Annotated in this window: 53 protein-coding genes (2 of these 53 cut by a window edge); 18 read left to right on the top strand and 35 right to left on the bottom strand. The window is 56.7% G+C overall.

Annotated features, from left to right (window positions below; translation table 11 throughout):
* On the top strand, positions 1–626 hold the 3' end of the coding sequence (locus MHM37_RS00830; protein WP_239295707.1) for an NAD-dependent succinate-semialdehyde dehydrogenase. The gene continues 835 nt to the left of window position 1, outside the view; the window shows 626 of its 1,461 coding nt (coding positions 836–1,461); its start codon lies off the left edge, out of view; the stop codon is at positions 624–626.
* 67 nt (positions 627–693) lie between these two features.
* Here the strand turns inward: MHM37_RS00830 and purH are convergent, their stop codons facing one another.
* The 8 genes from purH to ppa all read right to left on the bottom strand — a co-directional run bounded on the left by purH (position 694) and on the right by ppa (position 9,553).
* Complete coding sequence (gene purH / locus MHM37_RS00825) at positions 694–2,274, bottom strand: bifunctional phosphoribosylaminoimidazolecarboxamide formyltransferase/IMP cyclohydrolase (protein WP_239295708.1); 1,581 nt, start codon at positions 2,272–2,274, stop codon at positions 694–696.
* Positions 2,275–2,324: 50 nt separating this feature from the next.
* Positions 2,325–2,642: a DNA-binding transcriptional regulator Fis gene (gene fis / locus MHM37_RS00820; protein ID WP_239295709.1), complete on the bottom strand. Its 318-nt coding sequence runs from the start codon at positions 2,640–2,642 to the stop codon at positions 2,325–2,327.
* Positions 2,639–3,679 (bottom strand): tRNA dihydrouridine synthase DusB, encoded by a 1,041-nt coding sequence (gene dusB, locus MHM37_RS00815; RefSeq protein ID WP_239295710.1) that lies wholly within the window; start codon positions 3,677–3,679, stop codon positions 2,639–2,641. The genes fis and dusB overlap by 4 nt, the downstream gene beginning before the upstream one ends.
* 98 nt (positions 3,680–3,777) lie before the next feature.
* On the bottom strand, positions 3,778–4,689 hold the full coding sequence (gene prmA, locus MHM37_RS00810) for a 50S ribosomal protein L11 methyltransferase (protein WP_139527390.1): 912 nt from the start codon (positions 4,687–4,689) through the stop codon (positions 3,778–3,780).
* A 142-nt stretch (positions 4,690–4,831) separates the two neighbouring features.
* Entirely contained in the window at positions 4,832–6,172 is a 1,341-nt protein-coding gene (gene accC, locus MHM37_RS00805; RefSeq protein ID WP_139527391.1) for an acetyl-CoA carboxylase biotin carboxylase subunit, read from the bottom strand.
* 30 nt (positions 6,173–6,202) lie between these two features.
* Positions 6,203–6,664, bottom strand: a complete 462-nt coding sequence (gene accB / locus MHM37_RS00800) for an acetyl-CoA carboxylase biotin carboxyl carrier protein (RefSeq protein ID WP_139527392.1) — start codon at positions 6,662–6,664, stop codon at positions 6,203–6,205.
* A gap of 318 nt (positions 6,665–6,982) precedes the next feature.
* Positions 6,983–8,851, bottom strand: a complete 1,869-nt coding sequence (dsbD, locus tag MHM37_RS00795) for a protein-disulfide reductase DsbD (protein WP_239295711.1) — start codon at positions 8,849–8,851, stop codon at positions 6,983–6,985.
* Between the two features lie 171 nt (positions 8,852–9,022).
* Positions 9,023–9,553 carry an inorganic diphosphatase gene (gene ppa, locus MHM37_RS00790; RefSeq protein WP_139527394.1) on the bottom strand — a complete coding sequence of 177 codons (531 nt, stop codon included), beginning with the start codon at positions 9,551–9,553 and terminating at the stop codon, positions 9,023–9,025.
* Between the two features lie 363 nt (positions 9,554–9,916).
* Here ppa and MHM37_RS00785 point away from each other — a divergent pair, with 363 nt between their 5' ends.
* Positions 9,917–11,632 carry a bifunctional protein-serine/threonine kinase/phosphatase gene (locus tag MHM37_RS00785; protein WP_139527395.1) on the top strand — a complete coding sequence of 572 codons (1,716 nt, stop codon included), beginning with the start codon at positions 9,917–9,919 and terminating at the stop codon, positions 11,630–11,632.
* Positions 11,633–11,725: 93 nt separating this feature from the next.
* Here the strand turns inward: MHM37_RS00785 and MHM37_RS00780 are convergent, their stop codons facing one another.
* Positions 11,726–12,985: a 6-phosphofructokinase gene (locus MHM37_RS00780; protein WP_239295712.1), complete on the bottom strand. Its 1,260-nt coding sequence runs from the start codon at positions 12,983–12,985 to the stop codon at positions 11,726–11,728.
* Between the two features lie 162 nt (positions 12,986–13,147).
* Positions 13,148–13,819, bottom strand: coding sequence for a ribonuclease T (gene rnt, locus MHM37_RS00775; protein ID WP_139527398.1), 672 nt, complete (start codon positions 13,817–13,819; stop codon positions 13,148–13,150).
* A 208-nt stretch (positions 13,820–14,027) separates the two neighbouring features.
* On the opposite strand from rnt, the gene MHM37_RS00770 reads away from it, so the two are divergent.
* Both MHM37_RS00770 and MHM37_RS00765 read left to right on the top strand, forming a co-directional pair.
* Positions 14,028–15,248: an argininosuccinate synthase gene (locus MHM37_RS00770; protein ID WP_139527400.1), complete on the top strand. Its 1,221-nt coding sequence runs from the start codon at positions 14,028–14,030 to the stop codon at positions 15,246–15,248.
* A gap of 49 nt (positions 15,249–15,297) precedes the next feature.
* Entirely contained in the window at positions 15,298–15,630 is a 333-nt protein-coding gene (locus MHM37_RS00765) for an HlyU family transcriptional regulator (protein WP_153843371.1), read from the top strand.
* Here MHM37_RS00765 and MHM37_RS00760 read toward each other — a convergent pair.
* The 5 genes from MHM37_RS00760 to MHM37_RS00740 form a co-directional block, all read right to left on the bottom strand.
* Positions 15,623–16,831, bottom strand: a complete 1,209-nt coding sequence (locus MHM37_RS00760; protein WP_239295713.1) for an EAL domain-containing protein — start codon at positions 16,829–16,831, stop codon at positions 15,623–15,625. The genes MHM37_RS00765 and MHM37_RS00760 overlap by 8 nt on opposite strands.
* Positions 16,832–16,947: 116 nt before the next feature.
* Positions 16,948–19,680 carry a sensor histidine kinase gene (locus MHM37_RS00755; protein ID WP_239295773.1) on the bottom strand — a complete coding sequence of 911 codons (2,733 nt, stop codon included), beginning with the start codon at positions 19,678–19,680 and terminating at the stop codon, positions 16,948–16,950.
* Positions 19,681–19,682: 2 nt separating this feature from the next.
* Complete coding sequence (locus tag MHM37_RS00750; protein WP_153843368.1) at positions 19,683–19,895, bottom strand: hypothetical protein; 213 nt, start codon at positions 19,893–19,895, stop codon at positions 19,683–19,685.
* A complete protein-coding gene (locus MHM37_RS00745; protein WP_239295714.1) occupies positions 19,885–21,942 on the bottom strand; it encodes a 3'-5' exonuclease in 2,058 nt (685 codons plus the stop codon). The genes MHM37_RS00750 and MHM37_RS00745 overlap by 11 nt, the downstream gene beginning before the upstream one ends.
* Positions 21,939–22,313 (bottom strand): response regulator, encoded by a 375-nt coding sequence (locus MHM37_RS00740; RefSeq protein WP_219861048.1) that lies wholly within the window; start codon positions 22,311–22,313, stop codon positions 21,939–21,941. Before MHM37_RS00740 ends, MHM37_RS00745 begins: the two co-directional genes overlap by 4 nt.
* A 137-nt stretch (positions 22,314–22,450) precedes the next feature.
* On the opposite strand from MHM37_RS00740, the gene MHM37_RS00735 reads away from it, so the two are divergent.
* Entirely contained in the window at positions 22,451–23,542 is a 1,092-nt protein-coding gene (locus tag MHM37_RS00735; RefSeq protein WP_239295715.1) for a DUF3524 domain-containing protein, read from the top strand.
* On the opposite strand, the gene MHM37_RS00730 is transcribed toward MHM37_RS00735, so the two are convergent.
* The 13 genes from MHM37_RS00730 to MHM37_RS00670 all read right to left on the bottom strand — a co-directional run bounded on the left by MHM37_RS00730 (position 23,488) and on the right by MHM37_RS00670 (position 36,830).
* Positions 23,488–24,576: a hypothetical protein gene (locus MHM37_RS00730; protein WP_153843366.1), complete on the bottom strand. Its 1,089-nt coding sequence runs from the start codon at positions 24,574–24,576 to the stop codon at positions 23,488–23,490. The two genes, MHM37_RS00735 and MHM37_RS00730, sit on opposite strands and share 55 nt — an antisense overlap.
* 26 nt (positions 24,577–24,602) lie before the next feature.
* Positions 24,603–25,241: an endonuclease III gene (gene nth / locus MHM37_RS00725; RefSeq protein ID WP_139527415.1), complete on the bottom strand. Its 639-nt coding sequence runs from the start codon at positions 25,239–25,241 to the stop codon at positions 24,603–24,605.
* Positions 25,242–25,256: 15 nt separating this feature from the next.
* Positions 25,257–25,958 (bottom strand): electron transport complex subunit E, encoded by a 702-nt coding sequence (locus MHM37_RS00720; protein WP_139527417.1) that lies wholly within the window; start codon positions 25,956–25,958, stop codon positions 25,257–25,259.
* On the bottom strand, positions 25,955–26,581 hold the full coding sequence (locus tag MHM37_RS00715; RefSeq protein ID WP_239295716.1) for an RnfABCDGE type electron transport complex subunit G: 627 nt from the start codon (positions 26,579–26,581) through the stop codon (positions 25,955–25,957). Before MHM37_RS00715 ends, MHM37_RS00720 begins: the two co-directional genes overlap by 4 nt.
* The gene (locus MHM37_RS00710) at positions 26,578–27,609 is read right to left on the bottom strand and encodes an RnfABCDGE type electron transport complex subunit D (RefSeq protein WP_139527421.1); all 1,032 of its coding nucleotides are present in this window, start codon (positions 27,607–27,609) and stop codon (positions 26,578–26,580) included. Before MHM37_RS00710 ends, MHM37_RS00715 begins: the two co-directional genes overlap by 4 nt.
* A complete protein-coding gene (rsxC, locus tag MHM37_RS00705; protein ID WP_139527423.1) occupies positions 27,606–29,267 on the bottom strand; it encodes an electron transport complex subunit RsxC in 1,662 nt (553 codons plus the stop codon). Before rsxC ends, MHM37_RS00710 begins: the two co-directional genes overlap by 4 nt.
* A complete protein-coding gene (gene rsxB / locus MHM37_RS00700) occupies positions 29,254–29,835 on the bottom strand; it encodes an electron transport complex subunit RsxB (RefSeq protein WP_139527425.1) in 582 nt (193 codons plus the stop codon). Before rsxB ends, rsxC begins: the two co-directional genes overlap by 14 nt.
* Positions 29,836–29,840: 5 nt before the next feature.
* Positions 29,841–30,422, bottom strand: a complete 582-nt coding sequence (gene rsxA / locus MHM37_RS00695; RefSeq protein ID WP_139527427.1) for an electron transport complex subunit RsxA — start codon at positions 30,420–30,422, stop codon at positions 29,841–29,843.
* A complete protein-coding gene (locus MHM37_RS00690) occupies positions 30,419–32,008 on the bottom strand; it encodes a diguanylate cyclase (RefSeq protein ID WP_239295717.1) in 1,590 nt (529 codons plus the stop codon). Before MHM37_RS00690 ends, rsxA begins: the two co-directional genes overlap by 4 nt.
* 117 nt (positions 32,009–32,125) lie before the next feature.
* Positions 32,126–34,162 carry a methionine--tRNA ligase gene (metG, locus tag MHM37_RS00685; protein ID WP_239295718.1) on the bottom strand — a complete coding sequence of 679 codons (2,037 nt, stop codon included), beginning with the start codon at positions 34,160–34,162 and terminating at the stop codon, positions 32,126–32,128.
* Positions 34,163–34,267: 105 nt separating this feature from the next.
* Complete coding sequence (locus MHM37_RS00680) at positions 34,268–34,549, bottom strand: hypothetical protein (RefSeq protein WP_139527432.1); 282 nt, start codon at positions 34,547–34,549, stop codon at positions 34,268–34,270.
* Between the two features lie 103 nt (positions 34,550–34,652).
* A complete protein-coding gene (locus MHM37_RS00675; RefSeq protein WP_139527434.1) occupies positions 34,653–35,834 on the bottom strand; it encodes a 1-acyl-sn-glycerol-3-phosphate acyltransferase in 1,182 nt (393 codons plus the stop codon).
* Positions 35,835–35,891: 57 nt separating this feature from the next.
* Positions 35,892–36,830, bottom strand: coding sequence for a recombination-associated protein RdgC (locus MHM37_RS00670; RefSeq protein ID WP_239295719.1), 939 nt, complete (start codon positions 36,828–36,830; stop codon positions 35,892–35,894).
* Between the two features lie 166 nt (positions 36,831–36,996).
* Between MHM37_RS00670 and MHM37_RS00665 the strand changes: the two genes are divergently transcribed.
* From MHM37_RS00665 to MHM37_RS00630, 8 genes are all read left to right on the top strand, one after another.
* A complete protein-coding gene (locus tag MHM37_RS00665) occupies positions 36,997–37,431 on the top strand; it encodes a thioesterase family protein (protein ID WP_139527438.1) in 435 nt (144 codons plus the stop codon).
* A gap of 165 nt (positions 37,432–37,596) precedes the next feature.
* Entirely contained in the window at positions 37,597–40,296 is a 2,700-nt protein-coding gene (gene gyrA / locus MHM37_RS00660) for a DNA gyrase subunit A (protein WP_139527440.1), read from the top strand.
* A complete protein-coding gene (gene serC / locus MHM37_RS00655) occupies positions 40,280–41,383 on the top strand; it encodes a 3-phosphoserine/phosphohydroxythreonine transaminase (protein WP_139527442.1) in 1,104 nt (367 codons plus the stop codon). Before gyrA ends, serC begins: the two co-directional genes overlap by 17 nt.
* Before the next feature lie 5 nt (positions 41,384–41,388).
* Positions 41,389–42,480, top strand: coding sequence for a prephenate dehydratase (pheA, locus tag MHM37_RS00650; RefSeq protein WP_139527444.1), 1,092 nt, complete (start codon positions 41,389–41,391; stop codon positions 42,478–42,480).
* 2 nt (positions 42,481–42,482) lie between these two features.
* Positions 42,483–44,765: a bifunctional prephenate dehydrogenase/3-phosphoshikimate 1-carboxyvinyltransferase gene (locus MHM37_RS00645; protein WP_239295774.1), complete on the top strand. Its 2,283-nt coding sequence runs from the start codon at positions 42,483–42,485 to the stop codon at positions 44,763–44,765.
* Positions 44,755–45,444 carry a (d)CMP kinase gene (cmk, locus tag MHM37_RS00640; RefSeq protein WP_239295720.1) on the top strand — a complete coding sequence of 230 codons (690 nt, stop codon included), beginning with the start codon at positions 44,755–44,757 and terminating at the stop codon, positions 45,442–45,444. Before MHM37_RS00645 ends, cmk begins: the two co-directional genes overlap by 11 nt.
* Positions 45,445–45,628: 184 nt before the next feature.
* On the top strand, positions 45,629–47,308 hold the full coding sequence (rpsA, locus tag MHM37_RS00635) for a 30S ribosomal protein S1 (protein WP_139527448.1): 1,680 nt from the start codon (positions 45,629–45,631) through the stop codon (positions 47,306–47,308).
* A gap of 310 nt (positions 47,309–47,618) precedes the next feature.
* On the top strand, positions 47,619–47,993 hold the full coding sequence (locus tag MHM37_RS00630) for a histone-like nucleoid-structuring protein, MvaT/MvaU family (protein WP_139527449.1): 375 nt from the start codon (positions 47,619–47,621) through the stop codon (positions 47,991–47,993).
* Between the two features lie 76 nt (positions 47,994–48,069).
* On the opposite strand, the gene MHM37_RS00625 is transcribed toward MHM37_RS00630, so the two are convergent.
* Positions 48,070–48,915, bottom strand: a complete 846-nt coding sequence (locus tag MHM37_RS00625) for a helix-turn-helix transcriptional regulator (RefSeq protein WP_139527451.1) — start codon at positions 48,913–48,915, stop codon at positions 48,070–48,072.
* 349 nt (positions 48,916–49,264) lie between these two features.
* On the opposite strand from MHM37_RS00625, the gene MHM37_RS00620 reads away from it, so the two are divergent.
* Complete coding sequence (locus MHM37_RS00620; protein WP_239295721.1) at positions 49,265–49,627, top strand: hypothetical protein; 363 nt, start codon at positions 49,265–49,267, stop codon at positions 49,625–49,627.
* On the opposite strand, the gene MHM37_RS00615 is transcribed toward MHM37_RS00620, so the two are convergent.
* The 6 genes from MHM37_RS00615 to pilB are packed head-to-tail and all read right to left on the bottom strand — an operon-like array spanning position 49,604 to position 55,239.
* On the bottom strand, positions 49,604–50,473 hold the full coding sequence (locus tag MHM37_RS00615; protein WP_139527751.1) for a DNA replication terminus site-binding protein: 870 nt from the start codon (positions 50,471–50,473) through the stop codon (positions 49,604–49,606). The two genes, MHM37_RS00620 and MHM37_RS00615, sit on opposite strands and share 24 nt — an antisense overlap.
* A 15-nt stretch (positions 50,474–50,488) precedes the next feature.
* On the bottom strand, positions 50,489–50,722 hold the full coding sequence (gene yacG, locus MHM37_RS00610) for a DNA gyrase inhibitor YacG (RefSeq protein WP_139527455.1): 234 nt from the start codon (positions 50,720–50,722) through the stop codon (positions 50,489–50,491).
* Positions 50,723–50,736: 14 nt separating this feature from the next.
* On the bottom strand, positions 50,737–51,333 hold the full coding sequence (coaE, locus tag MHM37_RS00605) for a dephospho-CoA kinase (RefSeq protein WP_219861042.1): 597 nt from the start codon (positions 51,331–51,333) through the stop codon (positions 50,737–50,739).
* A 32-nt stretch (positions 51,334–51,365) separates the two neighbouring features.
* A complete protein-coding gene (locus tag MHM37_RS00600; RefSeq protein WP_239295722.1) occupies positions 51,366–52,211 on the bottom strand; it encodes an A24 family peptidase in 846 nt (281 codons plus the stop codon).
* Between the two features lie 29 nt (positions 52,212–52,240).
* Positions 52,241–53,473 (bottom strand): type II secretion system F family protein, encoded by a 1,233-nt coding sequence (locus MHM37_RS00595; protein ID WP_139527461.1) that lies wholly within the window; start codon positions 53,471–53,473, stop codon positions 52,241–52,243.
* Positions 53,474–53,481: 8 nt separating this feature from the next.
* A complete protein-coding gene (pilB, locus tag MHM37_RS00590; RefSeq protein ID WP_239295723.1) occupies positions 53,482–55,239 on the bottom strand; it encodes a type IV-A pilus assembly ATPase PilB in 1,758 nt (585 codons plus the stop codon).
* 232 nt (positions 55,240–55,471) lie between these two features.
* On the opposite strand from pilB, the gene MHM37_RS17055 reads away from it, so the two are divergent.
* The 4 genes from MHM37_RS17055 to MHM37_RS00570 form a co-directional block, all read left to right on the top strand.
* On the top strand, positions 55,472–55,927 hold the full coding sequence (locus MHM37_RS17055; RefSeq protein ID WP_275437024.1) for a prepilin-type N-terminal cleavage/methylation domain-containing protein: 456 nt from the start codon (positions 55,472–55,474) through the stop codon (positions 55,925–55,927).
* A gap of 59 nt (positions 55,928–55,986) precedes the next feature.
* The gene (locus MHM37_RS00580; protein ID WP_343218236.1) at positions 55,987–56,367 is read left to right on the top strand and encodes a prepilin-type N-terminal cleavage/methylation domain-containing protein; all 381 of its coding nucleotides are present in this window, start codon (positions 55,987–55,989) and stop codon (positions 56,365–56,367) included.
* 121 nt (positions 56,368–56,488) lie between these two features.
* Positions 56,489–56,956 (top strand): anti-virulence regulator CigR family protein, encoded by a 468-nt coding sequence (locus MHM37_RS00575; protein ID WP_239295725.1) that lies wholly within the window; start codon positions 56,489–56,491, stop codon positions 56,954–56,956.
* Positions 56,957–57,077: 121 nt separating this feature from the next.
* A protein-coding gene (locus MHM37_RS00570; protein ID WP_239295726.1) for an inositol monophosphatase family protein crosses the window boundary here: on the top strand, positions 57,078–57,671 show its 5' portion. The gene runs 219 nt beyond the window's last position; only the first 594 of its 813 coding nucleotides appear in the window; the start codon lies at positions 57,078–57,080; the stop codon falls past the right edge of the window.

The following is a 57,671-nucleotide window of genomic DNA, read 5'->3' as shown; positions in this document are numbered from 1 at the left end:
TGGCGGCAAAGTTTCGTAATGCGGGTCAGACATGCGTATGTACGAACCGATTTTTGGTTCAATCCAGTGTCATCAATGCGTTTTGCGAAAAACTGGCCGTTGCGATGAACAGTGAACTCAAAGTGGGGGATGGTACTAAGCCAGGCGTAAACATCGGGCCGTTAATCGATGAGAGCGCCGTGAAAAAGGTGAGCGAACACGTCCAGGATGCCGTCGATCACGGTGCCGAACTGCTGCTAGGTGGCCATCCGCACCCCTTAGGGGGCAATTACTTTACGCCTACGCTCATCAGTTTTGCCACCGATGCCATGAAAGTGGCGCATGAAGAGACGTTTGGTCCGCTTGCTGCCGTGTTTCCTTTCGATGATGAGGAAACCGCTATCGAGATGGCCAACGATACTCAGTACGGCTTGGCGTCTTACTTCTATTCCCGGGATTTGGCTCGCGTATGGCGTGTAGCAGAGGCGTTAGAATATGGCATGGTAGGCATTAATACCGGCCTTATCTCCAATGCGGCGGCACCGTTTGGTGGCGTCAAGGCGTCAGGTCTCGGCAGAGAAGGGGGACATCAGGGCTTGGAAGAGTACCTGGAAACGAAGTATCTCTGCATCGATCTTGGTAAGTAGTTCATCATAGACCTGAAAGCCCTCACTAGTGAGGGCTTTTTTAATGCAGGTGAGATGACCTGACCGTTTAGTGGCGGAAGTGACGCATGCCGGTGAAGACCATGGCAATGCCTGCTTCGTTAGCCGCATCGATCACTTCTTGGTCACGCATGGAGCCGCCAGGCTGAATGACGGCAGTGATGCCAGCGGCAGCGGCGGCGTCGATGCCGTCCCTGAAAGGGAAGAAGGCATCGGAGGCCATCACTGAGCCTGGTACGGAAAGCCCTTCATCGGCGGCTTTGATACCTGCGATCTTAGCGGAGTACACGCGGCTCATCTGTCCTGCGCCGACACCAATGGTTTGGCCCGCTTTTGCATAAACGATGGCGTTGGATTTCACGAACTTGGCAACGCGCCATGCAAAGGTGAGATCGCGCATCTCTTCGCTGGTCGGGGCGCGCTCGCTGACCACGGTGAGCGCCTCTTCAGTGACCATCCCTTGATCACGATCTTGTACCAATAGGCCGCCATTCACACGTTTAAAGTCGAATGCAGGCTGCGCAGTACCCGGCCAATGGTCGCCGACATCCAGCAAGCGGACGTTCTGTTTCTCCGCCACGATGCGGGCCGCTTCATCATGGACGCCAGGCGCAATGATGACTTCCACGAACTGGCGGTCAACGATGGCTCGCGCGGTGTCCGCATCAAGCGGCACATTAAAGGCAATGATGCCGCCAAAGGCGCTGGTGGGGTCGGTGGCAAAGGCCTTGTCGTAAGCTTCCAATGCGGTCGCGCCTACGGCGACCCCGCACGGGTTGGCGTGCTTAACGATGACACAGGCGGTCTCGTCAAAGGCTTTCACGCACTCGAATGCTGCGTCGGTATCGGCCACGTTGTTGAAAGAGAGCGGCTTGCCTTGCAGCGTTTTGGCGGTGGCTACACTAGGCTCGCTGGCGGCGGGGTCGACATAGAACGCAGCATTTTGATGCGGGTTTTCGCCGTATCGCATGTCTTGCTTTTTGTGAAGCTGCAGGTTGAAGGTGCGAGCAAAGGTGGTGCCGTCGCTGGCGACCTGGCGGCCCAGGTAGTCGGCGATGGCGCCGTCATAACCGGCGGTATGTTCGAACGCTTTAACGGCCAGGTCAAAACGCGTGGAAGCGCTGACTTGGCCCGCATTTTCGTCGAGCTCGCCAAGCACACGAGTGTAATCGTCGGCATTCACCACGATGGTGGTATAGGCATGGTTTTTGGCACAGGCGCGCACCATGGTGGGGCCGCCGATGTCGATGTTCTCGATGGCATCTTCGAGCGTGCAATCTGGTTTAGCGACCGTTGCTGCAAACGGGTACAGGTTGACGACCACCATATCGATAGGGGTGATGTCATTGTCAGCCATGACGGCATCGTCCTGGCCGCGGCGCGCCAAAATGCCGCCATGGATTTTCGGATGCAGCGTTTTGACCCGACCGTCCATGATTTCTGGAAAGCCGGTGTGTTCCGATACTTCTTTTACCGTCATTCCGTTTTCTTTCAACAAACGGTAAGTGCCGCCGGTGGAGAGCAGCTCGACGCCGTGTGCGGCAAGGCCTTGGGCAAACTCCACGATGCCGGTTTTATCGGATACGCTCAGCAGGGCGCGGCGGACGGGGGTAGGGGTGCTATCAGCCATAAGGATGCTCGTCATCTACGGGTCTAAGGTGAAAAAACGGCAACGCCCCATCAAGGGGCGTCACTTTCAATCAATCCATACTGCTTGAGTTTTTTGCGTAGCGTGCCACGGTTCAGGCCAAGTACGTCGGCGGCGCGAGTTTGATTACCGTCGGTATGCTCCATCACGCACGCTAACAGTGGGGCCTCTACTTCGGCCATCACCATGGCATATAAGTCAGATGTTTGGCTGCCATCGAGATGCTCGAAGTAACGGCGCATGGCGGTCTCTACCGCTTCTCTCAGTGGCTGTGGCTGTGCGCTGGGGGCTGCTAGCGTGCCTGAGAGTCGTGAGGAGCGTTCGCTGGAGAGCAGGTCGCGTTCAGTCATGCCGCATGGCTTCCTTTGGCTAGCAGACGCTTCGAAGCGTCCTGGGTCATGGCGTTGTGGATCCAGTCAAACTGCTCGTCAGGCGTGGTCAGAGCGTTGAACTGCTGCTTGAGCGTGCGCTGCTGGGTATTGTTAAAGCGCGTGTCGTCGTCGAGATACCAGCCGACGTGCTTGCGCGCGATGCGCACTCCCATGGTGGTGCCATAGAAGTCATGAAGTGCCTGCAGATGCTCCAGCAGGACGCTGCATCGCTCAGCCAAGCCGGGTGATGCCAAGTGCTCACCATGGGTCAGGTAATGCGTGATTTGTTGAAAAATCCACGGATTGCCCTGTGCGCCGCGGCCAACCATCACTGCATCAGCGCCAGTGTAACGCAGCACATGAGCGGCTTTCTCCGGGGTGGTGATATCGCCATTGGCAATCACGGGGATCGTGAGGTGCGATTTTATGTCGGCGATCGTGTCGTACTCGGCTTCACCAGTATAGCGCTGTTCGCGGTGACGGCCATGAATGGCCAGCGCTTGGATGCCCGCAGATTCCGCCAGCTTGGCAATACGCAGTGCATTGTTAGAAGCGGCACACCAACCGGTGCGTATCTTGAGCGTGACGGGGATGTCCACCGCTTTCACAACGGCATCTAAAATCTCGGCGACCAGCGTTTCATCACGCATGAGGGCTGAGCCAGCGGCTTTGTTGCACACTTTTTTTGCCGGGCACCCCATATTGATGTCGATGATTTGCGCGCCTAGTTCGACATTGAGTCTCGCCGCCTGCGCCAGCATCTCGGCATCCCCGCCAGCGACCTGTACGACCCGTGGGTCGGGTTCGCCCTGATGATCCATACGTAGCTGGGATTTGCGCGTGTGCCAAAGCGAAGGGTCTGACGTGACCATCTCTCCCACGACCCAGCCCGCGCCTAACCGACGGCATAGCTGGCGAAATGGGCGATCAGTGACGCCCGCCATCGGGGCCAGCATGACCGGGTTAGGCAGTTGGTAAGGCCCAATCGCAGGTGGCGAAGTAGTCATCAACGTCATTGCGGTATACTTTGCTAGGCATGAAAGCGGCGAGTAGGGCGTTTCAAGGGAGCGTATGATACGCCTACTCGGCAAGCTATTGAAGGCCAATCCCGATTTTATGCGGGGCGACGGCCTGTCAAACGCACCCAGCCCTCTCGAAGGGTAGGCTCATCCATGTAGAGCCCTTGTGCTTCGTAGGCTTCTCGTACTTCGGTGGCTTGGTTGGCCAGTATGCCTGATAGCGCGATACGGCCACCAGGGGCCACGTGTCCAGCAATCGTATTGGATAGCTCGACCAGTGGGCCTGCTAAAATGTTGGCTGTAACGATGGGGTAGGGGCCGCCTTCCAACTGTTCAGGGTAACAGAGAGTGAACTGCTGGGCGTCGATGGCATTGCGCTCGGCATTGTCACGGCTAGCCTGCAATGCTTGCGGGTCGATATCCGTGCCATCGGCGTGGGAGGCGCCTAGCTTCAAGGCCGCAATGGCGAGAATGCCAGAGCCACAGCCGACGTCCAGCACATCTTTGCCCTGCAGTTCATGGTTTACCGCTAAACCATCCAGCCACTCGAGACACAGCGCGGTGGTCGGATGAGTGCCGGTCCCGAACGCAAGGCCCGGGTCGAGGATCAGATTGACCGCGCCCGCCTCGGGCGGCTCATGCCAACTCGGCACGATCCATAGTCGTTCCCCCATGCGCAGCGGCGTGAAGTCATCCATCCACTCCCGCTCCCAGTCGCGGTCTGCTAGCAGTTCGTACTCGATGGCCGGACAGGGTTCACCTGGCATCTGTTCTGCCCAAGCCGCTTCAATACGGCTCAGCATGCCATCGATCCCATCTAGATCGTCGTAAAGCCCCGTCAATATGGTGTCTTGCCATAGCGGTGTCGTGCCGCGCTCGGGTTCGAAGACCGGGTCGTCGTGGGCATCTTGCATACCAATTGCCGTCGCGCCCTCTTCGAGCAGCAATTCTTCGAGAAGCTCGGCTTGTTCGGGAGCGACGTGTGCTTTTAATTGCAGCCAGGGCATGGGGAGTCTCCACGGCGAATAAGGAAGAAACAAACGGGCGATATCATCAAGACGACATCACGAAGCGGGTACATTAGCGGAATGATAGGGGCCGCCTCACGAAAATGCCCGCCAAGAGGCGGGCATCGTCGCCACCAAAAGATTAGCTGCTCAGCTTTTTCTCGAGGTAGTGGATATTGACACCGCCCTGGCGGAAGTAGCTATCGCGGACCAGGTCTTTCTGCAGGTCGATATTGGTTTTGATGCCTTCGACCAGCAGCTCGTCGAGTGCGTTGCGCATGCGCGTCAAGGCGATGTCGCGGTCAGCGCCCCAGGTAATCAACTTACCGATCAAGGAGTCGTAATGCGGCGGTACGGTGTAGCCGGTATACAGGTGTGAGTCCATGCGAACGCCGAGCCCACCAGGCGCGTGAAACAGGGTCACCTTGCCGGGAGACGGCATGAAGGTGCGCGAATCTTCAGCGTTAATACGACATTCGAACGCATGGCCGTTCAGCTTCACATCTTCCTGGCGAATCGACAGGGGTAGGCCAGCTGCAATGCGCAGCTGCTCTTTGACGATATCGACACCCGTCACCATTTCCGTCACCGGGTGCTCGACCTGAACACGGGTGTTCATTTCGATGAAGAAGAATTCACCATCTTCGTAGAGGAATTCGAAAGTGCCCGCGCCGCGATAGTTGATCTCGATACACGCTTGGCGACAAGCGTCGAGTACTTTCGCGCGCGCGTCAGGATCAAGGCCTGGCGCAGGTGCTTCTTCTAACACTTTCTGATGTCGACGCTGCAGCGAACAGTCGCGGTCATAGAGGTGAATGGCATTCCCCTGGCCGTCAGCCAATACCTGCACCTCCACATGGCGAGGCTTCTCTAGAAACTTCTCCATGTAGACCGTTCCGTCGCCGAAGGCTGCATGGGCTTCGGTTTGCGTGACGGTAATGGCAGACAGTAAGTGGCCTTCGGTGTGCACCACGCGCATACCGCGGCCGCCGCCACCCGCCGCTGCCTTGATGATCACCGGATAGCCAATGCGCTTCGCTGTGGCCAAGTTGGTGGCGTCATCGTCGCCAAGCGGCCCATCGGAGCCAGGCACAGTGGGAACGCCCGCCGCTTTCATGGCGTTGATAGCGCTCACTTTGTCGCCCATCAAGCGGATGGTCTCAGCGCGCGGGCCGATGAAGGTGAACCCCGAGCGCTCTACCTGCTCGGCAAAGTTGGCATTCTCAGAGAGAAAGCCATAACCGGGGTGAATGGCGCTCGAATCAGTGACTTCCGCCGCGCTGATCAACGCCGGGATGTTTAAGTACGACTGCGCTGATGAGGCGGGGCCGATACACACGGCTTCATCGGCGAGACGAACGTGCATCAGTTCGCGATCTGCCTTGGAGTGAACCGCTACGGTTTTGATCCCGAGTTCTTTGCAGGCGCGTAAGATACGAAGGGCAATCTCGCCGCGGTTCGCGATAAGTACCTTGTCCAGCATGGGAGAATCCACCCGTGTTGATATGAAAGATTAAGCGAGGACGATCATCGGTTGATCGAATTCCACTGGCTCGCCATCTTCCACTAGGATGGCCTCGACCACGCCATCGCGGTCAGCTTCGATTTGGTTCATCATTTTCATGGCTTCGACGATACAAACGGTATCGCCTTGCTTCACGGTGTCGCCCACTTCAACGAAGGCTTTGGCACCCGGTGCCGGGCTGCGGTAAAAGGTGCCTACCATGGGGGAGTTGACGGCTTCACCACGGTAGCTGGCACCCTGAGGCTCGGCTTCGGCCGGCGAAGTGGCTGCCGATGCTTGAGGAGCTGCCGGTGCGGGCTGCGCGTACTGCGGCATTGGCTGCGGCTGCCAAACGGCGCCATTGGGGTGACGGCTAATACGAACCGACTCTTCACCTTCTTGAATTTCGATTTCGCTGATATTGGACTCTTCCAGCAGCTCGATTAGTTTTTTGACTTTGCGAATATCCATCCGTAGGCCCCAAAAGTTGATCAAATTAGCACGTTGTCACAGGCCGACTAGGCCCGTATCGCGTGGCGCTCGCAAGCGCAGTAAACCAAATTCAAAAACGAAGAGAACGAGGCACGATCTCGAACGTTACCCCACGCTCATCGCTAAAAGATGCATTTTTAGCAAATATGGCTGCGGAGTTTGCCGAAAAACTCTACCAGTGTCTAGTATCCACCTAAAGAGGAGCAAATTTTGCGATTTAAACAATTGTTTGACGACGTTCGCGACACAGTGGCTGTAAAGGTGTGCTGAAGCGCTGTCGTTTAGCGTGTTGCCTGTCTAGCTCTCTTGCCAGCGTTTGAAGGCATTTAAATGCTGCACGAGGGCTCCGGCAGACACCTCCCCTTGGATACGCGCTTCACGCACTTCTTGCCCTTGGTCAAACAGTAGCAGGCTAGGAGGACCAAAGAGTTGGAAATGATCGAGTAGTTCTCGGCTCTGCGTATTGGTCTTCGTGACATCGACCGAAATGAGTTGAAAATCGTTCAACGCCTCGGCGACTTGCGGAGTCGGGTAGACATCACGCTCCATGAGTTTGCACGATATACACCAATCGGCAGTGAAGTGTGCAAATACGGGACGTCCTTCGTGTGAGGCTTGCGCTAGGACAGCCTCTAGCGCATCGAGACTGTCGACGTCTTCAAATTCTAGCGTGTCCACGGCCTGGGCAGTGCCAGAGGTAGTGGCCGCCAGAGGGCGAAGCGGGTTGCTACTGCCCTGAGCCGCGCCAAGCACCAGAGCGACCCCCCATGCCAGTAGCATCAAGCCTAGCGTTTGGCGCACTTTGGCCCAGCCAGATGTGCTTGCCGTCGTGAGAGCGCCAAGTGCAAGTGCGCTGCCGATGGCTAGCGCCGCCCACAGCAAGAGCGCCACTGAGGGGGCGATCAAACGCTCGACCATCCAAACGGCAACGCCGAGTAATAACAGGCCAAACGCAATTTTGACGCCATTCATCCAGCCGCCAGAGCGTGGCATTAGTGTGGCGCCAAACGTGCCGACGAGCAATAGTGGGACCCCCATGCCGAGCCCTAGTGCAAACAGCACGGCGCCGCCCATGGCGGCATCTCCGGTTGAGGAGATGAATACTAATGCGCCCGCAAGGGGGGCCGTGACGCAAGGTGATACCACCAGTACCGATAGCGCGCCGGCAGCGGCGAGACCAAGTGGGCCGCTGCGCTGGGCGCGTGCTTGCCAGGTGTCTACTTTACCGGCAAGACGTGGCGAGACACGTAGATCGAACGCACCAAACATCGCCAACGCAAAAAGGCTAAACAGAATGGCGAAGGTGATCAGAACCGGTGCAGACTGTAAATGTGCCTGGAGGTTCAGCCCCGCGCCAAATAGGCCCATCAATACGCCCACCAGCGCATAAGTGACGGACATGCCAAGTACGTAGCTGGCAGAAAGTAAGAAAGCACGGGGTTTGGTGGGGTTCTGTCCAACGACGATGGACGCCAGGATTGGGATCATGGGCAGCACGCAGGGGGTAAAGGTAAGACCGATACCCGCGAGAAAAAAGAGCCCAAGAGCGAGCGGTAAACTGGTATTGCTGATGAGCGCGCTGAATTGGCTATCCTCACTTTGCGGCGCAGCGAAGCCAATGTTTCCGCCCGCTAGTGACGCTGAGTCGTTTGATGCGGATTCGACTGAAGCAGCCGACGTTGATGCGCTTGATGTTTTCTCGTTTTGCCAGTGGGCAAATACGCTGGGGGGCGACGCTTCAGCAGCCGTCAAGGTAATTTGCTCTGGCGGGTAGCACAGCCCTGCATCGGCACATCCCTGAAAGGTCAACGCGATGTCGATAGGACCGCTATATGGTTGGCTAAGCGGGATATCGAACACTACTTTTTCGCGGAAAACGTACACGTCTCCCATGAATTCATCAGTAGTAAAGATGCCCTGTGGCAGGGTGGGCGTACCGAGTTCAATGGAGGGTTGCTCGCTTGTGACCGACAGCTGATGACGGTAAAGATAGTAGGCATCGGCAATGTCGAAGCCAACGCTCAGCGTTTCCCCATCGTGCCATGCGCTCGGCTGAAACGCTTCCATGACGGGCAAGAAGTCGCTGTCGCTGCTGGAAGAGAACCACTGCCCGTGGGCGAATAGAGGTAGCCAACAGAGCATGAAAAACAAGCTGAAACGTCGCATGAGTGGCACGTAGAGTATCCTTACGCAGTGATATCGAAAGGGTGCAAAAGAGCAGGATAACGCACCTGTCGAGGTTGGCGTACTGTCTGCGGTGACGTGACGCGGTCCTACGCCGTTCATCCCTACGTAAAAGGCCGCCTCGAGAGGCGGCCTTTCATAGGGCAGTGAGGCTTATGCTTTCTTGTAAGCAGCGGCCGATTTTTCGATGGCTTTACGCGCAGCTTCTACGCCTTCCCAAGACTCGACTTTCACCCACTTGCCTTTTTCGAGGTCTTTGTAGTTCTCGAAGAAGTGTGCGATTTGTTGGCGCAACAGTTCGGGCAGATCGGTCACTTCCTGAACGTCGTCATACAGCGATGAAAGTTTCGGGTGCGGTACGCAGACCAGTTTGGCATCTTCACCCGCTTCATCGGTCATGTTCAAGATGCCCACCGGGCGTGCGCGAATGATGCTGCCGGGCGCGACAGGGTGAGGAGTGACGACCAGGGCGTCCAAGGGGTCGCCGTCATCTGCCAGAGTATGCGGAATGAAGCCGTAGTTGGCCGGGTAGAACATGGGTGTAGCCATGAAACGATCAACGAGGAGGGCACCCATATCCTTGTCGATTTCGTACTTAATCGGCGCGTGGTTAGCAGGAATTTCAATGGCCACGTAGATATCGTTGGGCAAATCCTTTCCAGCGGGGATGTTATCAAAGTTCATCGTTGGTTCCTTGGCTTGGCTTTTCTTACCTAGTGCAGATTGCAGTAGCTAAGCAGTTGATGCATTGCATTAATGGTGAAGAATTATACGAACAAGGTCGATAGATTACCAATGCGACATAGGTGTTTGCCGTCACATACCCGCATCGATGGCAGCTTGACCTTCCTCGGCGATCTCGGTGGCGTCTCTTGGTGCATTGGCTGGGTAGTGGGCATGGCAGGGTGTCTTTTTGTGCTACTCTCGACGTTTGGTGGGCATCGCTTCGTCATGCCAGCATGTATGATAGCGCTTGATGCAGTAAGGATCGCGAGAAGTGCTCGCAATGATCGTTGCGATGGTGAGCCGTAAGTCTAGGAGGATGAGTTGGCGCACGCCCAGTTGCTAATGAGTTATGGACAAGCGTTCGTAGCCCCAGAACGCCGGCAGCACCGCAGTTCAATGTCGGTACGCCTACCAGAAGCGCCGCTGTTGAAGTTAAAGGGCGGCTGCGCAGTGATTAGTGACTCGATTTCTCGCAATACGATGGCGAAGCAGGCGGGGGATTTGAGCGTGCGCGGATTTCTCGCCGATTATTACTCCACGCCTGACCACTGGGACACCAAGACGTCGGCAACCCGCGTGCTACGTGCGTTGAATAGTTGGTGTTACAGCCAGAGCCAGCATGTCAAAGAGGGTAGCTTCGTCTCGTCGCTCTCGGCCATGGTGTTTTTAGGTCGCGAAGGTCATCTGTTTCACATGGGAGATACGCTGGTCTTTCGCCTGCGAGGTGCCGAGTTTGAGCAGCTTACCCGTGATCACGTGACCGATGTGGGTGGGTATCGCTACCCCTCTCGCGCGTTAGGCATGGATGGCAGCGTCGATATCGATTACACCCATCTGGGCTTGAAGCAGGGTGACTTGTTCGTTTTCACCACTCAGGCCGTGCGCGGCACCTTGATGCCCTCTGATTATGTGCGGCTCATTCGCCAAGATGCTAGCGACCTAGATGCTGCTTGCGAGCGCTTGGCTGGCGAGGCAAAGCAGCGCGCGCAAGAGCGAGGGTATGGCGGCGATCAATTTTGCTTCCAATTACTCCGCATCGACGAACTGCCGGAGGAGGCAACCGATCACCCCAGCTTACTATATGGCGACCTGCCCATTCCTCCCGAATTGGCTCCCGGCGAGCGTCTAGATGGGTTGGAGGTGCAGGCCGTGCTGTCACGCAATGCACAGTCGAGGGTGTATCGCGTCCGCGATGTCTACAGTGATCGTGTCATGGTGATGAAGGCACCAAGCCCCGAGCTATCGTTGCGTAACGCCTATCTAGAGCACTTTTTGCTGCAGCAGTGGGTGGTCGAGCGGGTGAACTCCCCCTTTGTCGTCAAGGTCATGGAACCATCACGCCCGCGAAGATACCTCTATTACCTCATGCAGAACGTAGAAGGTGAGACGCTGCGTCAATGGGCCGAGCGGCACCCCCAGGCCAGTCTTGCTCAGCGTTTGGATATCGCTAACCAGTTGGGTAAGGCGGTCCAAGCCCTGCACCATCGCGACATCATTCACCAACAGATCATGCCTGACAACGTGCTTATCGACTCGCACGGTAAGCTCGTGCTCGCTGACTTTAGTGCTTGCCATATGCGAGAGGTCGATGGACACCGCCACTCGGGCGAGCTGCTTCGTCAAATCGGTTTCAACGAACATACAGCTCCAGAGTATGCGCTTGGCGACAGCGTGGGTCGCCGCAGCGACCAGTATTCGTTGGCTTCTACGGTCTACTGGCTTTTGACCGGGGCATTACCTTATACGCTTACCCCCAATAAGTTGCGTTGCCATACCGATCTGGAAGAGCTCAGCTACCGTAGCGCTCGTACCACCAATCCAGAGATTACCCCTGCGCTTGACGAGGCGCTGCGTCGCGCGCTGGACCCGCAACGGCCACTGCGTTTTCGACGGATGTCGGAGTTCCTTCACGCGCTGAGGCTACCCCTGGGGCGTGCTGTGCAACGCGAAGAGCCCCGCACCGAGTCTCGACGCTTTTGGCAGGGCGTGGCGGGTATTTTGCTGCTGCTGTTGGTGCTTTCGTGGCTGCTGCGCTAGGCACGTTTCAAGCGCATACTGCGAATGTCAAAAGGGCGATGACACGAGTCATCGCCCTTTTATCTTTCGCCATCTCTGATGTTAGAACAGAGGTTACAGCGTGAAGGTTGGCAACTTCTGTTCCACTTTCGCAAGCTTCAACTTGGTGACTTTCGGAAGACCATTCTCGAACGGCGGAAAATCTTCGCCCTGGATCAGCGGTGATAAGTAGTCACGGCACGCTTGGGTAATATCGAAACCGCTGTCGCTGATAAAGTCGCGGGGCATGAACTTCTCTTGGTTGGCGATTTGCGATAGCGGAGCAGAAATCACGTCCCACTGGTACGGGCTTTGTGAGATGCGGCGTATGGCCGGCATCATGGAGTTTTTGCCCGCCAGCGCCAGCGTGACCGCTTCACGGCCAACGGCATAAGCTTGTTCAACATCGGTTTTGGAAGCCAAGTGACGCGCCGCACGCTGCAGGTAGTCGGCCACGGCCCAATGGTATTTGTAGCCCAGGTCCTGCTTGATCATGCCGGCCAGGGTGGGCGCCACGCCGCCTAGCTGGCGGTGACCAAAGGCATCGGTATTGCCTGCATCCGCAAGGAAAGTGCCATCTTCGTAGCGCGCGCCTTCCGACACCACGATCACGCAGTAGCCAAATTTTTTGACGCTTTCATCGACTCGCGCCATGACCGCTTTACGGTTAAATGCCACTTCCGGGAAGATAATCAGGTGCGGTGGCTCGCCTTCTCCTTCGCCAGCCAGGCCTCCAGCCGCAGCAATCCAGCCCGCATGGCGTCCCATCACTTCCAGTACGAACACCTTGGTCGAGGTGGCGCACATGGACGCGATATCCAGCGACGCTTCCCGGGTCGAGGTGGCGATGTACTTCGCGACGCTGCCGAAACCAGGGCTGTTATCCGTGATGGGAAGATCATTGTCGACGGTTTTGGGAACGTGAATGGCCGTCAGCGGATACCCTAGTTTTTCGGAGAGCTGCGAGACTTTTAGGCAGGTATCGGCACTGTCGCCACCGCCGTTGTAGAAGAAATAGCGAATGTCGTGCGCTTTGAAAACCTCGATAAGACGCTCGTACTGCGCGCGGTGCGTATCGATGTCTTTCAGCTTGTAGCGACAAGAGCCAAACGCTCCGCCCGGGGTGTGTCGCAGAGCGGCAATGGCGTCATCGCTCTCCTGAGTGACATCGATCAAATCTTCCGTCAGTGCACCAATAATGCCGTTATGGCCGGCATACACCTTGCCGATCTGATCAGGGGCTTGCCGGCAAGCTTCGATAACGCCACAGGCGCTGGCATTGATGACGGCGGTAACGCCACCGGACTGGGCGTAAAAGGCATTATGCTGGGCCATGGAAACGTCTCATCTCCTCAAAACGGGTGGGATATCACATTGTGGCGGCAAGCGTTGGCTGCATTGCTTGCCTGAGAGCCAAGCGCTCGTAAATGACGTAAAGTTTATCGTAAAGCCATTTTTGGTGCATTAGATGCTGTTTCAAAAGCGCTGCTGGCGGATTTATTCATCGCCGCCATCTAGCGCTTGTTCACGCTGAGCCAGCCGCCAGCCGCCTAAGTCTTTGTAGCGGTTGACCATGGCGCAAAACAGTTCGGCCGTTCGCTCGGTGTCATAGCGTGCCGAGTGGGCCGCCTTGTTGTCGAACTCGATCCCCGCGGCACGGCACGCTCTGGCGAGCACGGTTTGTCCATACACAAACCCCGCCAACGTCGCCGTGTCGAAACTGGAAAAGGGGTGAAACGGATTGCGCTTGACGTTGCAGCGGTTGGCCGCTGCATTCAAAAAGCCATGGTCGAATGCCGCATTGTGACCCACGAGTATCGCCCGGGAACAGCCGTGCGCCTTTAGCGATTTGCGTATGGGTCGAAATATTTCCCCTAGTGCTTCGGCCTCGCTCAACGCAACGTGCCGACGAAGCGGGTCATCCAGATTGATGCCGGTGAAATCCAACGCTGATTGCTCGACGTTGGCGCCTTCAAAAGGGTGAACATGATACGCGTAGGTGGCATCAGGCAGTAAATTGCCGTCGGGGTCCATGGTGAGTGTGACCGCTGCAATCTCCAACACGGCGTCCGTTTGGGCGTTAAACCCACCTGTCTCCAAATCAATGACAACCGGTAAGTAACTGCGAAAACGCTGGGCCATCAATTCGCGGGCAATTGCCTCGCTCATGCAGCTCTCCTTAGTAAAGCGAGTAGTCGGTCAGGGGTAGCGGTCAAGCTAGCCGCTAGGGTTTGGGTGATTCTAGCAGCTTTACCCCCAAGGCGTCGTTGACGGTATTCGCTGGGCATCGAGAACGCTATACTGACAGTTTGAATGAACAAGTAGTGCGTAAGGGCGCTACTCCTTCTGGTGAACTGCTTTTTACAAGGAGCAAAGAATGTCCGATGTCAAAAAGGTTGTGCTGGCATATTCAGGCGGCCTGGACACATCCGTTATCGTCAAGTGGTTGCAAGAAACCTACAACTGCGAGGTTGTGACCTTTACTGCCGACATCGGTCAGGGTGAAGAAGTCGAGCCTGCCCGCGCCAAGGCTCAGGCTCTCGGCGTCAAAGAGATTTACATCGAAGATCTACGCGAAGAGTTCGTGCGTGACTACGTCTTTCCGATGTTTCGTGCCAATACCATCTATGAAGGTGAGTACCTGCTGGGCACCTCCATCGCTCGCCCGCTGATCGCCAAGCGCCTGATCGAAATCGCCAATGAAACCGGCGCCGATGCCATCTCCCATGGCGCAACGGGTAAAGGTAACGATCAAGTGCGTTTCGAACTAGGCGGTTACGCGCTAAAGCCGGGCGTTAAAGTCATTGCTCCCTGGCGCGAGTGGGACCTGACGTCTCGCGAAAAGCTGATGGCTTACTGCGAAGAGCACAGCATCCCGGTGGATTTCTCCAACAAGAAAAAGAAATCTCCCTACTCCATGGACGCCAACCTGCTGCACATCTCCTATGAAGGCGGCATTCTGGAAGATCCGTGGGCGGAAGCCGAAGAGGACATGTGGCGCTGGAGTGTTTCTCCCGAAGCTGCGCCCGAGCAGCCCACTTACGTTGAGCTGACGTTCGAGAAAGGCGACATCGTGGCCATCGATGGCGAAACGATGAAGCCGCACGAAGTGCTCGAAAAGCTCAACAAGCTGGGCGGCGACAACGGTATCGGACGTTTGGATATCGTCGAAAACCGCTACGTGGGCATGAAGTCGCGGGGTTGCTACGAAACGCCGGGAGGTACGATCATGCTGCGTGCCCACCGTGCGATCGAATCACTGACGCTGGATCGTGAAGAAGCGCATCTTAAAGATCAGCTCATGCCCAAGTATGCCGAAGTAATCTACAACGGCTATTGGTGGAGCCCTGAACGCCGCATGCTGCAAGCTGCTATCGACGAGACGCAGAAGAGTGTTTCTGGCGTGGTGCGTATGAAGCTGTACAAAGGCAACGCAACGGTCGTTGGCCGTAAATCCGAGCAGTCTCTGTTCGATGAGTCCATTGCCACGTTTGAAGACGACGCGGGTGCGTATAACCAAAAAGACGCCGAAGGCTTCATTAAGCTGAACGCGCTGCGTCTGCGTATTGCCGCTGGCAAAGGCCGTCAGCAGAGCTAGCGTTGAGCGGTGGCCAGTGAACACTGGCCACCGCCTACCAGGAGTCTTTATGTTTAAAAGATTGCTTTCAGGCCTGTTTGGGGGCCACGGCAGCGACGAAACGAACACCGGCACCAAAGCCGCCGAACCGGTGGAGTACAAAGAGTATCTCATCGTTTCGCAGCCCGATCATCAAAGTGGTCAGTATCGGGTCAGCGGTTGGATCCGCAAACTGGACAACCAGGGCGGGGCGCAGGAGCACCGTTTCGAGCGTTCTGACATGGTGCCTGGGCGGGACGCCTGCGACGCCTTGATGGTGTCGAAGGCGCAGCGCTATATCGATGAAGTGGGCGATGCGATGTTCGAGCCAGACCCTCGCCGGGAGAACCCACCCACTAGCTAATGTGCGAGTCCATTAGCGTTCGTGCTTCAGCCGCCGCCTGCAGTATCAACTCTGCAGGCACATCGGCAGGAGGGCTGCCGCGCTCAGTGGCTTCGATATGTGCAAGCAGCTCGCCCAGTGGGCCTTGACGTTGGATAAGCGCCTGATGGATCGGCTGGCTCAGTGGTAGCTCCTTAAGTATCGTCTCGAGGTCGATCCCTATGATGACCGGCATATGCGAAAAGAGTCCGGTGATAAAGCCTTCTTCCTCGTCTAACCCGCGCTGTTCGGCAAGTGCTTCGCATGCAAATGCCCGAGTCAATCCGCTAATGAGGTTGATTTTGCTCGCAGGATTATTCCCCGCTAACATGATGATCGATACCAGCGTGCGTAACTCTTTCAACCCGATGATATGAATACAGTCGAGTAGTTTGTGGACAGGGTGCTGAGCTGCCTTTTCTGCCGAATTGGCGCGTTTGAGGACGGCGTTCAATAAATAGGGGTCACGAGCAATGAACGTACTCAAAGCAGGCAAGCGCACTCTATCGCTGTAAAGATGAGCCAGCAGTTGCATTTGATTAGCGCGTGACGTGCTATGTCGCTGCGTGTTTGTGGTTTGTACCTGAGGCCGCTGGTAAAAATACCCTTGAAATAAGCTAAATCCAAGCGCCTTACACTTTTCAAACTCTTCGTAAGTTTCTACACGCTCGGCTAACAGCGTGTAGCCCTCTTTATAAAGGCGTTGAATGAGCGCAGTGGGGAGCCCGGTAGAGATATCGAATTTAACAATATCCGCTAAGGCTAATAGTGCACGGTTTGCGTCGGTCAATTCGAAATCATCAAGCGCTAACGTATAGCCTTGGTATTTCAGCTTACGTAATGCATGCAATAGCGCGTCATTGACCTCGATGTCTTCGAGTATTTCAATGACGATTTGACTCTGCGGCAGGCCGCCTAAATCGGGGTTGAGTAACCACTCGCCAGAGGCATTGATAAAAAGCTTACGTTGGCCACACAGTTTATCCAGGCCAATTTCATAAATAGCGACAGCACAAGCTCGAGCGGTGGCTTGCACATCATCGAAGACGGCGGCACTAATGGCCGAACAGTCGCCACGATACAGTAGCTCATCAGCTACATGTTGTAGGCGAGCGTCGACAATTGGCTGTATTGCAATGGTGTACTGGTCGGTAGTCGTCTTATCTTGCGCTGACCCTTGCATAATGCCGCTACTCCAACTGTCAGAGGGAAAACGGGCGGACGCGCAGAATAGCGTAAAAATACAAACGTGTGCTAGTTACACTAGGTCACAGTGCGTTGAATGGCACAATTGTTTACTTAAACGATGTGTCGTGGAAGCGAAAGCGTCATCGCAGCACCGCCTAAAGAAGAAGCGTCTACCCAGAGCTCGCCACCTAAGTGGTGAATAATGGCACGGCTGATGGGTAAGCCTAAACCGCTTCCTTTGGGCCGGTGAGACGCATGCTCATTTTTCGATAACGTCAATTGATAAAACTTTTCGAATACATTGTCACGTTCACCGATCGGGATGCCTGGCCCATTATCCTCAACGCTCAGGCAATATCCTTGGTCCGCTTCGTAAACATGTAAACGTATGCGCGGATGTTCTGGGTTGGCAAACTTTCGCGCATTCTCCAACAGATTGATGATGACCTGTTCAAGGCGATCTGGATCGGCCATGACGGGCGCATTGGAGACATCACAGACCCACTCGACATCGATGCCCTGCTCGGCGTGCAGTCGTGCCAGTGCTTGGCGGCTTTGCTGCGCAATGTGAATCAAGTCAACCGTAATGGGCTGGAGGGATAGGTGGCCGCTCTCGAGCCGCGCCAAGTCAAGAATTTCGTCGATCAATCGAGACAAACGCTCACTCTCGAGCACCATGATGTCCAGAAATTGCTGGCGTTTTTCAGCCTCAATGGTGGGTGTGTCACGCAAAATCTCGGCAAACGAACGGATGGAAGTGAGCGGAGTGCGAAGCTCGTGACTGACCATCGCCACGAACTCATCCTTCATTCGATCCACTTCCCGCAGCTGCTCGTTGGCACGGCGCAGCTCCTCGCCAATGCGAGCTAACTCCTGGGATTTTTGCTCTAATTGGCGGTTGTACTCCAAAGCCTGCGAGGTCGTGTCGAGAATGGTGAGTACCGAGGCCATGTCCAGTGCCTCACCGCGTAGAACGGAGTGTATCAAGACGCTGGCAGACGCGTTGCCAAGCGACCCGGCCAGAGCTTGTTCGGCACGAGTGATCAACTCTCTCGACGCGGGACGTTGCTGAGCATCGGTCTCCTTCAAGAGCGAAGGAGGGGCGTTGCGAAATACCTTGTGCGTTGCCCCATGGCCCAGATAGCGGACGAGTAGGGCATACAAGTCACCTTCGGTAGTTTGGCCTTGCCAGCTAGACGCTGTAGGTAAATGGGGGTGCAGAGCCTCGGTGAAGAGCGCTGCCTGCGCATGCTCCATGGGCGTGGCTCGCGTGAAGAGCGACACCGCGACCAATAAGCCGACGTTTGCGGTCATGCTCCAAAACAGCGAGTGTGTGTAGATATCCCACCCGCTGAGTCCCAGTAAGGCGTAGGGGGCGAGCCAGCCGATGCCCCAAGGGCCTTGTGTCATGAACTCTGCTTCCAACCAACCGGACTGGGCAAATCCCGGCAGTAGCAGCGTGTAGCACCATACCCAAAAGCCTGCCACTAATCCCCAGGTGGCGCCTTGACGAGTCGCCCCGCGCCAATAAAGGCCGATCAATAGCGCAGGTGCAAATTGTGCCACGCCCGCAAACGAGACCAGTCCAATAGTCACCAAACTGTAGCTATCGCCAATCAGTGCATGGTAGAGATAGCCCATGATCAAAATGACCAAAATGGCGATACGCCGGATGTTCAAAAGCCAAATGGCGAGGCGACCATGACGTCCTGTTTGCCAGCCTTTTAGTTTTAATAAAAGTGGCATCACTAGTTGGTTACTCACCATGGTAGACAGCGCGATGGTCTCGACGATGACCATGCCGGTGGCCGCCGAGAGTCCGCCAATGAACACCAATAATGGTAAACCTTCTAGCCCTGCGGAGAGCGGTAGCGTGAGCACGAAGCTATCCGGGTCACTCTCGCCCAAGAGGACGCCTGCCAACGCAATGGGAATGACGAACAGGTTGATCAGTAGCAAATAGAGCGGAAAGAGCCAACTGGCACGCTCCAAGTGCTGCTCATCCACGCTCTCTACGACCAAGACTTGAAACTGCCTGGGCAACGTGAAGAAGGCCAAAAACGCGAGCATTAGCATGCCGACCCAGCCCGTCGCACCACCAGGAACGTTCTCCAAATGCATGCTAGTGATGAGCGCTGGCGCCTCGGCGGCGGCTGCTAGAAGAGCGCCAGGGCCTTCGAACAGGAGGAAAGTGACGAAGATACCGACTGCCAGAAACGCCACCAGCTTGACCAAGGACTCGACGGCGATGGCCGCTACCATGCCTTCATGTCGCTCGCTGGCATCAAGATGACGCGTGCCGAACAGAATGATGAACAGGGCCAAGACGATCGCAATCCAAAAGGAACGATCCATCCAGAAGCGTTCATGTTCGAGCGTGGTATCGGCACCTAGCGGATAGTTCATCAGCACCGCATGACTCACCGTGATGGCTTTGAGCTGGAGTGCTATATACGGCGTAATCGTGATCAATGCCATGACGGCCACCAGTGCGCCAAGTAGCGAACTTTTCCCATAACGGGCGCTAATGAAATCGGCGATGGAAGTGATACGCTGCCGAGCGGCGATCCGCACCATTTTGCGCAACGTAAAAGGGGCCAGCAGCATGGCCAGCGTGGGTCCCAAATAGATCAGCAAGAAGCTAGGTCCGAACTGCGCTGCGCGCCCGACGCTGCCGTAAAACGTCCAGGCAGTGCAGTACACGGCTATCGATAACGCATAGACAGTAGGCGAGTTGATGAGTGAGCGCCCCTGTTCGGCTCGTCGGTCCCCCCAGGCTGCGACCAAGAAAAGCAGGGCTAAGTAGCCAAAGGCGGCGCCCAACACTACCCAGTCGCTGCGCATGTTCATGGTTGCTTGGGTCGTTTTGCCAGCCAGGCAGCCAGGCCAATCACCCACCCCCAAGCCAAGAAGAGATAGAGCGGTAGCCAGCCCAGTATACCAGGCAACCGATCGACTATAAGTAAGATGGGCGGGCTGAATAAAAACAGCGCCAGCAGCCCAAGGGCGAAGCGACGCGCCTGCTGCCGAGGGTGAGGGGCAGGTGCATTATGGCGCACTGGCGTCTTCCTTATCGAACGCATTGGCCTGGAGGGCCAGCAGCTCCTCTAACGTGTCGATGCCGCGGGCTTCTAAGCGGGGCAAGAGGGCTAGCCAAAGCTCGGCGGTGACGCGAGCATCGCCCAGTGCGGTATGCCGGGTGTTGGGCGGAAAATGTAAATCATAACGCCTGGCTAACGTATCCAGGTCGTGCCCATCCAGCGCTTCATCTAGCGCTTTGGAGATCAGCAGCGTGTCCAGCACGGGGATGTCGAAATGAACGCCGTGCCCGCTGATGGCCAACATGTCGAACGCCGCATTATGAGCGAGCATGACGGCGTCCCCCACGTAATCCCGGAACTGGCCCAACACGGTGTGAAGCGGTTCTGCATCCGCTACGTCCGCATCGGTAATGCCATGAATGACGGTGCTGGCGGCGGGAATGGGCCGTTGGGGATTGACGTAGTGATCGAACGCGTCGCTTGCCAATAAGCGGCCATTGACGATGCGACAAGCGCCAAGGCTTACCACCGTGTCTCCCCGGCGTAGCTCGAGACCAGTGGTTTCCGTATCGAACGCCACGATCTCCAAGCAGCGTAGCGCCCGATGGGCGAGGGCTTCGTCGGGCGCAGGTAGCTGTGCGATACCAAAATCATGAAATTCCGGACGAGGGGGAGCCATCTCCCTTGGCGCGTGAGTTTGTGTAATCGCGGGTAGCGGGAGTCGCAGTCGAGCATGGCACTTATCCGCATCGGCTACGCTCCAAATATCGGTGGCGTGCTGACGCAGAATATCGGCCACCGCCGGGCCAAGTGGTAGCGTGCTCAAGATCGTATCTCGCCAAACGCTGAGTTCGCCTTCAGGAACGGGCGCGCCCCGCCACATCAAGTCAACGTAGGCACGTTTCGGTTGAAGCGAGATTTCTCCTTCAAAGCCACGGGTAGGCAAGTGGCAGCGAAGATGGTCCACCAATGATGCGAAGAGTTCGATCAGTGCCGGGGCATCCCCTTTGAACCAAGCGGGAACACCAATCGGTGTAATCAAACGGTGGGCTGGGTCGAGACGCTCATCCAGCGCCTGCCAGAAGTCATTGGACCAAATGGGCCGCAAGCGTTCACCGTGATACTGAAGATCATCCAGTAGCGTGGCGAACTCAGCCACGTGCTGATTCAGTGCTTGGCTCTCATCGTGCATGACCCCCTCTAAGCGTGTTCGCAGTTCAAGGGGGACGCTCGTGACGTGAATATGACGCAGCGCGTCGACGGCACTGCTAACGTTGGCGGCATGCTGGCGCAGTGGCGGGAGGCGACGATTGAGCTCGGCCCGCACGCCCATTTCATTGTTCCAAGTGGTCGTGGCATCGCTACAGGTCACGAGCGTCTCGCGCTCACTGCCGGGAACCCGCCGAATCACCACTTTTACCCAGCGCTGGCCGCAGTGGGTGAGCATTTCACGTGGTGAACCATCGTCGGGCAGTTGTGCCATGGCATTGGCTAGCGTTGCGGTCGGCAGTAGGGCATCCAGACGCTTCCCCAACCCTAACCCGGTATTGCCAGTAAAGAACGTTTCGGCGGCTTGATTGAACAGCATCACCCGACGATGCCGATCACACAGCAGCAGTGGTGTTTCCAGTACCTGAAGCAGGGTTTCCAACTCTTGCCGAATACGCGAAGCGCTACGCGCCCCCTCGGCATGGGCGGTGGCGAGCCGCATGCGGTCGGCCCGCCAGCTTTGGCTGACGCGGCGTAGATCAGGGCCTAGCCCTTTTAGCCAACCTTCTGGAGCCTCCTCGTCTTGGGCGTCTGGGTTGGCCACCCACCGGGCCAACTGAGTTTGTAAATGCCGTAAGGGCGCTAATAAACGACGTTCTAGCAGTACGCCCATCAGGCACAAAGTCATCCCCCCGGAAAGGCTGCCAAGCCACAGCGCCACACGCGCCAAGCCGGAGAGCGCGATCTGACTATCCAGCCACGCCGCAAACAGCACGCCGCCCAACAGGCTGATGCCACTGAGAAGCAGCCAAGCACCCACCAGGCGCTGTCGCTTTGGAAGGCCTTTGAACATCATGTGTCACGCTCGCCAAGCAGTGCTTTGACTTTCTCGACTAATTGGTGGGTCGAGAACGGCTTAGTAACGTAGTCATCGGCACCCAACGCTAATCCCTTTTCGCGCTCTACTTCCCGTCCATGTGCCGTTAACATGATGACCGGCAGGTGCTGCTCGCGCTCTGAGCGACGCAGCTGTTCCAATACTTCGAAGCCACTGATACCCGGCAGGCTAATGTCTAGCAGCAGCAGGTCGGGAGAGGTGTCGGCAATTCGCTGCAATGCCGTTTCACCGTCGGTAGCGGTAATCACCGTAAGCCCGGCATGGGACATGAGGAACTCGAGGGACAGTAGAATATTCGGTTCATCATCGACCACTAATACATTGGCCATTACGGTTTCCCCAGCGGCGTTAGATGCGCAGTCAGACTGCAAGCGATGATTTAAGTGTATGTAGCGTGAGGCATTCGGCCAAGACGACCTTGGCCGAATGTGACATACGGCGAGGACGTTTCACCGGTAGAGAGATGATGCGCATTTTATTGTTATCGGCTTACGAAGCGGTTAGCCACCGCTATTGGGCAAATACATTGATGGCGGAGGTGACCGAAGTCGAATGGACGCTGCTGAGCTTGCCAGCGCGTCACTTCTCTTGGCGTATTCGTGGCAACCCTTTGAGTTGGTGGTTGAAAGAGCAGGCGACATTGAGCCAGCGCTACGATGTGGTCCTGGCGACTTCCATGGTGGATATCGCCACGTTGGTGGGATTGTTCCCCCACTTAGGACAGGCACGCAAGGTGGTCTATTTTCATGAAAACCAGTTTGCTTACCCGGAATCCAGCGAGCAAATTCCCCAAGTCGAGGCAAAGATGGTCAACCTGTACGCTGCGCTGGCGGCAGATGAGCTGGTATTCAACACGGCCTACAACCGTGACTCCTTTTTCGATGGCGCGCGACGTTTCTTGAAAAAAATGCCGGAGAATCTGCCCGCGGCCCAACCCCTTGAACGTTTGCGGAGAGCGGCCCGCATCGTGCCCGTGCCGATTGCTGCCGCCGGTGGTCGTGCGGTCGTCAACCCCAATCCGCAGCGACTGATTTGGAACCACCGCTGGGAGTATGACAAAAACCCAGAGGATTTCTTCAAGGTACTGTTCAAGCTTAGCGAGCAGCAAGTGCCGTTCGAGTTGGCGGTGTTGGGACAGCAGTTTCGCGAGGTGCCGGGGATTTTCGCCGAGGCCCAGGAGCGTTTGGCGGCACATATCGTTTGCTGGGGGGCACAGCCAGAGGCAGAGTATCGCGCGCTGCTCGAAGGCTGCGGCATCGTCGTGTCGACCACCTGGCATGAGTTCCAAGGATTGGCCATCATGGAAGCCACCCAACGAGGTGCCACGCCGCTAGTGCCGGACCGGCTTTGCTTCCCGGAGCTTTACCCAAATGAATATCGCTATGATGGCACGCAAGAGGGGCTGTTTCATCGTTTAAAAGCGTGGTTATTGGATCCGACGTGCCAGCCTGCGCCGCTTGACACGTGCTCCTGGGAGTGGCCGCAGTGGCAAGCCGTATATCGTCAACTGCTGATGCAAGGGGCGTCGAGTGACTCCATGCGCCGGGTGGGCCAGTGAACGATCGCCGTATGGCGGCGCATCTTGTCGGCAAGCCCAGGGTGATGATCACGAATCACCTGCTCGGCAAAATTCGATAAAAATCGCGATTTCAATACGGCCCTCGCACGGTCCACACCGCTATCTTGATAAGGCGTTGACGCCAAAAGCATAAAACCGTCCTTGGGAATTCGCCCCGCGCGCATGTTGGCCTCGATAATGCTTGCGGCGGTCGACAATGGGGCCGCTAGGTCTGGTCCGTAGGGACCGATGATCAACGCGGTGTTAGGTAGGTGCAAGAAGTCGAAGCCGCGTCCAATGCAGATGACCCACTCGCGATGCTCGATTTCGAGCTCTCGGGTCACGCCGCTTAGCTCGCTTACATGGGCCATGTTGCCCAGCAGCAGCGGCAGCAGATCTCGTTGAACATCATCAGGCATGTCGGGACAAAGGCTCGCTAACGTGGCATGTAAATCATTCGCTGGTCGATCGATCCAGTCGCGTATATCGAGCACCTCGCCACCTTGGCCGTGAAGAATCATGGCGTCGCTGTCGGTTTCAAAGCCGCACACGAGCGGGTAGACCTGCTGATGGTCGTGGCCAAACAGCTGGCCTGCTTGCTGAGCAATGGCGTACGCGTGGGCTTTGGCCGCGTCGGCATCGCAGTTGAACCCGGCGCACCCCCGTGCGGGATGTCCGCTGGAAAAATGGTAAGTAATCAGCAACAGCGTGGCGCGACCGCTCTGAGTGGCTTGCAAGACAGTCTCGGTGAGCAGCTCGCCGAGATAAGGCCAGCCTAGGTCGAAAATACCGCCTAGATTACGAAACGGTGTGATGATTCCAAGCGGTGTCTGCGTGGCGTGGGGAATATGGATTCGGCCATCCATACATTTCATCACCACAATCGACGTCGGATGCTTGGCCATATAGCGCTGGCGGGCCAGCCAGGCATCGGGGCTGCAAAAACGTTCGGCGTGCTGCCTGGAAAGTTGCAGCAGGGCATCGATACGCTGGGTAATAGGCTGGCGGTAGAGGTCAGCAGTGGTGCTTGGCATGGGACGATCCTGGCGGTGGCATGCGGTTAGGCAAGCTCGGTCTTTTCTTTATAGTCGCACAGATCTTCGATGATACAGCTACCGCAGCGAGGTTTTCGCGCAATGCACGTGTAACGCCCATGTAGTATCAGCCAATGATGGGCGTCTTGCTTGAAGACACTGGGGACATGGCGCAGCAGCTTTCGTTCGACCTCGATGACGTCCTTGCCCTTGGCGATGCCGGTGCGGTTCGATACGCGAAAAATGTGCGTATCCACCGCAATGGTAGGCTGACCAAAGGCCGTATTTAAAATCACATTGGCGGTCTTGCGACCCACCCCGGGGAGCGCCTCAAGCGCTTTGCGAGTTTGCGGGACCTGACCGCCATGCTGGTCGACCAGCAGGTGGCAGGTTTTCATGAGATTGTCTGCCTTGGTATTGAACAGCCCAATGGTTTTGATGTGCTGTTTTAGGCCGTCGATACCTAGTTCGATAATGGCTTGGGGCGTATTGGCGACCGGAAAAAGCCGGGCCGTTGCTTTGTTGACGCCTACGTCGGTGGCTTGGGCGGAAAGCAGTACCGCCGCGAGCAGCTCGAACGGCGTGCTCCAGTTGAGTTCGGTGGTGGGGTGCGGGTTTTCCGCCTGTAGGCGCGCGAAAATCTCATGACGCTTTTGGGCATTCATGGTGTGTTCTCTTGGTTACTTGATGGTGCCGGTCACTCGCACGCGCCGCTCGGCGCGCGGGGTGCTCGTCGTCGGCGCTGCCCGGAAAGCGCGCCGCGCATCCAGCGCATTTTTGAGTGCGATCAAAAGCCCGGCTACGAAGAAAGCGCCAGGCGGCAGAAGGAAAAAGAGAAACTGGTAATCCGCCACCAGGGTGATCTGCCAGTCAGCGGCCACGGGCCCCAACAGCAGCGCCATGTCGCTCAACAGGGTGCCCTGGCCCATGAGCTCGCGAATCGCGCCCATGAGCACCAGCACGGCACCAAACCCCAATCCCATCATCAAACCATCGATCGCCGCGGGCAGCACGGGTTGGCGGGAGGCAAACGCCTCCGCGCGACCCAATATGGCGCAGTTGGTCACGATAAGCGGAATGAAGATGCCTAGTATTTGATACAGCGAATAAGCAAACGCGGCCATCAGTAGCTCGGCGCAGGTCACGAAGGCGGCAATCACCATGACGAACGCAGGCAAGCGCACGGCACTGGGCACTTGGTGGCGAATCAGCGAGATCGTCGTGCTGGACCCCACCAGCACCAACAGTGTCGCCAGCGCCAAGCCTAATGCGTTCACTACGCTGGCGCTGACGGCCAGCAGTGGGCATAGCCCGAGTAATTGCACCAGCGCTGGATTGTTCGACCAAAGCCCTTCACGGGCCAGCTCTCTCCATTGGCTCATAGGGCTGACTCCTGCCGGGCGAGCTGTTGGTGATAATAGCGTAACGTATCGTGTACGGCGTTGATCACGGCCCGTGGCGTGATCGTTGCGCCGGTAAAACTGTCGAAGTCGCCGCCCTCTTTACGAACCGCCCAGCCGCTGGGGGATAGGCTTTGTAGGCTCAATCCGTCGAACGATGTGATCCAGTCGCTCCGGGAGCGTTCGATATCGTCGCCAAGCCCTGGCGTCTCTTGATGGTGAGTGACGCGCACACCGGTTATCTCGCCGCTCTGGTCAATGGCTACTAGGAGGCGAATCTCGCCGTTATATCCTTGGCGGGTAACGACCGGCAGAATGGTGACGGCGTCGCCGCCTTGCTGCACCCGCCAACCCTCTTGTGGCGTCCGGTGGCCCAATAATGAGGGAGCGGGTAACGAAAACGTGCCCTCTAGAACGGTTTGAACCGGTGCCGTGGCCAGTGGCGCGGGGAGTACTTCCTGCAGCTGACGATGCTGATAGGCGAGCTGATGCGCGGCAATACGTTCCGCCGTCACGGCGCGGGTGAGGGTGACGCTACCGGCAGTGACCAAGGCACACAAGCCCAGAGCCAACGCACCTCGTCGCATGGCGTGCTGGGGCGTCATGGCGCGCTCCTCTTGGTGCCGGAGTGAGCGGTAGATTGCCCCACTGGGCGTGGTACGCTGACAGTATCCAGCAGTGGCACGCAGAGGTTCATCAGCAACACCGCAAAAGCGACGGCATCGGGATAACCGCCTAAATGTCGAATCAGGATGATCAGTACCCCAATGCCCGCGCCGTAGAACAGCTTTCCCCGGCGGCTGGTGGCTGACGACACCGGGTCGGTGGCAATGAAAAAGGCGCCAAACAGCGTTGCCCCAGTGACAAGATGAAACAGCGGAGAGGCAAAGTGGCTGGTGTCGCTGGCGTAAAACAGCGCAGAGAGCAGCAGCATGCTGCCCAGCATGGCAACCGGGATATGCCAACTGATCAGCCGCTTGACGATCAATACCAAGCCCCCTATCAGCCATGCCAGGGCGATATTGCGCCAAGCCGCCAACGTGCCTTCTGGAAGTGGCGACGATGCCCAGAACTCACTGGCGAGCACGGCCTCGCCCTTGTGTTTGAAGGCATCGAGTGGCGTAGCGCCGCTGAGTGCATCCAGCGTGGTCATGGGCACGGTTCCTAATATTTGCGGCCATAACGTATCGGACCAGATTGCTTGTGGAGGTGCCCAGAGCGTCATTTGCGTGGGAAACGATACGAGCAGAAGTGCATAACCCACCATTGCAGGGTTGAACGGATTGTGGCCCAAGCCACCGTAAAGTTGCTTGGCAACGACGACGGCGGCGATCACACCCACGCCTATTAGCCACCATGGGCTGGCAGGCGGTAGTGAGGCACCTAGCAAAACCCCGGTGAGCAGGGCGCTGGCGTCATTGAGCGTTGGCCAGACGGGGCGACGGCGTAGTCTCAGAATGAACGCTTCAGCGGCGACGGCCAAAAGCGCCGCGATCAGTACGTTGCTGAGCACCCCGAGTCCAAAATAGAGCGTCATCATCCCGAGACCGGGTAGCATGGCGGCGATGACCCAGCGCATGGTATGAGCTGTCGAGGGAGTGCCCCCTAGATGAGAGGCGTGCATCATGCTCATGGGGCTTCCTTATACTCACTGGCGGCGCGGGCTTCGGCCAGTCGCGCTTCTGCCGCTTTGAGATTCTCTTGAGCAGTGGCGAGTTGGGTCTCCAAGTCGTCGTGGCGCTGCTGCGGGTCTTCAGCGGCGGCCCGCGCCAATACTTTCTCCGCTTTACGCACGGCCGCTTTTGCAGCCGTTTGAGCAATGCGCAAGCTGCGCAGATCCGCCACGGGGAGGGAGGGCGAGTCCATGGTGCCATTCGCGCTGGGCGACTGTTGGGCAAGGCGAGCCTGGCGGCGCGCTTTCTTCTCTGCCTCTTCTCTGGCCAGCCGTGCCTGACGAAATTCAAAGCGATGTTTGGCGTGTTCCGCTTTGGCGGTCTCGATGCGTTTATGTCGAATGCGCTGTTTCGCCGAGCGGTAGTCCTGCACCAGGGGGATCGCGCTCGGGCAAACGTAGCTGCAGGCACCGCACTCGATGCAATCGAACAGATGGTGAGCGTCGAGGGCGGTGTCGTTTTGGGCGCGGGCATACCAGTGCAACTGCTGGGGAAGCAATTGAGCAGGACACACGCTTTCACACGCTCCGCAGCGAATGCAGGGGGCTTCCGCTGGCGCTGGCGGCAGCTCCTCTTCTGTGGCAGCAATCAGACAGTTGGTGGTTTTGGTGACGGGAGCGGCCAATGAGGTTAGAGGCGTACCCATCATCGGCCCGCCGACTACCACGCGATGGAGCCGTTCTTGCACTAAGCCCACCTGCTCCAGAAGCGACGCGATCGAGGTGCCTACACGCACCCAGTAGTTGCCAGGATGAGCAATGGCATCACCGGTGAGCGTGACGACTCTTTCTACCACAGGCGTCCCGTCGCGAACCGCTTGCAGTGCCGCCATCAGCGTTCCGGGGTTGTGGCACAGCACGCCGATATCGGCAGGTAGACCGCCGCTGGGCACGTCGCGATTCAGCAGTTTTTTGATGAGCTGGCGTTCCCCCCCACTGGGGTAGCGCGTCTCGATGACCTTGAGTGCCACCTTGGCGGGCCGCCCAAGGTCAGCGAGAACGGCTTGGAGCGCTTGACAGGCCTCAGGCTTGTTATCTTCGATACCGACGATGATGTGTGCGGCTCCGCATAGACGGGCCAGCAACTGAGCTCCCTCGAGCACATCCGCCGCATGGTAACGTAGCGTCAGGTCATCGGCGGTAATGTAAGGCTCGCACTCGGCGGCATTGACCACTAGCGTGTCAATCGCGTGCTGCTGGCTGACATTGGCTTTGAGGTAGGTTGGAAAGCCTGCACCGCCCAGGCCCACCAGCCCCGCCTCGTCCAGTCTTGATAGCAGCGCGTCGCAATGGGTGGTGCGCCAATCCAATGGCGGTAGCGTTATCCGGCGATCTTCACCATCGCCTTGAATGACGATGTCGCTGTCGGTGATCTCGATCACGGTGCCGCTGATACTGGCGTGCACATTGGCTGAGACCATTCCGTCGCGACGGGCGACTGGCGTGCCTGTGTCGACCGCATCGCCCACGTTCACGCAGGGCAGCGCCGCTTTACCGGTGTGTTGCGACAGCGGTAGCGCGACCACATTGGGCAGCGGTGCGATGCGCAGCGGCGCTCGATTCGAGCGCTCTTTGCGTTCGGGCGGGTAGATGCCGCCTGGAAAGTCATTGGCTCGCATGCACGCTCCTAAGTGGTTGGCGGTCGCTCACGATCGGGTCCCACTGAGTCAGCGGTTTGCGTCGGGGCAGCATATCGATGCAATCCACCGGGCAGGGCGCCACGCAGAGGTCGCAGCCGGTACATTCGTCCTCGATCACCGTATGCATCTGTTTGGCCGCGCCGACAATGGCATCCACCGGGCACGCCTGAATACACTTGGTGCAGCCGATACACTCGGCTTCGCGAATGTAGGCCACCGTATCCTCATCAGTGGCTTCGCCGTCCAGTGGAGCGGGGTCACGGCCCAGCAGGTCCGCCAGTGCTTGTATGGTCGCATCGCCCCCGGGAGGGCACTTATTGATGGCGTCGCCCTGATTGATCGCTTCGGCGTAGGGTCGGCAACCGGGGTAGCCACACTGACCACATTGGGTTTGAGGCAGCAGCGCATCGATGTTCTCGACGAGGGGGTTCTCTTCGCCTTTGAAGCGAGCGCTTGCCATACCCAACAAGGCGCCAAACACGATGCCCAGGCCGGTAAGGACGCCAGCGGCGCTCAGCACGCCCCACCATGAAAAAGGTTCGCTCATGGTCGTTACCCCTGTGCCAATCCAGAAAAACCAAGAAACGCCAGCGACATCAGACTGGCAGTGATCATGGCAATGGCCGCACCGCGAAAGGGTTTGGGCACATCTGCACTGGCCAAGCGTTCGCGCATGGCAGCGAATAGCACCAACACTAGCGAGAAGCCTAACGCCGCGCCTAGACCATACAGCGTGGTATGGAAAAAGCTTAGCTCGCGGTTGAGCGACAGTAGTGCTACGCCTAGCACGGCGCAGTTGGTGGTGATGAGCGGCAGAAATATACCTAATACCTGATGCAATAACGGACTGAGCTGGCGCACCATGATCTCGGTAAATTGCACGACAGCGGCAATCACGACGATGAAACTGATGGTTCGTAAGTAGGTGACGTCCAGCGGAACGAGCAAGCCATGGTAAACCACGTAGCTCGCGGCGGACGCGAGGGTCAAAACGAACGTGGTCGCCAGTGACATGCCCAGAGCCGATTCGAGCTTGTTCGACACGCCCATGAAGGGACAAAGCCCGAGAAACTGGACCAGCACGAAATTGTTCACCAGCGCGGTGGTGATCAGGATGACGAAGAGTTCATTCATGACGGCGTATTTTGCTTCGAAATTGGGCAGCTGACTAGAGACGGCTCGAAGAGGATGACACAGTGGCGACCTTGTGCTTTGGCAAGGTAGAGTGCTTGGTCGGCGGTCGTCATGATGGCGCTGGGGAGTGATGCCTCGCTATCGTCTAGCATGCCAATCCCAACGCTGATGGTGACATGTTCGCAGACCGGGGAGCGTTCATGGCGTAAGTGTAACTGATCCACGGCATCGACCAGCGCGTTGGCAAGTGTCTTGGCGTGCTGTGAGGTGACGCCTGGCAGCAACGCACTGAACTCCTCGCCGCCGGTGCGTGCGATGAAAAAGCCGTGACGGCTTGCCACGTCCTGTAGTGCAGTGGCTACTCGTTTTAAGCATTCGTCGCCTTGTTGATGGCCGTAGCCATCGTTGTAGAGCTTGAAGTGATCGATATCGAGCATCATGACCGCCAGCGGTGCCACCTCCTGCGTGGCTTGACTCACCGCAGCCGTCAAGCGCTGGTCGAACAGCCGCCGATTGGGTAGCTCTGTCAACGCATCGTGGGTGGACATACGCAATAGCTCCGCATTGAGCTGGTGCTGGCAGGCGAGCTGCTCGCGAAATGCCCTGGAAAGGAGACCGATTTCATCGCGACGCTCGGTCAACCCCTCGCTGTCATCGAATTGGCCCGCAAACTGTGTGAACGCAGTGAGCTGGCGCAAAGGCTTCAGCACCATACGTTCTAGCAAAAACAGTACCAAACCAATGACGAGCAGCATCAAACCCGCCGTCCACACCAACAGATAGCGAAACGTAGTAAGACTTGCCAGGTACTGCACGCGATTGAGTTCTATCGTCAACGACACGGCCTCGGAAGTGCCGTAGGCAGCGAACAAGTGAGAGGCCGTTACCTGATCCCCCGAGAACGTGAGCTCGGTTGAATGGGCAGCGGCAAAGGGCTCGACCTGCAGCGATAGAGAGAGCCCTGTGTAATCCGTCATTCTTTCGAGCCAAGCATCATCCAGGGCGCGGACCTTGAATAGCCAGCCGTTAGGCGGACCGCTCTCGTCGGTGTGGAGTATGTGGCTGGCGGCGACAAGGGCGGGCCACTGTTCGATGTACATGGCCATTGGCGCTACCTGGGTAGCGATGGCCGACTGCATGGTATCGACCCAGGGTGCCATCCACGCGCAGGGACCAACGGCGGCTGTGCAGGTTTGGTAGCGCCCGGTGGTCGGCTCCAACCCCGCCAAGAAATGAACCTCACCTTGTAGCGTAAAGAACGCCATGAGGTGATAGTTCATATCTTCGAACATTTGCTGGCTAAAATTGACCTCGGCGTAGCGAGGATAGCTGCCCTCGATGAACTGGTAGGTGTCATCCCAGTGTGCCCAGTCCTGCGCCTGAGCAAGCAGGCTTTCCTGGTTGAGCTCGAGGCTACGCGTCGCCCGGTCGAGTTCACGCTGCACCGCAGTGCGCTCTTCGGCTTTCAGCGCTGGAAAAATCAGCCATTTGCTGATGGCTGCGAGTGCTACCATGGCCACGATCAATACTCCGCCCAGTACGGCAAAGAAACGAAAACGCAAGGACAAGGAGAAGCGCTGGCCCATAGAGCAGACTCATGTTGTTGTTAATGAATGAAGGCCACTAACGGTGTGAATGAAAGTCCCTTAAAGACGAAAGGGGCAGGCTCATCGCCTTGCCCCTTTCGTCCATGAACGGCGGCGTTACGTTACACGTTGACCTGGTTCCGCGCCAGCGTCCGGTGAGAGCAAATAAATGCCCTCTTTGTTAGCCGAGGCGAGTACCATACCTTCGGAAATGCCAAATCGCATCTTGCGAGGCGCTAGGTTGGCGACCATGACGGTCAGGCGGCCTTCCAACGCTTCGGGCGAGTACGCAGAGCGAATGCCCGAGAAGACGTTGCGGGTTTCGCCGCCCAAATCCAAGGTAAGCTGGAGGAGCTTGTCAGCGCCCTCGACATACTGCGCTTTGGCAATGCGTGCAATACGCAGGTCCACTTGGGCGAACGCGTCAAAGTCGATTTCCGCAGCGATGGGCGTCTCGGCCAGCGGGCCCTTGGGTGCGCTTTTCAACTTCTGCTCTTCGACCAGATCCTCTTTCGATGCCTCGATCATTGCATCGATTTTCTCACGCTCGACGCGAGTCATGAGCGGCTTGAATTTGTTGATCGAATGATTGACGAGTACGTTACCACGGCTTCCCCAATCCAGAGTGTCAACATTTATAAACTCGCGTGCCTGCTCGGCCATGGCGGGGACGACGGGTGCCAAGTAGACCATCAGCTGGCGGAACAGATTAATGCCGACCGAGCAGATGTCCAGCACCTCCTGGTCACGTCCCTCTTGCTTGGCCAGCGCCCAGGGCTCTTTTTCAGCAATGTAGGTATTCGCTTCATCGGCCAATTCCATGATTTTACGCATGGCGCGGCTGAATTCGCGGGCTTCGAAATCGGCGGCGATCTCGTCGCCTGCAGCGATGAAACGCGCGACCATTTGCGGCTCGGCGCAATGCGGCGAGAGCGTGCCGCCACCGAGCTTTTTGACGAAACCGGCGCAGCGGCTAGCGATATTCACGACCTTACCCACGAGATCCGAATTCACGCGTGCGGCGAAATCCTCGAGGTTCAAGTCGAGATCATCCACTTTCGAGGTGAGCTTGGCAGCAAAGTAGTAGCGCAGGTACTCAGGATTGAGGTGTTCGGCGTAGGTGGCCGCTTTGATAAAGGTGCCGCGGGACTTCGACATCTTCGCGCCATCGACGGTCAAGAAACCGTGGCAGTTGACCGCGGTGGGAGTGCGCAGGTCGGCACCGTGGAGCATGGCGGGCCAGAACAGCGCATGAAAGTAGACGATGTCTTTACCGATGAAGTGGTAGACCTCGGCGTCGGAGTCCTTTTTCCAGAAACGGTCGAAATCGAGCGCATCGCGCTCGCATAGGTTTTTGAAACTGGCGAGATAGCCAATCGGAGCGTCGAGCCAGACATAGAAGTACTTGCCTGGGGCGTCGGGGATCTCGAACCCAAAATAGGGCGCGTCGCGGGAAATGTCCCACTCGTTGAAACCGGACTCGAACCACTCCATTAGTTTGTTACGGATTTGCGGCTGCACGTGGCCGTCGTTGATCCACTCCTGTAGAAAATCAGCGAAGTCCGGCAGTTTGAAGAAGTAGTGGGTAGAACTCCGCACCTCGGGCGTTGCACCAGAGATGGCGGACACCGGATTGATCAAGTCTGCTGGCGTGTAGGTCGCGCCGCATTTTTCGCAGTTGTCGCCGTACTGATCGTCCGAATGGCATTTCGGGCAGGTGCCTTTGATGAAGCGGTCAGCAAGAAACAAGCCTTTCTGCGGGTCGAACATCTGCTCGATATCGCGAGTCGCGATATGGCCTTTGTCACGCAGGCGGGTATAGATCAATTCGCTAAAGTGGCGGTTTTCGTCCGAGTGCGTGGAATGATAGTTATCGAACCCTACACCGAAGCGGGCAAAATCTTCCTGATGATCTTGTGAGACGCGCTCGATCAGCGCTTCTGGCGAGATACCTTCCTGCTCGGCACGCAGCATGATCGCCGTGCCGTGCGCATCGTCGGCGCAAACGTAGTAACACCGCTGGCCACGGCTTTTTTGAAAGCGTACCCATATATCTGTTTGGATATACTCCAGCAGGTGACCGAGATGAATGGCGCCATTGGCATAGGGAAGGGCGCTCGTCACCAGAATGTTGCGCGGGGCAGTATTGGACATGGTGAGTGAAAATTCCGGTTAGACAATACAAATAAAGACGGCGAAGGGGAGGTGCTTCGCCGGTAACGTCAGGTTGAAGGCGAATTAGTCGCCAGTAACAACGGCTTAGTAGAGCGCCTGCTCTTCTTGCACCACTTCGCGCAATAATTCTAAGAACAGTTTATCAGCCTCGGAGTGCTCGGCAGGGTCTTCGGGAATATGCACGCTGGTCGTGTCAGAAATTTCATTGGCAATGCGCGCCATGACGGCTGGGCTGCTGCCTTCGGTGAGCTGCGAACGGGCAATGGCCAAAGACTGCTCGAGAATTTTAGGATCTTGTAGTAGTTTGCGGATAAAGCCGCGTAGCTCATTGATAATACGTGTTTTTTGAATTTCTGATGCGGACATGGGGAGTCTCCTTAAGACCGCGCTTGGCAAAACGACCAAGCGTGACCAATGAATGCCTTGACCATAGCACTTTTTCTACTCGTCAGCATGCGCAGATTGACGGCTAAAGACTCAGCCTGCCTGCCTTGTGTTTCACAGGGTTGGCGTACTGCTCGAGCCAATAGGGACGCAGTGCTTCGGGGACACTGGCCAAGCGCGCCTTGAACCGCTCACGATCCTGTCGAGTAATCGCTTTACGGGCGACCAGCTCGGGTGACTCGCCTAGTGCTTCCAGCGCCAAATAGTGGCTGGGGAAGAGGCGATAGCCGCCAATGACTTGCCGATCGATTTCAGCGGCCACCTCGTCGGGGGTGGCCATGTCGGCACCGACCGGCGTGCCGAATTTGAGCTGAACGCGCCCTTTAGACCCGGTGATGCCTGCTACGATAGAGCGAATGTCTTCAAACTCGCTTTTGGCGTAGCTGCCCTGGTGGGCGATATCGTGCAGCTCTTGGGCTTTTTGCACGTCGCAGGGATCATACTCGTAGCTGATCGAGACCGGCACCAACTTGAGCTCGGCAATGGCGTCACCAAACACCATGTCGCGTTCGGCGTGACGTTTGGCCATGATGAGCATTTTGATGATGGCAGGGTCCGTTCGGTCAATGCCGTTTTTGGCACGGCCTTCGCGCTGAGCCATCCATATGGAGTGGTTGTCTTCGGTAATCGAGTGGCGGATATACGAAGAGAGCTGCTGATAGGCGGCCAGCATGGCCCGCTTGCCGCGCGCGCTGCGAGGCACGATGAAGCTCTTGTTAAGGCGCATCAGGTCGGTGACATAGGGTTTTTTCAGTAAGTTATCACCTATGGCGATGCGCACGGTGTCTCGTCCCGCTTCATAAAGCGCATAATTGACGAAGGCAGGATCCAGTGAAATGTCGCGGTGGTTACCAATGAAGAGGTAAGCGCCGTCATCGTCGAGTTTGTCGAGGCCCGACACATCGAAGGCATCGGTCGTCGTGCGGATCATGCGCACCATATAGCTGGCAATGCGCATCTGAAATTCTCGGACGCTGGTCACTCCTTTGACTTCTCTTCGAACGGCATGGCCTGCCAGCGCGCGCGCCAGCGGTGGCGCCCACTTGGCCATGCGGGGCAGCCGGAAGCGGGTTAGCGCATCGAGCAGCTCGCTGTCGCGAGAAAGCCTTTCGAGTACATCGGCTACCTCATGATCCGCATAAGGACGAATGTCGGCCCAGGGGTCATTCGGCGTGTCAGCGTGTGGTGCGTTATTGTGTTGAGTCATGCGATCCGTTGGGTATCTACTAAATAATCGAGTGACGGTATCTGTGCGTATCGTTCGTTAGGCGTCTGATGAAGTCGTCGGTTCCCGCTGAGTTTCGCCACCGAGCCATTCGAGTAGGCGGGATACGTCCTCGGACAATGCCTGTGCCATCAAAATAAAATCGGTTTCCAATCGAGCCAGCGCATCGTCGCCGTCATCGGCATGATCCGCTTCTTCGATGAGCGCGTCGCCAAAGCGTAGCGATTTGAGCGCTAGATCGTCGTGCAGCACGAAGCTTAGACGGCCGTCGAGACTCATCGCCAGTTTGCTGGCTTGGCGCCCGCTTTCGAGAAGCTGTTGAATTTCGTCGCTGTCGAGATCGACCTGGCGCGCGCGCAGTACGCCGTCGTCACCTTTGGCCTTGAGCTCCACTTGGTCGCCAAGCTGGAGGTCGGCAGGGCGGCTGGCCGGGTCGCCAAGCCAAGTAGTCATGGCGCGGATGGGCAACGTTTGGCTACTGAGCGGCGTGACTTTCAAGCTGCCGAGGGTTTCGCGCAGCAGGTCCAGTACATCCTCAGCGCGGCTGCGCGAGCTGGCATTCACGCCAATGAGCTGACGCTTCGTGTCCCACCAGAGGTCGATTTTTTGGCTGCGGACGAAGGCGCGGGGCAAGAGCGCTTCGGTAACTTGCTCTTTGAGTGCCATTTTTTCTTTACGGGTCACTTTACGCCCTTCGCTGGCCTCGATGTCGGCGACCTTTTCATCGACTTCTTCTTTGACGACCGAGGCGGGAAGCAGACGTTCCTGGCGCAAGGCCGAGAGTAGGCGGTGCCCCTGAATCTCATGGACACGCTGGTCGCCGCCTAGCCGTCCGGCAGGAGCCGTCCAGCCCAAGCGGCGTGCATCCGCATAGCCTAGCGGCTTGGCCGCGTGCTCATCCAGTGCATTGGCCAGGGTTTGGCTATCTAGCTCGGGAGCGCCGTGCAGGCGATATAAATGCAGGTGCTTAAACCACATGTCACCGATCCTATGAAAAAGGTGGCACATTATGTCGAAACGCGGCCTTTCCTACCAGCACCTTGGCGCAGCGACTTGCTGTTGCACTAGTTTAAAACTTGTGTTTGATTTGCAAGGTGTTAACGATTCCTTGCCCATTTCCATAAGCAGTGAAAAAGAGGATGCTATGTCTGAATCAATTTCCCAAGTTGGTATGCGGGTTCGTGGTTACCATTTGGATGGCTATGGCCATGTCAACAATGCGCGCTACTTGGAGTTCATGGAGGAGGGGCGATGGGCGTTCTTTGATGAACATCCCCGGCTCATTGGGCAGCTTCACAGTGCTGGTCGCGCTTTCGTCGTCGTCAATTTGAACATCGACTATCGCGCGGCGGCCGTGCAGGGGGACGATTTGCAGGTATTCACGGGCATCGTCGACGTGGGTGAGCGAAGTGCGCTCTGCCATCACCGCATCATTCGATCTGACGGCACCTTGATCGCCCAGGCCGACCTCACCTTCGTTCTGTTGGATGTGAAGGACAATAAAGCCGCCGCCATCGAAGGAGAGGTGCGCGATGTGCTGCAGGGGATGGTCGTGGCCAAGGAGTCGTTCACGCCCTGAGTGGTAATGGTGGTGTCATCGACTGCCCTTGATGCGTATGCAGTGGTATGATGGCCTGGTCTCTGCGCGCCGTCTTCCCGTGCTAAGTCTCGTACGGCAAAAGACGGCATTTTCAAGCGCTTTCAACTCTCGCAGTGCCAATGCAGTGCAAAGGATCTGACTTTCATGGGTGACATCGCCAGAGAAATCTTGCCCGTCAATATTGAAGACGAGCTCAAACAGTCGTACCTCGACTATGCGATGAGTGTCATTATCGGTCGCGCGCTCCCCGACGTGCGCGACGGCCTAAAGCCCGTTCACCGGCGTGTGCTGTTTGCCATGCACGAGCTGGGCAATGACTGGAATAAACCGTACAAAAAGTCGGCGCGTGTCGTCGGCGATGTCATCGGTAAATACCACCCGCACGGAGATAGTGCGGTGTATGACACCATCGTACGCATGGCGCAGCACTTCTCCATGCGTCATGTGCTGGTGGATGGACAAGGTAACTTTGGCTCCATCGACGGTGACAACGCGGCGGCCATGCGTTACACCGAGGTGCGCATGGCGCGTCTAGCCCACGAGCTGCTGGCGGATCTCGAAAAAGACACGGTCGATTGGGTCGATAACTACGACGGCACCGAACGAATCCCAGACGTACTGCCTACGAAAGTTCCCAACCTGTTGATCAACGGGTCGTCGGGCATCGCGGTGGGCATGGCGACGAACATACCGCCGCACAACATGCGGGAAGTGATCGACGGTTGCTTGGCGCTCATCGACGACTACACGCTCTCGGTGGATGATCTGATGCAATACATCCCCGGTCCTGATTTCCCCACCGGGGGGATCATCAACGGACGTGCGGGCATTCTCGATGCTTACCGCACTGGCCGTGGACGTATTTACGTGCGCGCGTGCCACACCATCGAGCACGACGATAAAACCGGCCGTGACCACATCATCATCACCGAGCTGCCGTATCAGGTGAACAAGGCGCGGCTGATCGAGAAAATTGCCGAGCTGGTCAAAGAGAAGAAAATCGACGGCATCGCCGAGCTGCGTGACGAGTCAGACAAGGATGGCCTGCGCGTGGTGATCGAAATCAAGCGCGGTGAGTCCGGCGAGGTCGTCGTCAATAACCTGTTTGCGCAAACTCAGCTTCAGAACGTGTTTGGCATCAACATGGTGGCGCTTGAGAACGGCCAGCCGCGTACGCTCAATCTCAAAGAGATGCTCGAGGCGTTCATTCGCCATCGCCGCGAGGTCGTCACCCGCAGGACGCTTTTCGAACTCAAGAAAGCCCGTGAACGTGGTCATCTGTTGGAAGGCCTAGCGGTGGCCATCTCCAACATCGATGAGGTCATCGAGCTGATCAAGGCCTCTCCCAATGCCGCTGAAGCGCGTGAAAAGCTGCTGGCGAAGGTGTGGCGGCCCGGGCAGGTGACGGCCATGCTGGAGCGCGCTGGCGCGACTTCCTGTAAGCCAGAAGAGTTGGAAGAGGGCTTTGGCCTCAACCCCTCGGCCACGGAATATCGGCTCTCGCCCGCCCAGGCGCAGGCCATTCTAGAGCTTCGCCTACACCGTTTGACCGGGCTGGAAACCGAGAAGCTGCTCGATGAGTATCTCTCCATCCTCGAAAAGATCGCCGAGTTTACCGAGATTTTGGCCTCCGCCGATCGCCTGATGGAAGTGATCCGCGAAGAGCTACATGCGGTGCGTGATCAGTTCGGGGACGATCGCCGCACGGAGATCCAGGCAAGCCACTTGGATCTTTCCATCGAAGATTTGATTGCCGAAGAGGACATGGTCGTCACCGTTTCCCGCTCGGGCTATGCGAAGACGCAACCGCTATCGGATTATCAGGCGCAGCGCCGCGGCGGTCGTGGCAAGTCGGCGACGTCCATGAAAGACGAAGACGTCATCGAGCACCTGCTGGTGGCCTCGACCCACGACACCGTGCTGCTCTTCTCCAACCGTGGCAAGGTGTACTGGCTGAAAGTGTACGAAATGCCGAATGCCAGCCGTGGCTCCCGTGGTAAACCGTTGGTCAACATGCTGCCGCTGGAAGAGGGCGAGTCGGTCAACGCCATTTTGCCGGTGCGCGACTATGACCCCGAGCACTACATCTTCTTCGCTACAGCCAATGGCACGGTGAAGCGTACCAGCCTCGAACAGTTCTCCCGTCCGCGCAGCGTTGGTTTGATTGCGATCGATCTTGAAGAGGGCGACCGTTTGGTGGGGGCGGCGATTACGTCGGGCTCCGATCACGCGATGCTGCTCTCTTCCAACGGTAAAGCGATCCGTTTCGAAGAGGGTAACGTGCGCGCTATGGGCCGTACCGCTCGCGGCGTGCGTGGCATGCGTCTCGCCGATGAGGCGGAAGTGATCAGCCTGATCATTCCCAAGAGTCAGCAGATCGATGCCGAAGCCGATACCGACGCAGATGTGGATGCCCCAGAAGAAGCCCTTGCTTCAAGCGAAAGCGAGGGCCAGATATATATCCTTACGGCCAGTGAGAATGGATACGGCAAGCGTACACGCCTCGAAGAGTTCCCGCTGCGCGGCCGAGGTGGACAAGGCGTCATCGCCATGCAAACCAGTGAGCGTAACGGCTCGCTAGTGGCGGCGATGCAGGTCTACGACAGCGACGAAATGATGTTGATCACCGATCGCGGTACGTTGGTACGCACCCGCGTGGAGGAGGTCTCCATCACCTCCCGAAACACGCAAGGGGTCATGCTGATTCGTTTGGGGAAAGAAGAGAAATTGGTGAAAACCGTTCGCGTGGACGAGCCTGAAGAGACGGATGACGTAGACACGGGCGAACCAGCAGACGCAGACAATGGCGCACAGGAACCGGGAACCGATGACACGTCATTATAATTTTTGTGCAGGGCCCGCAGCCCTGCCTAGCGCCGTACTCGAGCGCGCCCGTAGCGAGCTGCTGGACTATCAAGGTCGCGGCTTGTCGGTCATGGAAATGAGTCACCGCAGCGACGAGTTCGTTGCGATTGCAGAGCGAGCCGAAGCCGATCTTCGTGACCTGTTAGCCATTCCTAGTCACTACCGCGTGCTCTTTCTTCAGGGCGGCGCGAGCATGCAGTTCTCGATGATTCCGATGAACCTGCTGGGCCAAGGGGGCAGTGCCAATTTCATCCAAACGGGGATTTGGGGGAAGAAAGCGCTGAGTGAGGCCAAGCGACTGGGTTTTGCCTGCCACGTCGCGGCCAGCAGCGAGGCAAATGGGCATACGGCCGTCCCCGGTGAGGAATCACTGACGATCAGCGATGATGCGGCTTACTTGCATTACACCTCCAATGAAACCATTGGAGGGTTGGAGTTCGACTACATCCCGCAGGCGATTCGAGCAGATGGCAACGACGTGCCGCTGGTGTGCGACATGTCGTCGAACATCCTCTCTGGCCCCATTGATGTCAGTGAGTTTGGCGTCATTTATGCGGGCGCTCAGAAGAACATTGGTCCGGCAGGTTTGACCATCGTTTTGGTGCGCGATGACCTGCTGGGAAGCGCGCCCAGCACCATCCCGTCACTATTCGATTATCAACTGCTGGCGGAAGCGGGTTCCATGGTGAACACGCCACCTACTTACGCGTGGTATTTATCGGGCCTTGTTTTTCAATGGTTGAAAAACGATGTGGGTGGCTTGGAAGCGATGGATGCGATGAATCAGCGTAAAGCGCAAAAGCTATACGCCGCGATCGACGGCAGTCGTTTTTACAGCAATCCCATTGCGCGACAGAACCGTTCTCGTATGAACGTACCGTTCGTACTGGCAGATGAACGTCTGGACGCGGTGTTCTTACGGGAGGCCGACGAGGCTGGGCTGCTCAACTTGAAAGGGCATCGTAGCGTAGGCGGCATGCGCGCTAGTTTGTATAACGCCGTTCCCGAAGAGGCGGTCGATGCTTTAATTGCCTTCATGGCGGATTTCGAACAACGAAGAGGCTAACCAACATGTCCGATACGCCGATCCATTTAGACGACTTGCGTCAACGTATCGACCAGTTGGATGGCGATATTCTGCGCTTGATCAGTGAGCGAGCGAACTGTGCTCAGCAGGTCGCTCATGTGAAGCTTGCTCAAGATAAAGATGCCGTCTTCTATCGTCCTGAGCGGGAAGCGCAGGTGCTGCGACGCATCATGGCGCTGAACAAGGGACCGCTGGACTCCGAAGAGATGGCTCGCTTGTTCCGTGAAATCATGTCGGCCTGCCTCGCGCTAGAGCAGCCGGTCAAAGTGGCTTACCTTGGCCCAGAAGGCACGTTTACCCAGCAAGCCGCGCTGAAGCACTTTGGTGAAAGCGCGGTCAGCTTGCCCATGGCCGCGATCGACGAAGTGTTTCGTGAAGTGGAAGCGGGCGCGGTGAATTATGGCGTCGTCCCGGTGGAGAACTCCACCGAAGGCGTCGTCAATCATACGCTCGACACCTTCATGGATTCGTCCATCAAAATTTGTGGCGAAGTGGTGCTGCGTATTCATCATCATTTGTTGATCAGCGAAACCACGCGTCAAGACAAAGTATCGCGGATCTATTCGCATCCGCAGTCATTTGGCCAGTGCCGCAAATGGTTGGACGCGCATTATCCCCATGCCGAGCGTGTGCCGGTGTCGTCCAACGCAGAAGCAGCGAAGCTAGTGAAAACCGAGTGGCACAGCGCTGCGATTGCTGGGGACATGGCCGCCAAGCTTTACGGTTTGGAGCGCATCGCCGATAAAATCGAAGACCGTCCGGATAACTCCACGCGCTTTTTGATCATCGGCAATCAAGATATTCCCATGTCGGGTGAAGACAAAACCTCCATCGTCGTGGCCATGCGTAACCAGCCGGGTGCGCTGCACGACCTGTTGGAGCCTTTTCATCGTCATAAGATCGATTTAACGCGTATCGAAACGCGCCCGTCACGTACGGGGGTTTGGAACTACGTTTTCTTCATCGATTTCAAAGGCCACCGCGACGAGCCACAAGTGGCGGCGGTACTAGAAGAGGTGCGCCTGCGCGCATCCGAGCTTCGCGTGTTGGGCTCCTACCCTCAGGGCGTGCTGTGACAGTGTCGGCGCGCTCGAGTAAGCACACTCCTTGCCTCGAATCACGTGTGCTGATCGTGGGTCTTGGATTGATAGGAGGGTCATTGGCCGCTGCGCTTCGCGTCGACGGCTATCAGGGCCATATCGTGGCCTGCGATCCCAATCCAGATGAGATCGCGCTCGGCATCGAGCTTGGGGTCGTCGATTCTGGGGGCACTCGGCTTGACGAGCTGCTCGAGGGCGTCTCAATGGTCGTCCTGGCAGTGCCTGTGCTGGCTATGGAGAGCGTCATGGCCCAGTTGGCCGCGGCGCTCCCTCGTGCGGCTCGCGACGTCGTCATTACCGACGTGGGCAGTACCAAGGCAACGATCCGCGAGTGTGCCGAGCGGGTCTTTGGCAGCATGCCGCCGAACATGGTGCTAGGTCATCCTATCGCAGGGTCCGAAAAGAGCGGTGTGGCGGCGGCCAACCCCACGCTGTATGTGAATCATAAGGTGATTTTGACACCGGAGCCCAACGTCGACGAGCAGGCGCTGATGCGAGTAGAAGCGTTATGGCTGGCCTGTGGCGCGGACGTTCTCCACATGAGTGTGGAGCGCCATGACCAAGTATTGGCGCGCACCAGCCATCTGCCCCACCTGTTGGCCTTTTCCCTGGTGGACACCCTAGCGCGTCAGGATGAGCGGCTGGATATTTTTCGTTATGCCGCAGGCGGGTTCCGAGACTTCACGCGCATTGCGGGCAGCGATCCGGTCATGTGGCGGGATATTTTCATTGCCAACCGAGAGGCAGTGCTATCGTCGCTAGATGATTTCGAGGCCGGTCTAAAGCGTCTGCGTCAAGCCGTGGAGGAGGGGGATAGCGATGCACTCATCGCCACCTTCGACCGGGCCAGTCATGCGCGTCACTATTTCGATACGTTATTGAACAAAACCAGTTATCAGGCGGAATATCATATGCAACCACACGGTAAAGTGACTTATCGGGTGCAGCCAGGCGGCAAGGCGCAGGGGCGCCTGCGCGTGCCGGGCGATAAATCCATGTCCCACCGCTCGATCATGCTAGGTGCTCTGGCCGAAGGCGTGACGGAAGTCAAAGGCTTCCTGGAGGGCGAAGATAGTCTGGCCACCTTGCAGGCCTTTCGTGAAATGGGGGTGGCCATCGAAGGCCCCCACCAGGGACGCGTGACCATTCACGGTGTTGGTATGCACGGTCTCAAGGCGCCGGCAGGCCCGCTGTATGTAGGTAACTCTGGCACCGCCATGCGCCTGTTTGCCGGGCTGCTGGCGGGTCAGGCGTTCGATAGCGAATTGACTGGCGATGAGTCGCTCACCAAGCGTCCAATGGGCCGAGTGGCCGACCCGCTGCGCCTGATGGGCGCAATGATCGAGACCGCCGAAGGCGGTCGCCCGCCGCTGAAAATCCACGGTGGCAAAGCGCTGAAAGGCATTCACTACGATATGCCCATGGCCAGCGCCCAAGTGAAGTCTTGTCTGCTGCTCGCGGGGCTTTATGCCGAGGGCGAAACCCGTGTGCGTGAGCCGGCGCCGACCCGTGACCATACCGAACGCATGCTCAATGGGTTTGGTTATGAGGTGTCCCGTGAAGGCGATACCTGCTGGCTGCAAGGCGGTGGTCGACTCACTGCAGGGCCCATCGACGTTCCCTCCGATATCTCTTCGGCGACGTTCTTTCTCGTCGCGGCTGCGATTACGCCAGGTTCCGATATCGTTTTGGAGCACGTGGGCATCAATCCGACGCGGATTGGCGTTATTAATATTTTGCGGCTCATGGGCGCTGATTTAACGCTTCAAAACGAGCGCGAAGTGGGAGGCGAGCCGGTTGCCGATATTCGTATTCGTTACGCGCCTTTGAAAGGCATCGATATTCCCGTCGATCAAGTGCCGCTGGCCATCGATGAGTTCCCCGCGCTGTTCATTGCGGCGTCCAATGCGTACGGGACGACGCGCCTGCGCGGCGCAGAAGAGCTTCGCGTGAAGGAGTCCGACCGTATTCAGGCAATGGCCGATGGCCTTGCGGTGCTTGGCGTTGAACATACGGTGGTAGAGGATGGTATCGACATTGTCGGTAACGGCAATGACAGTGGCCCGAGCTATGGCGGTGGTCGTATCGATAGTCTGGGCGATCACCGTATTGCCATGGCGTTTGCCATTGCGTCGCTACGTGCGGGTGCCGAGATCATCATCGATGACTGTGCCAACGTGGCGACCTCGTTCCCCGATTTCGTCGCGCTCGCTCAACGGATTGGGATGAGCATCGAGGTGGAGGGTGCCAATGACCACTAAGGTACCTGTGCTGACGATCGATGGCCCCGGCGGTGCCGGTAAAGGCACGATTAGCAGCCTCGTGGCCGAGCGGTTGGGTTGGCATCTGCTGGATAGTGGGGCGCTTTATCGTTTGACGGCGCAAGCCGCCGTCAAACATGGCGTCTCGTTGGAGAATGAGGCGGCACTGGCGAGTATCGCGGCATCGTTGGATGTCGAGTTTCCGGTAGAGGATGGCTTGCCTTGCACGCTCTTAGAGGGTGAGGACGTTGGTCGCGCCATCCGTACAGAGCAAGCCGGTGAACGCGCCTCCAAGGTGGCCGCTTTGCCGCAAGTGCGTTCGGCACTGCTCCAGCGCCAGCGCGATTTTTGTCAAGCTCCTGGGCTCGTGGCAGATGGGCGCGATATGGGAACGGTCGTCTTCCCCGATGCCCCCTTGAAGATTTTTTTGACGGCCAGTGCCGAAGAACGGGCACGCAGACGGTATCTACAGTTGCAGGAAGCAGGGGTGGATGCTAGTCTGTCGAGTCTTTTAAAGGAGATTCAGGCACGCGATGCACGCGACACGCAGCGCAGTGTGGCTCCTCTCAAGCCGGCAGACGATGCCATCACGCTTGATACCACGCGCCTGAGCATACCGGAAGTGGTTGATCGGCTGACCGAACTGCTTGCCCAACTCGGCATGGCTGACGGCATTTGATTCTCCCTTGCGGCGTTTTTGGAAAGGTGTCACGACGTGGCAGGGCGACAGCCTCATCTCAGTGAGCCCGGTCAGGTCTAACCAGCGCTAACGCTTCCAAAAGCTGAGTGACATTAGGCCCGTACTCGCTGGTGGTACGGAGAAGGCAGTTATGCCTCAACAACGTTGATCACGTAGGAAAACCATGAGCGAAAGCTTTGCTGAACTGTTTGAACAGTCTCTTAACGACATCAACATGGAGCCAGGCGCCATCGTCGCGGCTCAGGTTGTCGACATTGACGGTGACTGGGTTACCGTTAACGCGGGTCTGAAGTCCGAAGGACAAATTCCTGCGGCACAATTCCGCGATGAAAACGGTGAACTGACCATCGCCATCGGTGACGACGTTCACGTTGCATTGGAAGCCGTCGAAGATGGTTTCGGTGAAACACGTCTGTCCCGTGAAAAAGCCAAGCGTGCAGAAGCTTGGAAGATTCTGGAAGCAGCCTTCGAGAAAGACGAAATCGTCAAGGGCGTGATCAACGGTAAAGTCAAAGGCGGCTTCACTGTCGACGTCGACTCTATCCGTGCCTTCTTGCCGGGCTCTCTGGTTGACGTTCGTCCGGTTCGTGACACTGCGCACCTGGAAAATAAAGAGCTGGATTTCAAAGTCATCAAGCTCGATCCGAAGCGCAACAACGTCGTCGTATCGCGTCGTGCCGTGCTGGAAGCAGAAAACAGCGCCGAGCGTGAAGCGCTGCTGGCCACTCTGCAAGAGGGTCAGCAAATCAAAGGTATCGTCAAGAATCTGACCGATTACGGTGCCTTCGTTGATCTGGGCGGCGTCGATGGCCTGCTGCACATCACCGACATGGCGTGGAAGCGCATCAAGCATCCGTCTGAAATCGTTGCCGTTGGCGACGAAATCAACGTCAAAGTGCTGAAGTTCGACCGTGAGCGCAACCGCGTATCACTGGGTCTGAAACAGCTGGGCGAAGATCCGTGGGTCAACATCAAAGACCGTTACCCGGAAGGCACCAAAGTGCACGCGGTCGTCACTAATCTGACGGACTACGGTTGCTTTGCTGAGCTGGAAGAGGGTGTCGAAGGTCTGGTTCACGTGTCCGAAATGGACTGGACCAACAAGAACATTCATCCGTCTAAAGTCGTTCAAGTGGGCGATGACGTTGACGTGATGGTTCTTGATATCGACGAAGAGCGTCGTCGTATTTCTCTGGGTATCAAGCAGTGCACTGCTAACCCGTGGGAAACCTTCAACGCCGAGTACAACAAGGGTGACCGTGTTTCCGGTACCATCAAGTCCATCACTGACTTCGGTATCTTTATCGGTCTTGAAGGCGGTATCGACGGTCTAGTTCACCTGTCCGACATCTCCTGGACTGAAACAGGCGAAGAAGCCGTTCGTAACTTCAAGAAGGGTGATGAAGCAGAAGCGGTTATTCTGTCTATCGACCCGGAGCGCGAGCGCATCTCCCTGGGTATCAAGCAAATGGATTCCGATCCGGTTGCCGAGTACCTGTCTGTCAACGACAAGGGCAGCATCGTGACTGGCCGCGTTGTGGAAGTTGACGCCAAAGAAGCGCACGTTGAGCTGGCGACAGACGTTATCGCTATCCTCAAAGCCTCTGAAATCAGCGCTGACCGTGTTGAAGATGCACGCAACGTTCTGAATGAAGGCGACAGCGTCGAAGCGCGCATCGTGAGTGTCGATCGTAAGAGCCGTCAGATCAATCTGTCGGTGAAAGCGAAAGAGCAAGACGATACTCGTCAGAACTTGAAAAAACTGCGTGAGCAAGAGCCGGAAGCTGCCGGCGGCCCGACGACCATCGGTGATCTGATCAAGCAGCAGATGGGTCAAGACTAATTCATTAGTCTATTGCCTATGAAAGCGCCGCCCCTAAGGGCGGCGTTTTTTTTAGCAAACATTTATTTTGTCTCGTTCTGAGTGTTTGTTCGTTATTAATCGCGGTGTTTTTTTGAAAAAGTGGCTTTAAGCGTTACCTCGTTGTCGAAGTTGTCGCTTAAAAAAATGTTTAGTAAGTAGGTCAAAATCAACTAGACTGTTGTCAATTAGCATAATTAAGGCAATAATGTCATCGCATCCTGAACTCGTCGGTATTGAGTTGTCCAGCTGAATACCATTGCCGTTGAATCTAAGCAGAAAGGGACCCCTCATGTCTTTGTTAAACGACTACATCCAGAAAGAACAACAGCTCAAGCAGCTACAAGAAGAGTTGCAGCGCTTAGAAGGTGATCAGCGTCTTAAGAGCGAGCTAGAATTTAAAGCTAAACTTGAAGCATTGATGAACGAGTTTGGTAAACGTCCTGCCGACGTCATTGCGCTGCTCGACCCTTCAGCGGACCAGCGTGTCAATGCTAAAGCACCTGCCTCTGCCTCACGCCGCAAGCGTCGTTTGAAGATTTACAAGAACCCGCACACGGGCGAAGTCATCGAAACACGTGGCGGCAACCATAAAGGCCTGCGTAGCTGGAAAGACGAACACGGTGACGATACCGTCGAGTCTTGGCTCGTTCGTATGGAAGATTAAGGTCGCCGTACCGGCACTTCTGCAAAGAAGTGCCGGATTTGCTTAAAGGGTAATGAAAGAACGACGTGCCAAAACGCTATAAGCCCTGGCAGTACTCTAAGGGAACGCGTAGCTCTAAATGACTTGGGTGCCATAGCACTCTTGGTGGCTCGCCGCTGATTTGAAACGCCTCTTCTTGTTGAGTGACGCGACAGAGGGTGGAAGCCAATACATCAGAAAGCTGTTCGAATTGCTCAAAGCGACTGCTGGCATAGTGTTGAGCAGGCGAGTCTACCCTTCGATAAGCCAATGGAAGTGCCAAATTTTCCATGGTTGCTGTGGGTTCTAAATAGAGGCCAACATCGGTTCTTGCTTTGCTATGGTGCTGTGACGTATCTAATGCAGACACGGTGTCGGCCAGTAGGTCTGGCAAAGCAACGGTCGGCGTGGCACGTCCCAGCTGTGCCTCAAAGCAGCTTAGGTGACTAGCGTGGTGTTTTTTGTTTCCCAGCCCTAAGATGGTGTCGGGCGCTTCATAGACACGCATAAAAACGGCCTGGCGCGGGCGGCTCTTCTCTATAGAAGTGATAAACTGATGTCGATGGGCAGTCAAATGTCGCATACCGCTGAGTGCCTGGCGATAATGCCGTGGCGTTAGCTGGTAGCGTCTTTGAAAGGCTCTCGAAAAAGAAGAGTGATTGACGTACCCGCAACGTAAGGCGATGCGAGCTATATGATGCGACGTCAGCGATAATAAAACGGCGGCGCGCTCCAAACGACGTTGCTCTCGGTAAGCACTTGGGGATAGATGAAAGCATTGTCGAAATTGTCGGCGTACCTGCGATGCGGAATAGCCCAGGTGATTGGCTAAGTCTTCGATACTCAATGATTGATCGAGCGTGTCCTGTAGCCAGATTTCAGCTCGTGACATGGCAATGAACATTATCTGGCCTCCTATGCGTCAGTCATACAGGTCAGTATTTGCCTGTAGAGCACCGTCCCGGTGCGTATGGTGCAAGTGCTGGTAGCTCTTCAGCCCAATTCTCTGTGCAGAATGTTGAGGAGAGAGCTAATATTCATGGCGTCGATAGCGCAAAATGTCACCATTGATACGCTATCGGTAAACCACTGTTACCGATTAGTGTTGCTAGAACGGTATTGTCTTTATGCTGCTAAGCTCAAGCAAAGGCAAGTTTGCTCTGCATGTTTACGCGTTTGTGCACAGTTTTTCGTGAGATTGACCTATTAGGCAGACGTATCGACCATTTCTGTAAGGTGTAAATGAAACATCAATGAAATATCAAAAGGTTCAAAAGCAACTGGATGAGCGTGAAAAGCTACGTAAATTTCGTGAGCTGGATGACGCCTTTGCGCAAGCACTGCGTCAGTTGGACGATCCTGATAGTGATGTTGATATCCCCACTGGGCCGCCTGTGCGCTCGTTAGAGGCACTTGAAGCGGATGATCAGGCAGCGCACGAAAGAACGCAGCAAGCGCGCTTTGCAGAGCGCCTGACAGCGCTCATGATCGAATACGGTCAGTCAGACCGTGAAGTGAAAGAGCTCATCGAGACGCTACTTGCTTACGGTTTATGGGAAATAGATCAGTTACCGGAGGTAAAAAGTGATCCACTAGCGGTAGCGGTAAACGCGTAAGCTAGGCAAAAACACATCACTTTCTAACTTTTCATCCCGCCGTTTGGCTCGTGTTCGGTGTGCAGGTGGTTCTGAAGGAGGCGCCTTTATGTGTGGCAGGCGTCCTTCGTGGGCAGGCACGATCAGCGGCATGGCAATATTTAGCGCCCGCCGCGTGTGTCCGTCTTCGAGAGGCTCTGTATAAAAGAGGTTAGCCCGCATCAAAGGCGCCTGATTCTGTACCTGAGCCAATGGCTCACTACTGGGAATGCCAGCGAGCTTACGTAGCTGTATGCGAACGTGCGGGGCATCGCTATCGAGCTGCAATAGCTTCTGCTCTGCTTGCTGGACAGTAATGCGTTTGATGGAGCGTCCGCTGCTGTACCACGCTAACCGAACTCGCGCGACAGGCGCATCGGCAATGGGAAGTTGACGCCAGCACTGTTTTAAATGTAAGCGCGCCATCCCCCCTTGGCGTAGCACACTATCGACCCCTGGGTGACGTTGAGGAAGGCGTCGTTTTACTTCACTGAGCCCACTTGGCTGACTTTGCTTGATCCGTTGCAGTAGGGCCCTAATGGTGCTCTTGACCGTATTAACCGCGTTGAAGGCGTCCATCAGTGGCTCATCTGCGGCAATGAGGGCAATGTAATTACGTGTTTCTCGCCCGTCTTGATCTTGCTGATGCCACATGTCGAGCAGTGCGTTCCTCAACCAATGGGGATCACTGGTGCCTTCCAAATGCCATGTCGGAGGTGTGCGGGTTTCATAGAGCGTTGCAGCACGATGAATGGCCGCCGTTAGCTGGTCGAAGTGAGCATCCAGTTCATGCAGCAACCGGTAGTGCGCAGGCGTGGCGTTAGGCATGGGCAAGGGGGCGACTCAAGTGAGTGGTGCGTCTTTATCGGCTTGCGCCAAAAGCGTTTCGATATCGGCCTCATCCATGGCGGACTCTCCAGATATACGGTGCGACTCTTCAGCCCAAGCCCCAAGATCGAGAAGTTGGCACCGTTTACTGCAAAAAGGACGATAAAGACTATTGGGTTCCCAAACTACCCGTTTGCTGCACTGCGGGCAATCGACCTCTAGAGGGGCGTCATTGGCGGGAATCGTCACAGGGTAAATCTCCTTCAAGTTATAGGGTCTCGATACTGCCGGTCCAGTGCGAGCACTTGGCGGCGGGTGTCGTCACGCCCCCGGCTATTATCGATAATATCGTCGGCACGAGCGCATCGCTCGTCGCGGGGTAGTTGGGCGGCGAGAATAGCACGCACCTGCTGTTCGCTCACATGATCCCGGGCCAACGTGCGCGCAATCTGCTCGGCTTCGGAGACATCTACGACGAGCGTGCGATCTACTAGCGCGTCCTGCCCGGATTCGAAGAGCAGTGGAGAGACAAGCAACACATAAGGCGAATGAGCCCCTAGCCGCGTTAGGTGCTCAACCAACCGTTCACGGATGCGTGGATGGGTGATGGATTCCAACCAAACACGCTGGTTGGCGTCTTCAAAAACGATGTCGCGCAGTGCGGCTCGGTGCAGGGTGCCGTCTTCGTGCATTACCTCGGGGCCAAAGCGTTCGATGATGGCATCGAGCGCTGGCTCGCCAGGCGCCACGATGTCACGCGCTACGTCATCGGCATCCACCCAGCCTATCCCTAACTCTCCGAACAGGCGGGCAACGGTCGATTTGCCTGAGCCAATACCGCCAGTAACGCCAATAATCATGTCATCCCTTGAGTGAAAAGTGACTATGTCGGTCAGTAGAGCAAAGCCAAATAGAGCGCCATGAGATCATCCCCCACGAGCAAGCCCACCCAACCCGCCAATGCCAAAAAAGGCCCAAAAGGCATGGCTTGGCCACGTAGCCTAGGCATCAGCATTTGGACCACTAGGCCAATGAGCGCCCCGAGTCCTGCCGATACGATAAGCAATAGGGGAAGCATACTCCACCCTAACCACGCGCCCAATGCGGCTAGGAGTTTGAAGTCCCCGTAACCCATGCCCTCTTTGCCCGTCACGAGCTTGAAGAGCCAATAAAAGCTCCACAACACGAGATAGCCAGCCATCGCTCCCAGTACAGCACTCGATAGCATGACGGGCTGGTACAGAAGTTGGTAGGCCAATCCTGCCCACAGTAGCGGCAGTGTCAACATGTCTGGCAGCAGATAAGTACGCAAATCGATGACTGCCAATGCCAGCAGTGTCATGCAAGCAGCGTAGATCCACAGGCTCGATAGTTGCCAGCCATGCAGTGCCAGAATGGTAACTGCCAGCACGCTTCCGATGAGTTCAACGATGGGGTACTGAGGGCTAATACGCGTTTGACAGTGCGCACAGCGCCCGCGGCGTTTTAGCCAACCGATCAGTGGCAGATTGTCGTGCCATGCAATCGCGTGCTCGCAACGAGGACACATCGAGGGTGGGTAAGCGAGATTGAAACGCGGGGTAGACTCTGTTGGTTGTTCTAGCGAAGCGAGCGCCTCGTTTCGCCACTGTCGCATCAGCATGACCGGCAGTCGGGTGATCACCACATTCAGAAAGCTACCCAAACATAGGCCCATCATTCCTGCAAAAAACGTCAATAGTAGTGGCGGTAAACCCATGGTGCTCCTAACAGATTGAGTGGCGCGCTTTATAGCGCCGTGCCGATTTCGAAAATGGGCAGATACATCGACACTACGACACCGCCAACCAGGGCGCCAAGCACGACAATGATGATGGGCTCCATGAGTGACGTCAGCGCGTCGACTTTATTATCGACTTCCTCTTCGTAATAATCTGCTACGCGGTTGAGCATTGCATCGAGCGAACCGGCCTCTTCACCGATGCTCACCATTTGAACGGCGAGGGCGGGGAAACGGTTCGTCATCCGCATGGCAAAATGTAGCTGCTGGCCCGTCGTCACATCCTGGCGCACTTCATTGATGGCTTTGATATAAACACGATTATCGGCCGCTCCGGCGGCGGTTTCTAGCCCCTCGATCAGCGGTACCCCAGAAGCAAAGGTCGTGGCAAGCGTGCGCGTGAACCGCGACACCGCAGATTTATGCATGATATCGCCAATCACCGGGAGCTTCAGTAGCAGGGCATCGAGCCGATACGCCACCTTGGGAGAGCGGCGAGAGGCCGTTTTCAACAGCATGACGCTGCCGACGAGGAAACCCAAAGCGTGCAGCCAGTACTGCTGGGCCAGATCAGAGAGATTGACGGTGAATTGTGTCAATGCGGGTAGCTCGGCGCCAAAACCTTGAAACATGCTTTCGAACTCAGGTACCACTTTGATCAGCAGCAGCATGGTTACCCCCACGCCGATGGCCATGACCGATGTGGGATACCAAAGGGCTTTTTTAACCCGGTTTTTGAGCGACTCGACTTTCTCTTTGTAGCTGGCGATGCGTTCGAGCATCTGATCGAGCGCGCCAGCCTGTTCACCAGCATCCACCAAATTGACGAACAGACGGTCGAACTGCTTGGGGTGTTTGGCCATGGCGCTGGAGAGACTGTCCCCCGAGGAAACGTCTTCCATGATGTGTTGTGTCAACGCGACCATTGCAGGCTTCTTCAAGCTTTCCGACACGGCCTGAAGTGCCTGCAAGATAGGAATGCCAGCCCGCACCATGGTCGCCATTTGGCGAGCGAAGACCATGATATCGACATTGGTGACTTTGCCTCGTCCGCTGAAGCTGCTGCGTTTTTGAATTTTGCTGGCCACGATGCGCTGTTTCGCCAGCTGCTCGACGATCTCGGCTTTGGTGCGACCAATCAGCTCGCCTCGCATGGGGCGATCCTGCGGACCTTTGCCCGCCCACTTCCAGCGATGAAGCGGCGCGGGTTTGTTGGCGCGGCGTGCCTTGGCTTTAGCCATGGGCGGCGTTACTCCTTGCTGATACGATTGACTTCTTCCAGGCTGGTGCTGCCATCCAGAACTCGGCTCAAGCAGCTCTGACACAGGCTAGGGTAACCTTCGCGGCGTGCCTGCTGGTCGATCTCGATAGCGTTGCCATCGCGCATGATCAGTTGGCGCATGTCATCGGTAATCGGCACCACCTCGTAAACGCCTAAACGCCCTTTGTACCCCTGGGTGCACTGCTTGCAGCCCACCGCTTTATAGATCGTCGCGTTGCGGATATCTTGCTGAGTGAAGCCTGCTTTACGAAGCGCCTCCGCCGGAATGTCGGCTGGTGTTTTACACTGATTACACAGTTTGCGTGCTAGTCGCTGTGCAATGATCAGGCTGACCGAGCTGGCGATGTTATAGGTAGCCACCCCCATGTTCGCGAGACGGGTCAGCGTTTCCGCCGCCGAGTTGGTATGCACGGTAGAGAGCACCAGGTGGCCGGTTTGGGCCGCTTTGACCGCAATTTCTGCGGTTTCCAAATCGCGAATTTCCCCCACCATGACCACATCTGGGTCTTGGCGCAGAAATGCGCGCAGCGCACTGGCAAAATTGAGCCCGATTTTAGGCAGCACGTTGACCTGGTTGATGCCCGATACTTTGATTTCGACCGGATCTTCAGCGGTGCAAATATTGCGTTGAACTTGGTTCAAGATATTGATGCCGGTGTAGAGCGTCACCGTTTTACCGCTACCCGTTGGTCCCGTCACCAAAATCATTCCTTGGGGCTTTTTCAACGCATACTCATAGGCGGCCTGCTGTTCAGGACTAAAGCCGAGCTGGTCGATCCCGAGCTGAGCGGACGTAGGATCCAAAATCCGCAGTACGACTTTTTCCCCCCATACCGTGGGTAGCGAGTTCACCCGAAAGTCGATAGAGCGGGTCCGCGACAGTTGCAGCTTCAAGGCGCCATCTTGTGGCAAGCGGCGCTCTGAAATATCCAGTCGAGACATGATCTTCAAGCGGGCCGCAATGCGATCTCTTAACGCAAAAGGGGGCCTTGCGATTTCAAGGAGCATTCCGTCGATACGAAAACGAACTCGATATTGTGCCTCATAGGGTTCGAAGTGAATGTCTGATGCTCCTCGACTGATCGCATCGAGCAAAATTTTGTTAACAAATTTAACGACAGGTGCGTCTTCACTGTTTTGCTCGGCTTTGTCTAAAGCGACTTCATCGCCATCCGCATTCTGAATAATGTTTAAGGCGCTTACTGCGTCGTCCACATTTTCTAGCTCATCGAGCATGCTCCGTTCGTTTTGGGCTAGATACTGCACTAGCGTGTCGCGCAGTTGGTCGGCAGGGGCTAGAACGCCATCCACACTCAGCCCTGTGGCGAACTGCAGCTCATCGAGCTGGGTCAATGTGGCCGGGTAGGGTACGGCGACGGTCAGGCGGTGACCGTGACGAGCCAGAGGCAAAATATCCAGCCGCTCGAGTATTTTGACGGGGTAGTCGCTGGCAGGCGGTAGTGCGCTGACACGTATGGCTTCGAGATCCACCACCGGCAAGCCATATTCCCACGCAGCCGCCACCGCTGCGGCATCCGCATCGACCAGGCTACTATCGATGACATGTTGCAGTAGCGATATCTCGAGTTCAGCCGCCGTGGTCTCTGCAACGGTCGCTTGCGCATCCGTTAAAAGACCATGCTTGACCAGGCGCTTAGCAATGCCTCGCAACCCTCCATTGAGGGCCGCATGGCTAAGCGTCGACTCTGGGGCGGTTTGGCTCATGGCGTACTCGGAAGCTAAAGAATCGTGCTGAGAGTTGTACCATATTTGCCTGACATGAGGTACTGACGAGGTGCTGGCAACGTACCGAAATAGGCTGAAAAAAACGTCGATGAACAGTTGAGAAACCTGGTTGCCAACCCTAAGGCGGTAGGCTAGTGTAAGCCGTATGTGAGGCCCAGGTTCACTTACCTTTGGTCTGCTGATGACTCTAACACTGCAAGGGAACCCCGCAATGCAAACAACCCAATCCAACCAGCCCCGTCGCTTCAAGCAGCAGGGCTTCACTCTTATCGAGCTGCTGATCGTGGTAGCGATTATTGGCATTTTGGCAGCGGTAGGTGTGCCCCAGTACCAAAACTACTTAGATAGGTCGTCGGTAGCAGCCTGCCAGTCAGAGCTTGCCTCATTTCGAGGAGCTGTTCTCTCTGCGAGTGCACTTGAAGGAAGCACGACTTACTCTGAATATTCTAGTGATCTAAACTTCGATTTTAACTCATGTGCTACCGCAGACAACACTGATCTTACTGCTGATACAGCTCTCACCGCACTTGCAGATGCCTTTGTGCTAGGCACAACTACTACTGATGAGGGGACGACTTCTAATATTAGCGTCACCGTCTCAACAAATCGTGCAAATGCCGACGATATACTTGTGGAGAATGGCCGAATTTCAATCGCTGGCAGTTGACATATTGCTGAATTTAATCAAGCCGCTCAATCGAGCGGTTTTTATTATGCGGCAGCTAAATGTGTATGAATGCTAGGCTTGGTTTCTCATTGATTGAATTACTCGTTGTTATCGCCATTATCTCCATTCTTTCTGGGCTTGGCATGCCTGCTTACTTGGCTAACCTGGATCGTTCTGCCTTCAGCGCCTGCCAGCAAGAGCTAAGCATCTTTAAAGCCCGCGTATTAGCAACGGATCACCTGGAAGATGCCCTTGAACCATACCGCTTCGCAGCCTGTTCCGTAGGCGAAACTGGCCAGCCTACTCAGTTGGCTGTTGCCGATGCTTTACGCGGTGTATTCGAGGGCGATGCCACTTCCCTTGTGCTGAATACCCAGCGCTCAGACGTTCAGGCCCGCATCACGAGCCAAGGCATGGTCGAGCGCGTTGTCACACGTTGATCATGAAGGTGCGTGACTACTCCGGACTCTTCATACAAGTTCGCGAACTTTACACACTCCCTGCGTAATTCCCGCCTACACTCATGGTTTCTTCAGGTAACGTTAATATCGGGAGCCAACCATGAAACCACTTTCTCTAGCAGTGCTCCTTGGCACGCTATGCTGGCACGGCCTGGCGAGTGCTCAGCCTGCGCATGCCCCCGCCCATGGCGCCCGTGGCCATCAGGAGCAGCAGGCGGGTCAGAATGGTCGTGAACATCGTCACGAACAGCGCCATGAATATCGCCGTGATCGCGAGCATCGCTCGGAGCGTTATATTGATCTGCCGCGTATCAACGAGCGGGAGTTGCTCGGCCTGCTGCGCCAGTACGAGGCCCCCCGCGCCGAGCCGCTGCCGCCCGGCATACAGCGCCGCCTGGAGCGGGGCAAGCCGCTGCCGCCCGGGATTGCCAAGCGTTTCGATGGCCCCATTGCGCAGCAGCTGCCGCGCTACCCCGGCTATGAGTGGGAGCGCGTCGGAGCAGACGTGGTGCTCATCGAAGCCGCTACGCGGGTGGTGGTAGATATATTGGTAGACGCGCTGCGTTAACGAACTGTTGGAGCGTGTTGAGGTTAGTCGCTTGAGCGAGCGTTCATGGTAATGCCATTGGCTAGCGCTTATGCTGATCTATCTATTGACTCATCCATGGTTCGTTAGAAGAGGCAACCTGATGGCAGCGTATACCCTGGAAGCGCGTCTGGCGCTGGCAATTACCATCGCTGAAGAGGCGGGACAGATGATCCGCGAGGCGCGCGAGCAGCAGAACTTCGCCCAACGGCTTAAAGACGGCATGGAGCTGGTCACCGATGTCGATGTCGCCGTCGACCAGCGAATCAGTCAGCGCCTGGAAGAGCACTTTCCCGGTGAGGCAAGGCTGAGCGAAGAGCTGAGCCCCGAACAGGCGCTCTACCATCCCGCCGAACAGCTGTGGGTCGTGGACCCTATCGATGGCACGGTGAACTTTGCCCAGGGCCAGCGCCATGTAGCGGTGTCGATTGGCTGGATCGAGCAGGGCGTGGGCAAGGTGGGCGTCGTTCACGCCCCGTTTCTGAATGAAACCTTCAGCGCAGCCGAGGGGCTGGGTGCCTACTGCAACCAGCGGTCTATCCAGCCCAGCAGTGCCGAATCGCTGGCCAGCACGCTGGTAGGCACCGGGTTTCCCTATGACAAGCAGGCCCGCAAGGCTCTGCTGCCGCGTTTCGAAGCCGTATTGACCCACTGCCAGGACATCCGACGCAACGGGGCGGCGGCGCTGGATATCTGC

It is taken from the genome of Halomonas sp. MMH1-48, from assembly GCF_022348105.1.
GTDB lineage: Bacteria > Pseudomonadota > Gammaproteobacteria > Pseudomonadales > Halomonadaceae > Vreelandella > Vreelandella piezotolerans.
Note: the sequence above shows the minus strand (reverse complement) of the source record. Positions and strands in the feature narration are given on the sequence as shown.

Bases quoted from the DNA above. Each gene is read 5' to 3' on its own strand.
- purH (WP_239295708.1), bottom strand. From the start codon at position 2,274: ATGGCTGATAGCACCCCTACCCCCGTCCGCCGCGCCCTGCTGAGCGTA.
- fis (WP_239295709.1), bottom strand. From the start codon at position 2,642: ATGACTGAACGCGACCTGCTCTCCAGCGAACGCTCCTCACGACTCTCA.
- dusB (WP_239295710.1), bottom strand. From the start codon at position 3,679: ATGACGTTGATGACTACTTCGCCACCTGCGATTGGGCCTTACCAACTG.
- prmA (WP_139527390.1), bottom strand. From the start codon at position 4,689: ATGCCCTGGCTGCAATTAAAAGCACACGTCGCTCCCGAACAAGCCGAG.
- accC (WP_139527391.1), bottom strand. From the start codon at position 6,172: ATGCTGGACAAGGTACTTATCGCGAACCGCGGCGAGATTGCCCTTCGT.
- accB (WP_139527392.1), bottom strand. From the start codon at position 6,664: ATGGATATTCGCAAAGTCAAAAAACTAATCGAGCTGCTGGAAGAGTCC.
- dsbD (WP_239295711.1), bottom strand. From the start codon at position 8,851: ATGCGACGTTTCAGCTTGTTTTTCATGCTCTGTTGGCTACCTCTATTC.
- ppa (WP_139527394.1), bottom strand. From the start codon at position 9,553: ATGAACTTTGATAACATCCCCGCTGGAAAGGATTTGCCCAACGATATC.
- MHM37_RS00780 (WP_239295712.1), bottom strand. From the start codon at position 12,985: ATGGCCCAGCATAATGCCTTTTACGCCCAGTCCGGTGGCGTTACCGCC.
- rnt (WP_139527398.1), bottom strand. From the start codon at position 13,819: ATGAGCGAGGCAATTGCCCGCGAATTGATGGCCCAGCGTTTTCGCAGT.
- MHM37_RS00770 (WP_139527400.1), top strand. From the start codon at position 14,028: ATGTCCGATGTCAAAAAGGTTGTGCTGGCATATTCAGGCGGCCTGGAC.
- MHM37_RS00765 (WP_153843371.1), top strand. From the start codon at position 15,298: ATGTTTAAAAGATTGCTTTCAGGCCTGTTTGGGGGCCACGGCAGCGAC.
- MHM37_RS00760 (WP_239295713.1), bottom strand. From the start codon at position 16,831: ATGCAAGGGTCAGCGCAAGATAAGACGACTACCGACCAGTACACCATT.
- MHM37_RS00755 (WP_239295773.1), bottom strand. From the start codon at position 19,680: ATGCGCAGCGACTGGGTAGTGTTGGGCGCCGCCTTTGGCTACTTAGCC.
- MHM37_RS00745 (WP_239295714.1), bottom strand. From the start codon at position 21,942: ATGATGTTCAAAGGCCTTCCAAAGCGACAGCGCCTGGTGGGTGCTTGG.
- MHM37_RS00740 (WP_219861048.1), bottom strand. From the start codon at position 22,313: ATGGCCAATGTATTAGTGGTCGATGATGAACCGAATATTCTACTGTCC.
- MHM37_RS00735 (WP_239295715.1), top strand. From the start codon at position 22,451: ATGCGCATTTTATTGTTATCGGCTTACGAAGCGGTTAGCCACCGCTAT.
- MHM37_RS00730 (WP_153843366.1), bottom strand. From the start codon at position 24,576: ATGCCAAGCACCACTGCTGACCTCTACCGCCAGCCTATTACCCAGCGT.
- nth (WP_139527415.1), bottom strand. From the start codon at position 25,241: ATGAATGCCCAAAAGCGTCATGAGATTTTCGCGCGCCTACAGGCGGAA.
- MHM37_RS00720 (WP_139527417.1), bottom strand. From the start codon at position 25,958: ATGAGCCAATGGAGAGAGCTGGCCCGTGAAGGGCTTTGGTCGAACAAT.
- MHM37_RS00715 (WP_239295716.1), bottom strand. From the start codon at position 26,581: ATGACGCCCCAGCACGCCATGCGACGAGGTGCGTTGGCTCTGGGCTTG.
- MHM37_RS00710 (WP_139527421.1), bottom strand. From the start codon at position 27,609: ATGAGCATGATGCACGCCTCTCATCTAGGGGGCACTCCCTCGACAGCT.
- rsxC (WP_139527423.1), bottom strand. From the start codon at position 29,267: ATGCGAGCCAATGACTTTCCAGGCGGCATCTACCCGCCCGAACGCAAA.
- rsxB (WP_139527425.1), bottom strand. From the start codon at position 29,835: ATGAGCGAACCTTTTTCATGGTGGGGCGTGCTGAGCGCCGCTGGCGTC.
- rsxA (WP_139527427.1), bottom strand. From the start codon at position 30,422: ATGAATGAACTCTTCGTCATCCTGATCACCACCGCGCTGGTGAACAAT.
- MHM37_RS00690 (WP_239295717.1), bottom strand. From the start codon at position 32,008: ATGGGCCAGCGCTTCTCCTTGTCCTTGCGTTTTCGTTTCTTTGCCGTA.
- metG (WP_239295718.1), bottom strand. From the start codon at position 34,162: ATGTCCAATACTGCCCCGCGCAACATTCTGGTGACGAGCGCCCTTCCC.
- MHM37_RS00680 (WP_139527432.1), bottom strand. From the start codon at position 34,549: ATGTCCGCATCAGAAATTCAAAAAACACGTATTATCAATGAGCTACGC.
- MHM37_RS00675 (WP_139527434.1), bottom strand. From the start codon at position 35,834: ATGACTCAACACAATAACGCACCACACGCTGACACGCCGAATGACCCC.
- MHM37_RS00670 (WP_239295719.1), bottom strand. From the start codon at position 36,830: ATGTGGTTTAAGCACCTGCATTTATATCGCCTGCACGGCGCTCCCGAG.
- MHM37_RS00665 (WP_139527438.1), top strand. From the start codon at position 36,997: ATGTCTGAATCAATTTCCCAAGTTGGTATGCGGGTTCGTGGTTACCAT.
- gyrA (WP_139527440.1), top strand. From the start codon at position 37,597: ATGGGTGACATCGCCAGAGAAATCTTGCCCGTCAATATTGAAGACGAG.
- serC (WP_139527442.1), top strand. From the start codon at position 40,280: ATGACACGTCATTATAATTTTTGTGCAGGGCCCGCAGCCCTGCCTAGC.
- pheA (WP_139527444.1), top strand. From the start codon at position 41,389: ATGTCCGATACGCCGATCCATTTAGACGACTTGCGTCAACGTATCGAC.
- cmk (WP_239295720.1), top strand. From the start codon at position 44,755: ATGACCACTAAGGTACCTGTGCTGACGATCGATGGCCCCGGCGGTGCC.
- rpsA (WP_139527448.1), top strand. From the start codon at position 45,629: ATGAGCGAAAGCTTTGCTGAACTGTTTGAACAGTCTCTTAACGACATC.
- MHM37_RS00630 (WP_139527449.1), top strand. From the start codon at position 47,619: ATGTCTTTGTTAAACGACTACATCCAGAAAGAACAACAGCTCAAGCAG.
- MHM37_RS00625 (WP_139527451.1), bottom strand. From the start codon at position 48,915: ATGTTCATTGCCATGTCACGAGCTGAAATCTGGCTACAGGACACGCTC.
- MHM37_RS00620 (WP_239295721.1), top strand. From the start codon at position 49,265: ATGAAATATCAAAAGGTTCAAAAGCAACTGGATGAGCGTGAAAAGCTA.
- MHM37_RS00615 (WP_139527751.1), bottom strand. From the start codon at position 50,473: ATGCCTAACGCCACGCCTGCGCACTACCGGTTGCTGCATGAACTGGAT.
- coaE (WP_219861042.1), bottom strand. From the start codon at position 51,333: ATGATTATTGGCGTTACTGGCGGTATTGGCTCAGGCAAATCGACCGTT.
- MHM37_RS00600 (WP_239295722.1), bottom strand. From the start codon at position 52,211: ATGGGTTTACCGCCACTACTATTGACGTTTTTTGCAGGAATGATGGGC.
- MHM37_RS00595 (WP_139527461.1), bottom strand. From the start codon at position 53,473: ATGGCTAAAGCCAAGGCACGCCGCGCCAACAAACCCGCGCCGCTTCAT.
- pilB (WP_239295723.1), bottom strand. From the start codon at position 55,239: ATGAGCCAAACCGCCCCAGAGTCGACGCTTAGCCATGCGGCCCTCAAT.
- MHM37_RS17055 (WP_275437024.1), top strand. From the start codon at position 55,472: ATGCAAACAACCCAATCCAACCAGCCCCGTCGCTTCAAGCAGCAGGGC.
- MHM37_RS00580 (WP_343218236.1), top strand. From the start codon at position 55,987: ATGTGTATGAATGCTAGGCTTGGTTTCTCATTGATTGAATTACTCGTT.
- MHM37_RS00575 (WP_239295725.1), top strand. From the start codon at position 56,489: ATGAAACCACTTTCTCTAGCAGTGCTCCTTGGCACGCTATGCTGGCAC.